Genomic DNA, 57,671 nt, shown 5'->3' with positions numbered 1-57,671 from the left:
CGTCGCCAACTTCATCGGCGACAACAACACCTTGCAATGTTCCGTTCTGGAGGTCGAACCAGCTGGATACCTACTGAAGATGGCCGATGGCTCATTGTTGCGGGCAAGCGGGAAAGATGCCCGCGTGGGAGATGCCGTCACGGTGTCCATGCGTCCAGAGCGATTGAATATTTACGGCGACGCGCAGGCTAGCCAACAGAATCTGATCAAGGGAAAGATCCTCGACACGACCTTCCTCGGGGACAGAGCGCGGCTCAATGTCGAGGTTTTCGGTTGTGAGCAGATCGTGGCCTCCATGTCGCCGAAAGACGCGCTTGGCCTCAAACCCGGAAACGATGTGAACCTTACTTGCGCGCCAGACGACTGCCGGGTGTTGACCCAATGACTAGAGCGGCATCCGAATTTCTGACCCCACAATCCCTGCGAACTGCGCTGAGACGCGCCGACCGGCCGCACAGGCTTCGCGCATTCGCGCTCGCACTGCCTGCGATCGCGTTTCTTTTCATCACATTTGGTGTCCCAATCGGTCTCTTTTTGCTGACCTCCGTGGGAAACCCGGAGGTAAGAGAGACATTGCCTCAAACCGTTGCTGCGCTAGCCGACTGGGATGGTAAATCTGTCCCGCCGGAAAGCGCATTCGCAGCATTAGCCGCCGATCTTGCTGTCGCCAAAAAACAGAACACGGCTGCGTCGCTGGGAAAACGGCTCAATTATGAAAGCGCTGGCATGCGCAGTCGTATCATGTCCATCACGCGCAAGATCGACCAACTCCAACCGGGACCAGTCGCTCCGCAATTGACCGCGGCTGATCCAGCCTGGGGAGAGCCGGGCATCTGGCGGATCATTCAACGCAACGGCTCGAAGTTCACGCCCTATTATCTTATGACCGCGCTCGATCTTCGCATCGATGATAACAACGGGATCGCCAAGGTCCCCGACGACCAGGCTGTATTCATCGATATTCTTGGTCGAACCATGTGGATTTCGGCTCTGGTAACCTTCGCCACGCTGTGTCTGGGGTTTCCAACGGCCTACATGATTTCCATTGCGCCGGCTCGCATGGCTGCCATCATGACGCTTCTGGTGCTGCTGCCCCTGTGGACATCCCTTCTCGTGCGCACCACCGCGTGGGTCGTGCTTTTGCAGACGGACGGCGTCATCAACCAGGCGCTGATGGCGTTTCACCTGACGACCGAAAAGCTGCAGCTGATGCTGACCCGTTTCGGCACCGTAACTGCCATGACGCATATCCAGCTGCCATTTACAATTTTGCCGATACTGGCTGTGATGAAGACGATCCCTCCCGCGCTGATGCGTGCCGCGCGGTCTCTTGGCGCTCCTGCATTGTCTGCGTTCTGGCGGATTTACGTTCCTCAGACACTACCGGGTGTGATGGCTGGATGCCTGATGACCTTCATTCTTTCGCTGGGCTATTATATTACGCCTGCTCTCGTTGGCGGCCCCCGCGACCAGATGCTCTCCAACTTCATAGCAACTTATATAAACCGCGATCTCAACTGGGGCATGGCAGCTGCGCTGGCACTTTTGTTGCTAGTGATGACATTGTCCATCTACTTCATTTTCCTGCGTCTGGTCGGTGCCGAACGCTTAAAGTTAGGGTGACATCATGTGGCTTCCTGTCTATGCAACCCGTACCGAAAAAGTGGTGAGATGTTGTGTCATTGCGTTTGCATGCACTGTGCTTCTTTTCCTGATCGGGCCTCTTCTGGTGATCTTTCCCCTTTCCATTTCCAAAGATCCCTTCTTCACCTTTCCGATCAGGGAATTCTCGCTTCGTTGGTATAGCGACTTTTTCCAGAACAGCAGATGGACGCAAAGTCTGTGGAATAGTGTTGTTACCGCGGCGGCAAGCACGGTCATATCCACCATACTGGGCACGATGGCGGCGCTTGGCTTGTCACGACCGAGCTTTCCACTTCGCAAGCTGGTCATGGCACTCATCCTGTCCCCGATGATCATGCCGGTTGTGATTGTTGCTGTCGGAGCCTATCTGTTTTTCGGCTTTCTCGGGCTTACCAATACCCGCACAGGGCTCATTCTGGCCCATGTTGCTCTATCCATGCCATTCGTTGTTGTAACCGTCATGTCGTCTCTATCGACCTATGACAGCAACTTGTCTCGTGCGGGGGCAAGCCTTGGTGCAGGGCCTTTCTCGGTTTTCCGGTCTGTCACCCTTCCGCTCATCTTTCCCGGCGTGGTTTCCGGCGCGCTGCTGGCCTTTGCTGTATCTTTCGATGAGGTCATCGTCGCCCTGTTCATGACAGGCGCCGAACAGAGGACGCTGCCCGTTCAGATGTTCTCCGGCATACGCGACCAGATCAATCCCACGATCATGGCGGCAGCGAGCCTTCTGACCATCTGCTCGATCAGCCTGTTCGTGATCCTCACCGTCTTCAGTCAACGACGGAAAACATAGCTACTCGGCGAGAAAAGCATCTGCGAAATAGGCGGCAAAACTTTCGGCCACGGGCGAGCGCTTTTTGTCGGCGCTCAGATAAACTCCCACAACGACATCTGCCAGCCGCGGGAGGTTTAGGCCGACATCCAGCATTTTTAGCTTTGGCGGAACAATCCTGCGGGCAAGCACGGTATTTCCGAAACCGGAGCCTACCGCTGCCTCCAACCCGGAGAGGCTGGGGCTTGTGTAGACCAGCTCATAGCCACGCCCCTCGCGCTGCAACGCGGTCAGCATAGCGCGGCGATAGAGGCATCCTTCAGGATAGCAAACCAGCCGCATATGCTCGTCGGGGCTGGTCACCAGAGTGTCGCTTGCATCACCCACCCAGGCTAAAGGCTCTTTCCACGTCATGAAAGCGCCCTCTGCCGGACCATCGGGTGTCATCGCCACGACAATGTCGAAGAGACCGTTGCGCAAGCCTTGCAAGAGAGTGTGCGAGAGATCGCAGACGACCTCGAATGTGAAGTCGTGTCCGCTTGCCTTCAACCGAGGGATAAGCTTTGGCAGAAAATGATCAGCATAATCGTTGGGAATCCCCAACCTGATCTTGCCCTTGCCGTCACGTTTTGAGAGCCGCAACACCATCTCGTCGTTGAGTGCAATGATCTGGCGGGCATAGGTCGCAACCAGCTCACCAGCTTCCGTCGGCTGTGTGGCAGCGTCTTTTGCAAACAGGCTTGTATCCAGCAGTTCCTGCAGCTTTTTCATCTGCAGGCTGATGGCTGGCTGTGTGCGCCCAAGCTGCTCGGCCGCACGCGTGTGGCTTTTCAGGTCGATGACAGCCAGGAATGTTCTCAAAAGATCCGTCGGAATGTTTCTCAAGTGGCCGTTCGCCTTAAAGCAGCAGCGGGCTCGTCACCAAGCCCGCTACTTTCGATGTCAGAAAAACTCAGCTGTGGATGATATTGTGCTCCGGACCAAAGGGAAAGCCGGTGATGTTTTCCGAACTGTTTTTTCCGATCACCAGAATATCATGCTCGCGATATCCCCCCGCACCGGGCATGCCTTCCGGCAAGGTCAGCATCGGCTCCATAGAGACCACCATTCCGGGCTGCAGAACCGTATTGATATCTTCCCGAAGCTCAACGCCAGCTTCCCTCCCATAATAATGCGAGAGCACGCCAAAGGAATGGCCATAACCGAAGGAACGATAGCCCAGAAGGCCTGCCTCCCGGTAAATCTCGTTGAGCTCGGTCGCCACATCGCCACACCGCGCTCCCGGCACCAGCAATTCCAGACCTCGGCGATGAACTTTGCAGTTCAACTCCCAGATACGCAGATGGTCTTCCGATGCGTGATCGAGAAACAATGTGCGTTCCAGCGCGGTGTAATAACCCGCAATCATCGGGAAGCAGTTGAGGGAGAGAATGTCGCCCTTTTCCACCTGTCTTGAGGTAACAGGATTATGCGCACCGTCCGTATTGATACCTGACTGGAACCAGACCCACGTGTCCATGAGTTCCGCATGCGGAAAACGCGAGGCAATATGGCGCACCATCGCCTGTGTTCCCGCCAGTGCGACCTCATATTCAGGAACGCCCTCCTTGATCGCCGCAACGACAGCCGCGCCGCCGATATCAGCCGTGGCTGCCCCTTCCTTGATAAGAGCGATCTCCTCATCCGATTTTATCGTTCGCAACCACATCGTGGCAGCGCCGACATCGATGAACTCGACGTCGGGAAAGGCGCTTTCGAATTGATGTCGCAGGTCGATTGAAACGTGATCGAACTCTATGCCGATACGCCTGACACCGGGCAGAAGCTGTTGCAGTGCATGGAAATAATTGTCCCGTTGCCAGTCTGTGTAGGTCAGATTGTCGCCGAACGTACGGCGATAGGGCTGTCCGGCATCAATGCCCGCAGTGACAGTGGTGGCGCTTCCATCCGTGATGACGAACGCATATTTGCGGCCGAAATAACAATACATGAAATCGGAGAAGTAGCAGACATTCTGGTATGACGTCAGAACCGCCGCATCGAGTTTCAGTTCCTCCATGATCCCACGCATCGCGTCCTGCCGACGGCTCATTTCGCCGGGTGAGAAAGTTGGTCGAACTTTCTCACCATTGTGCATTTTCTGAAGTCGCAGGAGTTGGTTTGGCATTTCTCCAGCACGGATATTCATTTTGAGAACCCTTTCAATCAAGCCGTTCGAAAGTGATAAAAACTCTCGGAAAGAAAGGGTAATTAGAAGTTCCAATGGGATCATAACTCGAGCGCGGAGACGGTAACGCGATGAGCTCAGGGATTGGCGATCTGGCTCCATCAGTCATTCAGCCGCACAACCAGACGCGAATTCATCAATCGCGCTGGTGCCAAACCGACACCATGCCAAGTGATCAAACATAGGGGCGGTGGGTCTTGCCGATCAACAATAATGGCTTAGACATTGTGAGGTTGCTAATACGTGATGAGAGGCCCGAAGCGGCCTCCCGTTCTACAAAGCTTAACGGACGAGCCCGTTAGTCAGCTACAAAGTCGGTCGACACAGAGACGGTGCGCCATTCTGAGAGGATGGCGGCGTCTTGCACGTGCTTGTTTTCGATCGCGGCGACCGTGTCGCTGCCGAGAGGCAGGCGCACCGGTGGGTTGGGGGCTTCAGTGAAGGCGATCAAGACCTCCGCTAGTTTCTGAGGGTCGCCGGGTTGGTTATGGCTGAGACCAGCCGCTATCGTGCGCAACTTGCCAACAGTTGCCTCGTAATCGCCAATGATGTTGCCGCTGACCGACAAGGACGAGCTATCGAGAAAATCGGTGCGGAAGTAGCCTGGCTCTACGACGGTGACATGGATGCCAAGCGGTGCCAGTTCGTCATGCAGGGCTTCGCTCAGGCCCTCGACCGCAAATTTCGTTGACGAATAGACGCCGAATCCTGCTGCCCCGCGATAGCCGCCAATCGATGAGATATTCAGGATGCGACCGGAGCGGGTGCGGCGCATGACGGGCAGCACAGCCCGGGTCACGTTAAGGAGACCAAAGACATTGGTGCGATAGACGGCCTCGATCTCGGCCACGGTGGCCTCTTCGACTGCGCCCATCAGGCCAAACCCAGCATTGTTGAGCAGGATATCAATGCGGCCGAAGCGATCCATTGCTGCGTTTACGGCGGCGGTTGCCTGTTTGTCGTCAGTCACATCGAGGGCGACCGGTAGCAGGTTGGCGTGTTCGCCAAACCGTGCGGTGATCGCCTCCGGATTGCGGGCTGTCGCGACGACAGCGTCGCCCTGGGCAAGCGCGCGTGTGGTGATGAGGGCGCCGAAGCCACGGGAGGCACCGGTGATAAACCAGATTTTCATGAGAATGTTTCCTTGATGTCAGATTGAAGGGAAAGTGTTGCGTCGGGCCGCAAGGGCACGGCGACGTCATGGTGCAGAATGTCAGTTCGATTTGTTGGCCACCGCGACGTGGGGATGGCCAGGCGGGTGGGGAAAGGTCACGGCAGAACTTCTGCCAGCTCGATGAGATTGCCGAAGGGATCGCAGAAGAAGGCAAGGCGCCGACTGATTGCAAGCAGCTCGAATGGCTCGGTGACGATGGTTACGCCGCGTGCCCGCAGCTCTTCGACTGTGGCATCGACGCTTGTGACATTCAAACAGAAGTGGTGGTAGCCGGCATATTTCAGGCTGTCGCCGAGATCGGTATAGGGACGAACGTCTTTGGGCGAAGGATCGCCACCACCAAGGATTTCCACATAGAAATGGTCGTCGGTCGCGGGCGCAAGATAGGCGAGTTGTTCGTCAGCATAGTCCCATTCGGCGACCACGCGAAAGTCTAGCTTCTCGAGATACCAGCGCTTGGCTGTTTCGACGTCCGGCGTGCGAACGGCAATATGATGACCGCGCATGTCAGCGAAAGGCGATGTCGTATTGTGGGATGGAGGAATGAAATCGGCCATTGTCTTGTCTCCTGTCTGGTCCGGCACCAGCGCCGGTCTGCGAGGAGCAATCTGGACCTTTTCGACAATAAGAATTAGACAGATAATCTTCCTCTCAATGATGAGTGAGATTTGACAATGCGCAGTACGGATCTCTCAGAGTTGGCCGCCTTCGATGCGGTCGCCCGCCATCGCAACTTTCGCCGAGCCGGTGAAGAACGTGGAGTAACCGCGTCTGCCATCAGCCACGCTGTTGGCAATCTCGAGGCACGCATCGGCATTCGACTGCTCAACCGAACGACCCGCAGTGTCTCGCTGACCGATGCAGGTGCCATGTTGCTCGCACAATTGTCGCCCGCCTTTGGGGAAATCGGATCGGCGCTGGATGCTCTCAACCAGTTCCGTGACACGCCGTTTGGCAAGGTTCGCATAAACGCGCCCAATTCCGTCGCGCCGTTTGTCTTCCGATCAGTCATTGGCTCGCTAATCGCAAAAAATCCCGGTCTCCAGCTGGAAGTCGTCGCCACCGACCGCCTTGTCGACATTGTGGAGGAGGGGTTCGATGCTGGTATTCGTCTTGGCGAAAGCCTGCGCGATGGCATGACGGCTGTGAAGATAAAGCCGCGGCTGCGGTTTGCCGTTGTTGGTTCTTCCCATTATTTCGAGCACCATCCGATCCCGAGAACCCCTGATGATCTGCGTAAGCATGTCTGCGTCCGCAATATCTATCCAAGCGGCAAGCCCTATGCTTGGGAGTTCAGCCGCGCCGGCAAGATCATTGAGTTCGAGCCGACCGGGTCTCTGTCGCTCGATGACCATGAGTTGATGGTCGAGGCCGCGCTGTCGGGCGTGGGCCTTGCGTATGTCTGGGAAGAGCGCGCGCGTCCCTATGTCCAGAACGGCAGCCTGGTCGAGTGCCTGGCATCCTGGAGTGCACCCGAGGATTGGCTCTATCTCTATTACCCAACGCGAAAATATCTGTCGGCTGGCCTACGCGCCGTCATCGATGCCCTGCGTGTGTGAAGGGAGGGGTGCACTGAAAGTTTTTTCTCAGCGTGAATATAATATCTGTGAATACCGTGCGGCACAACTCTCTAGGCTGAAGCGGCCTGCACGCAGGGGGCTGTCGCCTGCTGCTCTGGTTACCAATCGACCCGACATGGGCGATCGCCGTGGTCGTCTCGCTTCATCAAGGCATCAACCCGCGCTAGATCGCGGATCAAACCGCCAACCATGCAGCGCGGGGTATCGCCGTTTGATGCTGTTGTTGTATCCGCAGTCCTGGGCGACCGACTTGCCCGGGACTGCGGCATAGTTACTGGCAGCCGGATGGTGCGGTTTGCTGCCGGGGTCAGATATTTGAAACGGATCTCGTGGGGGACTGTGGAGAATCGACCGGCCTTCGTTAGCAAGAAGACAGGTCTCTCTTGGGCGGACTTAACTCCTCGGCACTGGGTTTGTCCTGTTTTTGAGGCTGCTTTCCAAAATGGTTATTTCGCTTGCCAGATGTGGTCCTCGATAGACGATGGAGGTTTCATGCCGAGCATAGTCGCCCGATCGATGGGCGCTGCACCAGTTGAAGGATCCGACCGCGAGAATAGTATCATCGACCCAGAGCAGTTTGCTGTGCAATTGTTCTACGGCACGAAGGGCAATGCCAAAACTGGAGAGCAGATTGTCTGCCTCTTCGAATAAATCTGCGTTGCTGGCTTTCCCCCGGGTAAGAACAGGATCTGCATAAACGCTCATTTGAACGCCACGCGTTTGAGCAGCGCGGATAGCGGCGATCAGGCCGACTTGCTCCATCGTTGAGATTTTGATCCATGGAGACACAATCGCGACGCGTTGTTTTGCTTCTGACAGAGCGCGAAGCATAAAAGCGTCATGCTCGGTAGAGTCCCGGAGCATTTCCACCGAAAGCGAACCTTTCGAAAGATCAACGCGCGCTTGCTGCTCAAACACGATTTCGTTTTCGGGACGCTCAAACAAAAAGCGGGCGAGGAGTGAGCGGGGCGTCGTTGATGCTGCGGACGCAAAGACATCCATGTCGCCAAAGACGAGAAATGAGTCCTTGGCGCGTGACACCGCGACGTTCAACATACTGGGAGACTGGTCGATAAACCCACCGTCTGCATGTTTCGTGTAGACCGGTGAAAAAATAACTATTGGCCGCTCCGCACCCTGCAGGGCGTGGACGGTCCCGACTGTAATTCCGGTTTCTTTGCTCGCGTCGATTCCGGAATTCCGGCAGGCGGTGCGAATCTCAGAAACCTGCCGTCCGAAAGGTGTTATGACGCCAATAATGTCACGTAACGGCTTTCTGTAGCGGTTCTCCAAGCTTTTGGCGTTTGCTTGTATCCATGCTGCAATTACGCCCGCTTCGAGCAGGTTGTAGCGGCTACCGCCGGCTGCCTGGGCGAGGCCGTCGACATGCAGATAGCCCATCGGAGGAATATCCATATCGGCGGATGGACCACGTTTTGGCTGAAGCGTTCCCTGGTAGCAAAGCTCATTGCAAAATCGAATAATGTCGTCGAAGCATCGGCGATGTTCGAATAGATAAAGTCCGCGTTCCAGCTTTTTGTAGGGATGGAAGCGACAGGATGATTGAGCCAGACGCATCACGCTTCCCGCTCTTGACGTCATGCCGACCGCTTCAAGCTCTTCTAGAGCTTCTCCAGCGCCCTTGTTGGGTATAAGTCCTACCTCTACAAGATTGCCTGCGTCGACACTGGCGGTCAGCGATGTTATTGGTTCGATTTGCTGCGTATCGCCAATAACCAGCGCCCTCTTGGCCAGAGAGAAAGACGGGCCAGCAATTTCCGGCAGTACCTGTCCTGCCTCATCGACAATCAGAAGGTCGATGTAATTGTAAAGGTATTCAGTCTGGTAGCTGCCTGAAACCTTGTTGCGGTAATTCATCTTGCCAGGCAAGGTGGCAAAGGTCGAAACCGCACAGGGTGTAATCATCATGCGCATCCGCCAAAGGGTCTGAGCCGCATCGCGGTCGCTCTCAACTTTTTTACTCTCGCGGGCCTTCTCCAGAGCGGGAAGGGCTTTTTCCAGTTCAAGAAGCCAGCGGCCCTCCCAATAATGCGTTGCTAGAAGAAACATCGAAAAGCGGATGGTCACGTCAGCGCGACGGTCGAAGTCTAGAATATCGGGGTCTTCGTCCGTGCCGCCGACATCACTGTATATTGCCCGAAACGCACTGATATGGTCTCTTAAATTCGTTAGTTCACTTTGGGACTGGCGATAAGTTTCAGCAGCATCACGTGCTACGTTCTGCTTATTCTTGACCATGGCTTTGAGATTTGCCTCGATACGTTTCAGCCGCGTCTCATCAAGCAAATTTTCGTCAACACCCAATTCACGCAAAAAAACTCTGGCACGGATAACGCGTTTTCGTGCAACAAAAGGAAGAAAGCTGAGCGCAGAAGCCAGCCACGGTTCTTTGGCCAGCCAGATATCCCAAAGCTTTAACAATTCGCTTGCCGCTGCCGCAGTCGTTTCGCTCTCTACCTTCGACGCCAACAGCTGCTGAACGACATCGTCAGGATTGACACCAAGCGTTTGGTGAACCTTGGCGCGTGCATCCGTGAGATTGCGCCAGGTTTCATCAGCTTTGAGTAACTTTTGGCTGTAGTGGTTGATATTTTCACGTAGCCGCTGGACCACTGTTTCCACTGTTGGCTGCTTCAAATCCGGAAACGCTAGTTTTGCGGCCTCCAGATAAGCGAGCCGCGCTTTGGCGAGGAATGGGGCCGTTTCTCGTTGCTTGAAAAATGTATCTGTTTGGTATTTCAGCGTTGCCTCTTCCTCTTTTGTGAACGACGCGAGGAAGAAGCCAAAACTGAAGAACTCCGGCAGCCATCGTCCGGCAAAAACTCCGTGTCCCTTCGCAAAATCTTTCGCAAAGGCATCGATGATGTTGGTGACAGCCTGATTGTTGGTTGATGCGGCGATAATGAGCGGTGGATAGCCACCGTCAATGGCTGCCTTTATCCATTCTCCCGCAATAGCCGACAGCAACATGGTCGTCTTCCCGGTCCCAGGAGGGCCGTTCACTGCAATGATCTCACCTTTGTCAGCTTTAGCGAGATGCGCTAGTACTTCTCTCTGTTGGTCGGCGACCGGAAACGTGTCATTTGAGTGTCCCTGTCGATCATGAAGAGCAAACGGCACACCGATAACGGGTTCAATTTCCCGGATTTTCGTTCTTGCAAAATTGGCGAGCAAAGGAGTGTCCGGCTGTTCTTTGATCAAAGTATCACTTAGCGCGAGAATTTGACGAACGGTCTTTGAGTTATTGGTTGCCAGCCAGATCAGACCGGAGTCGATAGTCTTGTATTTTTCGTCACCATTGGGCCAACCTGCGCCGACCTCGTCCATCATCTTTTTGCAATAGGCCTGGTACGCAGACCACATGGCAGGATCTGTCGTATTGGCTTCAAATGGATTCGCGGTAAGAAAGCGATCGAAGTCCTGCACGTTTCCGATGGAAAATCCGCCACCAAGAAGAGGATCGAGGATATCGCGGGCGATCCGTGTGTGGCCGGGTATGATGCGGCCTTTCCGATCGACCAAGGCGTCAGTCAGAATAGGAGTGACCTCAGCAGGCAACCCGTCGCTCCTACTTACCCCACGATCAACCATCCTGCGCACGTGCAGTGGCCTGTACAGCACTTCGACCTGCTTGAGTGTGGCTGGTTTATCTTTGAAAAGCGCGTCGATCGTTGCCTGAAACAGTTGTCCAGTTCGTGCTTCTTCGGGTGAGACCGTCTGAAAGTCTTTGCTCGCCTTCGTTGTCAGGCAAGCCTCCCTTGAGGCACTATCGGCCACTGCGGCGCGCCAGTATTTCAGAACGGAAAGATTTGTTTTCATGTTATTGCCTTACGCAGATGCACATAGTTCACGCCGAAGGACGGTCATGTAGTGCGCACATTCGCAATCGACGTGTTAAAAATTCGTGTTTTGATTGCAAAAAAATCTGATCAAGCCGGAAAGGTGCAGCTGGCGCTTACCTTCAGCTAGGAACCACTAGGTCGTTGCCCATTTGTGTTCCTGGGGACTGCGAGATTTACGGAAAATCCTCGTTTGTTAATCCGAAGGTTGAGAGAGGACGCCCTGCGCTTTTTTGGACTGCCGGGTCGGCGCTTGATGAAAGTCAAGAAATGCGGGGCTGGATGTTCACGTATCTTAGGACAGACATAATAGATTTTTGATCAAAAATTAAGCGAGGTGTTGAGCTGTGCTATCCCAAGGAATAAGAACGTATTTTAGGTTTTAGACTCAGGTCTGAATGGAGACGCCATGGCCGTGGAGAACAGCAGTAACCTGCTTATTGATGTTGAGCCTGTCATACGCGAAACGATACAGGTTCGCGTGCATCAACAGCTTCGCCATCTGCTCATGGTGGGACGGTTCAAGCCCGGGCAAGCCCTGAAGATTCACGACCTTGCCGAGGTGTTCGGCACGAGTGCGCAGCCGGTGCGTGAATCGATCCGCCAACTGATTGCGGAACGTGCGCTTGAAGCGCTTCCCAACAGAAGTGCCCGGGTTCCTTTGATCGACATTGCCGGCATAGAGGATTTAAGGCGCACTCGACTGGCTCTGGAGGGGCTGGCCGCGGAGCTTTCAGCCGAACGTGCCACATCTTCGGATATCGAGGCGCTTGCTCGCATTGTCGATGAAGAGGTGAGGGCGGATGAGCAGATGCATGTCGAATCCAGCGTGACACGCAATCTCGAATTCCACTTCACGCTGTACAAAATCTCGGGATCGAAGGTTCTTCTGCCTATCATCGAGGGGCTGTGGCTGCAGATTGGCCCCAACATCCGCCGCGCAGCCGAAGCGTTTGATGCACGCGGTGGCCGGGGAGCGGAAATGCATATCCGGGCTGTCGCCGCCCTGCGAAAAAAAGATGCGAAAGCGGTACGGCAAGCGATCGAAGACGACATCAATCGCTTCTTCGACATGCTCGTAAAACCTCCAACGGAAGATGCCGCCGCGTAACGACGGTTACGCGGCTCTGCGAAACGACTGAACGTTGCCCATCATGGCCGCGACCGCTCGATTGAAGACTTACAAGATCTCTCGCGAAGCACGCGTTTCCGCAAAGCTTTGCGTCACCGAACGCAATCCGGCAACATGGCCATCTTCCGTGGGGGCGGACACAAGATCGTAAGGCATCCAGGTTCTGAAATCGCGCTGCATGGCGCTGCGTACGGTACTTTCGCAGCAGATATTCGTCGCGGTCCCCGCAACGATGAGGTCGCGTCGTCCCTCAGCGCGCAGTCGCGTCTCTATATCGGTTATGAGAAAGGCATCGAAGCGTGGCTTGTCGACGATCCAGTCCTGCTCATGCACCGGCAAGGTGGGATCGAGACCGTGCATGGCATTTCCAGGTGACAGCGCGTCTGCTGCTGCGCCGCGCTTGTCGGGACCGACGAAATTGTCGAGATAGGTCGACCAGTAGTGCTGCGACCCAGAAGGTCCCATCGTGGTTCTGAACCAAACGATCCGGGCACCCCGTTGACGACAGCTCGTGGCGAAGTCACCGATTTCAGTGAAAAAGTCCCGCGTCTGTCCGGGCAGCAACCCGCGAAACGGCGCATCCGGCGCGGTCCAGGCCAGTTGCAGGTTCATGATGAGAATGGCCGCCTTATCCATATCCGGCTTGCCATAGACGGGCGCACCGCCACGACGATACCCCGCTTGAGCGACGATGGATTCGATCAGGCTCATGCGGCAGCCCTCGGGTTGAGACAGGCGACCCTGATCTTGTCGAGGTTCACGAGTAACGGATCCTGCGCCGCACAGGCATCCATGGCCACGTTGCACCGACGGCGGAAGGCGCAGCCCGCGGGCGGGTTTGCCGGGTCGGGATATTCAGGCGCAAGCCCGCCGAGGGCCGGTTTGCTTTTTGAATGCGTCGTGCTCAGCAACAGGTTCGTGTAGGGATGAGACGGCTGCCGGAACAGGGCTTCGGTCGACCCGGTTTCGATGATGCGCCCAAAATACATCACCGCCACGCGATCCGACATGGCGCGGATGACATTGAGATCGTGGCTGATCAGCACATAGGTCAGGTTCAGCTCGGCCCTTAAATCCTTGAGCAGATTGAGGATCTGCGCCTGAACCGAGACATCGAGCGCCGAGGTCGGCTCGTCGCAAATGACGATCTCCGGCTTGAGGATCAATGCGGATGCAATGGCGACGCGCTGGCGCTGGCCGCCCGAAAGCTGAGAGGGCTGACTGGCCGCAACGCGTGCTGGCAGACCGCACAAATCCATGAGCCGCCGGGCTTCCTGTGCACGCTCGGCGGCTGTGCCGATCTGGTGGATATCCAGCGGCAGTCGAATGGTTTCCTCAACGGTGCGGCGCGGATTGAGTGATGAATAGGGATCTTGAAAAACAGGCTGCACCGCACGTGCGCGGTCACGACGCCCCAGTTCTGCAATCGGCTGGCCCTTGATCCGCACCATGCCGCTGGCGGGAACTTCCAGCCCCAGAAGGGCGCGAGCGAGGGTTGATTTTCCCGAACCACTTTCGCCGACGAGGCCAAGGATTTCACCCTGTTTGACCTCCAGATCGATGCCACGCAGCGCCTGCACGGTCTTTTTTGCACCGAACATGCTGCGGCGCACTTTGTAACGTTGCTCAACGCCGCTAACGAGCAGCGCGGTCGGCGCTTCCTGGCGCCCCGCAGGCGCTATCACCGCTGGCGGAGGAACGGGGTCGACGTGGCGTTCTGTCACCTGCGCTGCTGTCAGGACACAGAACATGCGGTGGGCATCGCCCTGCCAGGGAATGGAATCACCACAGGCTTCATGCGCGAGCGGACAGCGCGACCGGAACTGGCAACCGCTGGCATCGCCAATCAGGGAGGGAACGACACCGGGCAAAAAGCCGAGGCGAGCATCGGGGCCGGTCGCACCTTCTTTCGGTACGCAGGCCAGCAGTGCGCAGGTATAGGGGTGCAACGGGTTGCCGAGCACCTCGGCTGCCGTTCCCACCTCCACGAACTCACCCGCATACATGACCGCGATGCGATCGGCTATGCGGCTGACGACGTTGAAATCATGGGTGACGAGAATGATGGCGAGACCGAGCTTTTTTTGCAGGTCCTTGAGCAGATCGATGATCTGCGCTGAAATCGTCGCATCGAGTGCGGTCGTCGGCTCGTCTGCAATCAGCAGATCCGGCGAGGTCATCAGCGCCATGGCGATCATAACGCGCTGGCGCAGGCCACCGGAAAGCTGGTGCGGATATTGCGAGAGACGCCCTTCGGGATCGGGAACACCGCATATCTCCAGCAGCTCCACGGCCCGCGCCCTTGCCTGAGCGCGGGTCGTTTCGGGCCGATGACGCAGTGTGCCCTCAACGAGCTGTTCACCGATGGTCCAGGACGGGTTGAGCGACGTCATCGGGTCCTGGAAGACCATGGCGATCCGGTCGCCGCGCAGCGGCTCCATCTCGAGGTCATTGAGCTTTTCGAGATTTTTGCCGCCGAAATCGATGACGCTGGCCTTGCGCAGCGCTTTGGGCGGCAAGAGATTCATTAGGGACAGCGACGTCAGCGACTTGCCGCTGCCGGATTCTCCGACGATGCACAGAGTTTCGCCGCGCATGACGTCGAAATCGATGCCGCGCACCGCATGGAGCGGGCCTTTGGCAGTCTTGATTGTGACGGACAGGTCGCGGACGCGCAGGACAGGCGTTTCAACGTTCATGTTCGTTCCTTGGGAGCGATCAGGTTGCGAAGGCCGTCACCGACGAGATTGATCGCCAGGACGAGAAGCATCAGGGTGAAACCGGCAATGGTGATCAGCCACGGATTGACGGCGATAAAGCTACGCCCCTCGGACATCATCAGCCCCCAGGAGGGTTCCGGTGCCTGAATGCCAAGACCGAGGAAGCTCAGCGCCGCCGCAGCAAGAATGCATTGTGCCATCTCGAAGGTGAAGATGATGACGATCTGGCTCGATACATTCGGCAGGATTTCCGTGCGGATCACACGTCCCTCCGACGCGCCCATGGCACGGGCGCGGGTGACGAAGTCCTGTGAGGCCACCTGCCGCACCGTGGTGCGCATGACGACCGCAAAGCGATCCCAATGCGTCAGCGCCAGCACCACGACGACAATGACGACACCGGACCCGGCCAGATTGAGGATTGCCAGCGCCAGCAAAAGCGATGGCAAGGCAAGACGCACAGAGATGATGAAATTGACGACACGGTTGGCGACACCACCGAAAACCCCGGCAATCACGCCCATGGTCACGCCGATCAGCATGGCGATGGCCGCAGCACCCAGTCCGACGATCAGCGAAATGCGGGTGCCGTAGATAAGCCGGGACAGGTAGTCGCGGCCATAGGCATCGGTGCCGAAGGGATAGGTCCATGTGCCACCCGCCCAGACCGGTGGCTTCAGCCGGGCGAGGAGGCTCTGCTTGTAGGGGTCGAAGGGCGCGAATTGCGGCGCAAAGATCGCCAGAACGACGAAAGCGACCAGAAGCACCACACCGAAGCGAAAGCCTGAGGTGCCCGGTATCTTCGGAAAAACGCGGCGCGTGACGGCTGCGGTCTCTGCGGGTGTTGTTGCTGGCGTGCTCATGTGTCTGCACTCATCAGGCGAGGGTCCAGCGCTGCATTCAGCAGATCCGAAACCATGTTGAGGATGACGAAAATCATGGCGACCACCAGAACGACGGCCTGCACGACGGGGTAATCAGAGCGCTGGATACCGTTCCAGGCCAGAAGGCCGATGCCGTTCAGCGAAAAAACGCTTTCCACCACGATGGAACCTCCCAGCATGAAGCCGAATTGCACCGTCGCAATCGACACGATGGGCAAAATGGCGTTGCGCAGCGCATGTTTGAACAGCACCGTACGGCGCGGCAGGCCCTTGGCGCGTGCGGTGCGGATATAATCCGACGACAGCACGTCGATCATTCCGGCCCGTGCAAGGCGCAGCAGCACCGGCATGACAAACCAAGCAAGTGTCATGGCGGGCATGACGAAACTGGCCCAGCTCTGATTACCTGAAATCGGCAGCACCTTGAGATTGACCCCGAAGAGCACAATGAGCAGCAGTCCCACCCAGTAAGGCGGCATCGCCTGGCCCAGAACCGCCATCCACAGACAGATACGATCCAGCAGCGAACCGGGCTTCGTGGCGCATAACACGCCGAGCGGCACCGAGATCGCCAGACCAAGCAATAGCGAGGAACAGGCAAGCGTGACTGTGACTGGCAGGCGATCGAAGATCAGGGTCAGGACATCTTCCTGACTGAAATAGGACATGCCGAGATTGCCGCGCAGGGCCTGGCCCGCCCAGGACAGGTATTGCACGACCAGCCCCTGATCGAGACCATAGACCTGGCGCAGTCGCTCCAGCTCTTCCGCACTGGCATCCAGCCCGCCCATAGCTATGGCGAGATCGCCGGTGGACTGCACGAGAACGAAGGCGATGATCGAGACCGCAAGGCATACGGCCACGGCCTCAAAAATCTTCTTAAGGACGTAAGCTCCCATCCGACTACTTCGCCCAGCCCATGAGATACAACAGCGGATAGCCATCGGCTGGCGGCGTATAATCGAGACCGTCGCGATAGCCATAGTTCACGATGCGGGTGACCAGCGGAATGTTCAGGACCTGATCGGCCATTTTCGAGAAGCCCTTGGTATAAAGCTCAAGGCGCTTGGGCTTGTCGATGGTACTGGCGGCTTCGGCGAACCAGTCATTGATTTCCTTGTCGCGGATATAGTCGCCTTTTCCTTCCTGGAAGAAGAATGGTGTGATGGCCGATACGTCATAGACGCCGTTCGAAGGCCATGGCACCACGCCCATGGAAATCTTGCCCGCGAAGTAATCCTTCACCCAGGCGGTCGTTTCCTGCTGGTTGACCGTGGCGCGGATGCCGATATCGTGCAGATTACCGACGACGGCCTCGGCAATTCTGGCGTTTTCTACGAAGGCAGCAATCGAGGTTTCGAAGCCATTGGGAAAGCCGGATTTCGCCAGATATTCCTTGGCCTTGTCGACATTGTATTCGTATTTCTGCACATCCTGAATGCAGCCGAACTGTCGCGGGTGGCACGGAGAATTCAGCGCCACGGAATCACCGCCCTGCAAAACGGCAGCGATGCCTTCACGGTCGATCGCATGGATCATCGCCTTGCGGACATTGATATCCTGAGCGGGATTTGGGCCGACGCGACCGGTCGGATCGAGCGACAGGAACGTTACCACCGTCGAGCTGCCGGTTACGGTTTTGATACCCTCGGCCAGCTGAAGCTCGAGGACCTGATCTGGCGTGACGTTCCAAAGGAAGTCGACCCGGCCCGATGTCAGTTCCGCGATGCGGGTTTGCGGGTCAGTGATGCTCAGCACGGTCATGCCGTCAAAGCGCGGTTTGCCCCAATCCGCATCGTAATAGGTTTCGTTGCGGACCATGGTCACCTGCTGTCCGGCCTCGAAACTTTGAACCTTGTAGGGCCCCGTACCCACGGGTGCGCGGCCAAATTCGGCGGCATCCATTTTGGCATGGGTCTCGTTGGGAAGGATGAACAGCGTCTGTGACAGGCGGTCGATGGCCGAAGGGGTCGGCTTCGTCAAATGCATACGCAGGGAAAATTCGCCGGTCTTTTCGATTTTGTCGATGAAGCCGTAATCCGCCTGAGCAGAGATTTTCGACTCGGGATTCTTGATGAAATTCATCGTGTAGACGACATCGTCTGCGTTGAAGGCTTCACCATTGCTGAAGGTGACGCCCTTGCGCAGTTCGAAATCGATGGTCTTGTCATCGACCCACGTCCACGAGGTCGCCAGCGCAGGGCGCGCCTCGCCCTTGCTGTTGCGATACAGCAGATGCTCAAGCACATTGCGCATCACAAGCTGCGCCGAACCCTTGTTCGTCGCATAAGGGTTCATGGTTTCAAGCTGGCTGTCGAAGCCCCAGGTAACCGTGTTCTCCGCCTTGCCGGCCAAGGCCGGTGCAATAGCCGCCAGCACGAGAGTGGAAATCATCACGCTCTTCATTGAAATTCCCGTTTTTTTATGGCGCCGTTTTTGGCTGCCGTTCCCTTATTTGATCAAATATCAAAAATTCACAGTTTTCCCGACGTGTCAACGTTCGAGTGCTCGGCCGAGGGCAAATCGCTGATGACGCCACGAGCGGGATAGGGTGGATCCGGCGCGCTCATCCGGTCCAGCGATGGGTTTGGCGTTCTGCCGCGCGATGAACTCTATGATGAAAAAAGTTCGGGTATGTTCGGGACACCTGGACCGGCCCTCGTACCGCGCCGTGACATCCATCGCTCTTTGAGAACGTCACACAGACCCTTCAAACGAAGGGGAGAAGAGCCCTAGGAAGAGAAACGCAGAGAGCCCGCAAGGCTTGCGGCTAGGGTCGTTGCTACGTGCTACGAGTTGCTCGCGTCTGCAACCATAAGAAATAAAAATAAAATAATGCATCCATTAATAGAAATTGCTTGCAATCAAATAAGCGCTCTCTTAAAGAGTAATTCATAAATTAAACAACCTTAAGACGGTGTGGCGCATCTTTTACATGCGATGGCGCTGCTCGCTTCAAGGTCTCAACCTGTTCCTCAGGAGTGCTTCGTCATGGTGGGATTACCGCAACTTTTTCGTGCCGTTCGTCAGGTGGATGTTAATCCGGTCGGTCCGGGTGGCTTGCTGGATGCGTTTACGAATGCGACCGATCAGTTCATTCGCGGGCAACTGTATGCCGAAACTATCATGATGCAGGAAACCTTGCAGTTTACCGGCATCGACAAAGCTCTGGAAACTCAGATCATCGATTTCCAGAACCGGATGAAGGGGCAGGCAACGTATTTCTATGATCAGATCATCACCGGTAACTACGGCTACATCGTCGCTGTTGCTGGCGGTTATCATATGTGTGCGCTTGTTACGGTGACCATCGACGTTACCGCTGGTGATATCGAGATAGCGGCGTCGAATGACAAAGCCCGTCGGTCTGCGGCCTCCTCCTATTCGATGCTGGCCGATCAGGCATATGATCAGTCGGTCGTAACGGCGACGTTGGCGACCAAGGTCACCTCACTCGATCGCTCTCTGGCGCAATATGTCGTGGCTTATCGCGAGGCATTGAAAGTGGTTGAAGCGGATTTGTCCTCCGCGGCGAAGACGACGCTCGAAGAGATCGAGACGTTGCGACAAGCGATCAACCAGAATCTTTCCGACATCGTCGCTGGGGGAGAAGAGGTCGGCGGGGCCGTCACCAACCTCATTGTTGGCGTCCTGACCGAGATTACCAAGGACAAGCCGTCTGCACCGGAGAAGGGTTCGCAAGCTGCAAAAGTTTCGGAGGGAGATTCCTTCGGCGTGCTGGCGATCAAAGCGGTGGCTACCGGTGCCAGTAAGCTCTCACAGGCGGAGAAGGACCTCAATGCCAACAACGACAAGCTTGCCGCAGCTTACCAGCGACTGGCCCAGGACCAAACGATGGTTGCAGTCGCTAAGGCAATCGAAGTCCAAAACGACCTGTTTGCCACCATGGTGCCCCTCGCAGCCAGTGCCAGCCAGGACATAAACGTCGCCTTCCAGACAGTTGAAGCCAACCTCACCGGTTTTTCGGCGTCGATTACCAGCGTGACCGACGATAACGCTGCTGCCTCACTGGCCAAGCAAGCTCACAGAGCGGAACCGCAGTGGGCGGCACTCAACAGCGAGCTTCAGGAGATGAAGAAAATGATCATCGCATGATCCATTCGCATTCTGCCGCAACAAACCTCACCAATAGGAGATCATTCAATGTTGTATGCGTCGCCCAAGAACGTCCCCCTTTTAGTCGCTTTGAAAGCGAACAATGAAAGCGCCAATCAGGCCAACCAGCAGCAGTCGTCGCAAGGGCTGACGCTGCTGAATTACTGCAACAGCGTACTCCAGCAGCCGAATGTGGACTTCGGCAACATCAGCAAACTGAAGACGAACGAGACTGAGATAAACGGCTACCTCGCCTCAGCGCGGGACAATGCGTCGGGTTACATAAAAACCATACAGCCGCAAATCATCACAAACATCACCAACATCTCAAGCTACTATAATCTCTATCAGGCCGTCGCGACCGTCATGCCACCTGGAGCAACGGAAAAGGAATGGCTGGATGCGTTGATAGGAATGAAAGAGCAGACGACTGACTATCAGAACCAAGCAAAGCAGGTCGTCTCCGCGCTCACCAACTTCCACACTTTGCTTGGCACCGATGCGGGGAACTTCGCCGCTGCTACCACCAGCCTGAACGCGATCGTTGGGGGTGACAATGGTGTTCTTGCCGACCTCAACGGTCAGTTGGATAGTATCCAGTCGAAGATTGACGGGGCAATCGCAGGCATCGTGCTCAGTGGTATCGCGATCGTTGGCGGCGCTTTCCTTGCGGCGGTCGGTGCTGTGGCAGGCTTGGTCACCGCCGGGACATCGACGCCACTGGTGGTGGCTGGTGTCGGTATCATGGCTGCTGGCATCGGCGGCGAAGTGGCTTCGGCTATCGTCCTTTCCAATCTCAACGACAGCAAAGGTGAGTTGTTGACCACGAAAACCAACCTCGAAAACGAGGTCAAGTTGACGTCCGGCATCAGCACCGCAATTGGCAGCCTTGAGACGAAGGCAGGCAGTGCCGTGCAGGCTGCTTCTGATATGGAGAATGCTTGGAGCTTCCTGGCAGCAGACCTTGGCCATTTGGCTGACGATCTGCAAAAGGGTGTCATCAACACGGGCACTCTGCGACAGATATTCCTGACACAGGCTCAGGGCGACGTGAAGACAATTCTCCAGGATACGAACGTTATCAAGACACAGATGACAGGTGTCCAGAATCTGGTCGCTCCTGCCAATACCAATATAGGCCCGTTCCTCATGGAAATCGCCCAAAAGCATGCCGCGTGACGGCACTACATGCCCGCTGCCCTTTGATAAAGAGCGCAGCGGGCATGCTTCTCTGGAAAATCACACAGCCTATATTCGCAGGAGAGATGTTTCACATGAGTAACGGTCCGCTTACCCAAACTATCGCTGCCGCGACGGTTGCCGCCGATCACATACTATCCCTTTCGAATCTTCCTCCTGAAGCCGACACATTAAAAAACACGGCCACTGAATTTAACACGAGCCTTCGTCCACAACTCCTTGAAATGCAAAGCAGAGTGCTTGCGACGGCGGGCAGCGCAACGACCGCTCTGACTGGCGTTCAAACGGACATCATCGACAACAAGGGAGTGCCTGATCCGACCGTTCGTACGGAGATCGTTCGTACTCTGACGTCGGTGCAGGCCGAACTCGTATCGCTTGTTTCCATGACGAAGGCTGCTGATCTCGCGACCGACGAATATTATGAGAAAGTGACCGCGGGTAGCCGGATACTGTCTGCGCTGTCCGGAGGGCTCGATGCACAGCGCAATGGGATGCAGATGCAGCTGCAATCTGCACAGGCTGAAGTGGCCAGCATCAAGGACAAGATGAAGTATTACGGCATTCTCGGCCTGGCCGGATTGCCGGGGCTAATCGCCATGGGGGTGTTGCTGTCAAAAGCCAATGACAATGTAAACGAGGCTTCCGGTCGGGTCCGCACCTTGGATAATCAGATTTTGCAAATTGATCAAACCCTTCTCGCCGTACGGGCAATGCAGGCGGACTTTCAAAATCTATCGACCTCCACATTGTCGGTGAAGAACGCTACCGAGTTCGTATTCGCGGATGTCGATCACGCTCTGAGCGACGTCGAGCATTCGACAGGACCTATCGCAATCCTCTATATTACAACCGCATTGAACGAACTCCAGACTCTCGCCAATGATGCTTCGTGAGATAAACTGCTTCAGCAACAACTGCCACTTTCGTGTGTTTTGTTGCTTCTATTTGCCCTTCTAACCTGACGGTCTGGCGCATCAGGGCTCTAGGGACTTCGGAGACCTACGCTCAGGCCCTATCAATTAATTACCTCCAATTTGACGTTGTTTTGATTCACTCATGGCAGGAGGATTTGCCATGAGTGATTTGTTTTGCTGACGCCATCTCAGCTCAGTCACATCGGACCTTATTTCCCTCTTGCCCACGGCATTGAGCGCGTGGATGATCTGCGGGTCGTGAGCGGCATCATTTACGTTTTGAAACATGGACTTCAGTGGAAGGATGCGCCGAAGGAGTATTGCCCACATAAGACGCTCTATACCGGTTCATCCGCTGGAGCAGGCTCGGCGTTTTCAATCGGATTTTCGAGGCGCTTGCGGGGAAAGCAGGTCAACCCGACAGGCTGATGATCGACGCCACCCATCTAAAAGCCCATCGCACCGCAGCCAGTCTGCTAAAAAAAGGGGCTCTTTCCCGCTGTATCGGACGAACGAAGGGCGGCCTGAATTCCAAGCTGCACGCTGTCACCGACGGCTTGGGACGGCCCTTGCTGTTTTTCCTCACTAGGGTCAGGCCAGCGATTATCAGGGTGCCCGGCACCTGCTCGGTCGCCTGCCCAAAGCCAGGGAATTTCTGGCGGATCGTGGTCACGACGCTGACTGGTTCCGCAACGGATTGAAAGAAAAAGGCATTTCGCCCTGCATCCACGGCACAAACGTCGGCACTATTCTTCGTATCTATTTGCGACTATCAACGAACGATTCTGATTGGTTACCAGATCGACCTGTCAGGCATTTTTGAAAATGGCAGATTCAATGCGGTATTCGACACTTACATCGAACTCCGGCCCAACAGGTGCGTCTGTCGGAAAATGGCTACTATTCCCAGCAACATTTCGTTTGTCGAATTGCCAACCGTTGAGGAGCTTGTCCAACTCGACCAGATCGACTTCAAACGTGCAGGTAACGATCAAATCAGTGATTTCAGTGGCCGAACACGCTATATTGCCAACCGAGAGAGGTAACTCGGCAATGTTCAAAATGAAGGCTAACCGCGCAGGGTCTTTCAGGCGATCGCGATGGTTCAAGACTTGGATGCCGATCCAACCGAATGCCAATGCGCCTATTGTCACCAAAAAGAATTTTCTGAACTTCATGCCCCCCATGTCTCAGTTTCCGCGGTTTTGACGCACGAGCAATTTTTCGCCTGTAATCCGGCTTCCAACGCTCACCCCTTTCGGCGCGGACAAGTAACTCTGATGCTACGAATTAAGATGCTGATGTGCTTTAATCTTTTGCTGTTCAGCAGGGGTCACCTTTCGGCAACTATGGCGGGGTCAAATGCCTCGCCCAAACACAATCTATATCCATCCTTGGTGGGCCGATGGTCTCAAAATCAAGGGGCTGAACCCAAACACGAAACAGGCGTTCCTCGCCACAAATATGTTCCCGCTAGTATTTCTTTATCTACTCTCAGAAAGCTTTTGTTATGCGGTAAGCTGACGAAGACGGCCTCACAAAAAACAATGAAATATTCTTCGTCTGAGACGTCCAAACCCATAACTCGCGACGGATGTCTCGGCACTGAGAAAACTCAGAGAGCAGCGAATTCGTCGCCCAGTGCATCGTGATCTCCGCCTTCTTCATAAAACGGATCCCGAGCGCGATACGCATTGACGACATAGTTCTCAAGTTTCGGAAAATTTTGGCGCGGAAATTTGCAAGGGTAATGCGATGCCTCGAAGTTCTCGACAGACTTGCTTTCCAACTTGTCCCAGCCTTCAAGCTGGTTCTTGCCCTCGAAACGCAATGATCGCAGTTTGGTAAGTTCCGACAGGCGTGACACGTTGCCCGTAATCTTGCTTGACACAATTTGCAAGACTTCGAGCTTCTTGAAGCACAAAACATCGTCGATGCTTTTTACGGTCGAAGAGATCAGGAAGAGTTTTTTGATTGGCGAGTTTTCAAAAAGTACAAGCGATCCGCTAAATCCGTGCAGTGAAAGATTCTTCAAATCTCCCCATTCGTTGTCCAGATTCTCGACCTTGTTGGTCTTCCAGTCAAGATTGAGCCAGCTTTCGAGCTTCGGAAAAAGCTCAGGTAGTCTGACCCGGAAAGAAATGCCATGTGTTGTGATTTTCCTGATGTTCGGGAAACCTTTGAATACGTCGAATTCGAAATCCTCGGGGAAGGCGCCGGACCCGACTATGCCGATCTCAACGATGTCGTTCTTCTTGCGAATGTTGCTGAAATCGGGCAAGAAATAGTCCTGCAGCCTATTCTCGGCTACATCCTCGACCTCGATCGAAAATCCGGTGCAACCATGTTCGTCGATGAGGTGCGAATAGTCCTTGAAGGCGGCTTTATTGAAATAGGCTATTTTTCTGTATCCTGGGGATCGCGTTTCCTCAATGAAGACGTATGGACCTGTCATCAGGTTTTCCATCGTTCTTTCATCTATCTCCAAAACCACCTCAGACACTTAACTTCTCCATTTCCGCATTGGAGGCTCCGAACGCCCCACTTTTCTTGGGTAATCAGCACCGCCCGAACGCAGTTCTTATCCGCGTCGCAGTTAAAGTTGCAGCCGCTCGTTGGGCAGGTGTAGCACGGTTGAATAATGATTGCCCGTCAAGTTTCACATTGGCCCAGTTGCTGTCAGCTACGGCATTAAATCCCGATTGGGACAACAGTCGGTTCTCGACCAAGGCACCGTAGTCTCGTGGGTTCATACCGGCCGTCGCCGCATCTGCATCGGTGTTAGTATAAAGACGGCGCGGACATCGGTTGCGACCTTGCTCTCTCGTGCTCGAACCTGTTCGATAGCGCATCGATTCTGCCATGCGCGTCGGCTCACCTTTGCCTACATAACATCGTCTTCCAGGCTGCATCTGGAAGACATATACACCATAAAGGCCGAGGGGATCCGCCCACCACGTCGGGATCTCTACGTAACCGTGGGTGCGCAGCCCCCCGAGAAGCCCGATGGGATCGGCGCTGAGATATTGGCCTGTCGACGGGTCATATGTCCGGAAGCGGTTGTAATAAAGGCCAGTCTCGGCGTCTTCCCATTGGCCCAGAAAACGGATGGGGCATAGATCAGCATCAATCGCCGCCGGATACGCGTTCATCCCGGGTTGGTCATCGCGTGCCGACTCGACATCAGCAACACTGATAAGCGAGGCCTGAACCGAACTGAAACCCTGGAATACGGAGCCGCCAGAAAGCGCGCCGCTATTGTCGTTAGCCGCCGTCCAGAGGCCCCGCATTCCGCCCCACAGTCTGTAGGATGAAGACCAGACGATTTCGCCGGATGGCTTCACTAGCTCTCTCGGTGCACCAAGATGGTCTGTTACAACATGGAGAATACGGTGCTGGCCGGAAGAATCGATGTCGACTCTGAGCATCGGTACAAAGCTGTTGGGCTCGAAATGCCACCAAACGAAAGATCGCCTGTCTTCCTGATCATCCGCTATCCGATATTCCGCCGCCGGGACGTCGCCATCCCAAAGGAAGCGCTGCAGTGACAGAGTGGTGTCACCATCCCTTGCCTGACGCCTTCCTTCCCGAACCTGACGCTTTTCGATTCGGCGTCCGAACGGATCGTGAGAGTACCGCCAAGCTGATCCATCCGGGCATTCCACTCCGACGAGCTGATCGAAACCATCCCAAAGGTAACGGAAGCTCTGCCGACGGAACCCTTTACGATCCACATGCCGGACACAGACGCGACCGGCAGCATCATACTCGTAAAGAATCTGCTCACCATACGGCCCGAAAGCCTCCAACACCTCGCCGCCAGCGGCATGTGACCATTGTCGAAGCGGGCGACCAAGCGGTTGGTCGGGAAGGGCCGTTTCCGACGCAGCAATGTCTTGCGTCGGCGCGTAGTCGAAACGCTCCACCTCGCGATTGTCGCCTCCGATCCCAGCAATCGCATTGGCCGGATCGCTCGCAAGCACAGGCGTCCCAAAACCCAGCCCTCCGTGCAACGCAGCGGTAACCTGACCGTTGACATCCATTTCATAGCAACTGGCGCCCCAGAGTGGATCGGCCACCATGGTCGGTGCTGCAGAACGGTCCCATTCAAACTGTCGTGACCAGATTTCCGGCAAGGCTAACCGTTGCGCGGTGACCCGAACTCGGCTGGACACCGTCTGGCGGACGAGCTGGCCAACGGGGTCATGAACAAATTCGGTTACGAAGCCATCCGGAGCCGTGCGGCGAACAGGCTGCCCCAGTCTGTCCCTTGTAATATTTAGAACAGGACGTTCGCCGAGAGACACGCCGGTTAGGGCGCCAAGCGGATCGTAATCATAGCTGACCACCTGATCGCCTATACGGCGCTTCACCCTATTGCCACAACAATCATACTCGCTTTCGATCCGGATTCCGTTCGTCGTTTCCGAGATGGGCTGGCCAGCTGCGTCATATTCTAGCGAGACTGTCACATGGGCGTTGCTCGCAATGTTCAATCTTCCGACATCGTCATAACCAAATGTCTCGCGCTGCAGTGCATTGATTTCTCCCGGCAAAAAGGCGGAACGACTCACAATGCTTCCCGATGCGTCGCGTTCATAGGCCACGACTCTACCATCCGGCTGTTTCGCCTCGACCACTCTGTCCGCTCTGTCGAGCACGTAATCAGTTGTTCGTCCGCTAAAATCGGTTTCCTGAACGATACGTCCGCCCACGTCGCGAACGAAGGTCCATTCCCGCCCAGCCTCGTTGACTACCTTCATCAGATTGAGTTCGTCATCGTAGTAAAATCCGATGCGCCCGCCCGACGGGGTGATCGACAGGATAAGATTGCCAAGTCCGTCATATTCGTAACGGCTTCTGCGCCCTTCTCCATCCGAGGTTTCCAAAAAGCGTCCATTCCCTGAAGTATGGCTGCTGAAAACAGCACCATCCGGTCTGATAATCCGCGTTGGGCGAAAGAAATTATGACCTGATTGGTCCTCGTATTCATAAGTGGTGGAAGCGCCGTTTGCTTCCGTCATCCGGATGACGCGACCAAAGGCGTCTCGTTCGAAGCGCGTGCGCGCATTGCGGAAGTCCAGCGTTTCCGTAAGCCAGTGGTGGCCGTCGTAAGCGTTTTGCGCAATCAATCCGTCGTGCCTAATGACGCCGGTTGGCAGCCCGGCCGCATCGTTGTGGATTTCCGAGATATGCCCGGTCGGGCTTTTGACAAGATTAAGTGCGCCAAAATCGTCGTAATGAAAGTCCCATGCTTTTCCGGCGTTGTCTATGACGAGCTCCATATCGCCTTCGGAGGTCCAGCCGTAATAGGTCGAGCGGCCGACCGGATCACAAATGCTTTTCACATTTCCGGCTGCGTCATAGGCATAGCGGGTCTCATTTCCCTCTCCGTCGATCTCGGCTGCAATCCGTCCTTCATCGTCAACGAGGAAGCGTTTCTCATGGCCAAGCGCGTTCACCTCACGGGTGATTGCGCCATTTTCGTCATAATGAAACTGAATGGCGCGGCTTTTGTCCGAGCCGGGCAGGTAGGTCGTGACCCTGTTTACGTCATCATATTGGAAAGAGGCCGATACGCCTAGATTGCTGACCGTCCGCTTGCGCCTTCCCTTTTCGTCATGCTCGAACTTTGCGTGATAATGACCGTTGCGAATGACTTCAGAAAGCATGCCATGGTCGTCATAGGCAAATTCATGACGTTCGCCATAGGGGCATTCCGCCAACACCATCTGCTGCTTATTATCATAGAGATAACGCATGACCGTCTTGCGGCTGCCATCAACACCCTCAAGTTCAACCAGCGTGCGCAAGCTGCCTGTGTAGGAAAACAGGATCTTCAGGCCTTCAGGAGTCGTGATCGACAGAAGGTTGTCGGCGGCATCCCGCACGAAGTCGAGCGCATTTCCGCGCCGGTCCTTGATTTGTGCGATACGCCAGATACCATCCCTGCATTTGGAAAAATGGGTCTCTATCGCATCTTCTTTGAGGATCAGTGCACGCCCGTGGCCCTGCATGAGACTGGTATTGCGGACCGTATCTCCCTCTTCCCATCCGTCGGGAATGGGCGTCGGCGCCTTGAAATTGACAGCAAAGCCATCTTCATCAAGGAGAGCAAACCCTTTATCATCATTTCTGCTTATGGTCGCATCAATATCGCTGAGGCGGCCGCGGCCAAGCGGGCCACTTGCCCCGACGTCGCCATACCATGTGCTGGAGATCGCAAGCTTCAGCAAACCGGGAATGGAAAAATCGGGATCGTAATGGACCGGAATGCCCGTCGGCATAAAAGCCGGATTGCCAGCGAGGCGGCATTCTTTGCGTTCGCGTCTTTTGCGCTTGCGTCCCCGCACGCGTTCCTGTGTTCGAGTGCGATTGCCACCAAGCCGGCCGCGTGGCCTTCGCCTACGGCCGAAAATTCGTCTGGCCCGCCTGCCCAGCCACCCGCCGGGACCGCCAAGTAAGTCCAGTGGGCCGACCTCAATTATATCCCACCCGGATGCCCTTGCCAGAAAGTCATCAGACTGGCCGCGCGCCATATGAAGGCGCTGCGGTCCCGTCATGTTGTCGAGAGACCCCTGCATGCTGCCATTGGTCTCGATAAAATCCTCAAAGGATTCCGCGTAGGAGTGGTTTTCCAGCGCGTTGAGCTCCGTCGCTGCGATATAGGCGTCGGCCTGCAGGTTGGTTCCGTATTCGATTTGCTCCGCATTTGGACGGTTGCTACCCACCTCCCGGTTCAGGGCGGTCAGTTCCTCATCGATCTCGCGCAGTTCCTCTTTGCGGTCGTTGATCATTTGCTGCCGAAGCGCCTCGGCATCCTGTTGAGGTGCGCCCGATCCTACCACTACACGCCCGTCGGCATTGGCGGGCGTCCGGGAGACATGCGGCTGTCCGCCGTTGCGCTGATGGACGTCTTCATCACCCGCCATGTGGGTTCTCCTGCATCGCCAGGTAGGCAGCGCCCCAAGGAGCCGCGGCAATATTTGAATAGGTGGAGAACTCCCAGCCCACTGTCTTTCGCAAGGGCTTGATAATCACGAAACTATGGCGCGCCGCCTCTGGCATCTGTCGCCACTCGGGCGAGCCGAGCGCGACGCCCTCGTGGATGTCGAGATGGTATTCCTGTGTCATAAAGGCGTGGAAGATAATGTCATCGAAGCGTAGCGTTAGCTCATCGGCCGAGACTTGGGCGGCCCGCAGTCGCTTACCTGTGAACTGGCTTCCGATCACTCCGCTTGAAAGGGGAGCCTCGTCCTGCAGTACGACCGCGTCGCTCTCATCGACCAACGCCCATTGACATCCGTTGCAGATGAGTTTCGCCTCGCCGTCAGGGTATGCGAAAAGCAAATGAAATATGCTGCCGTAAATGTATTTTGAGGCAGAGATCGGAAGCCCGACTAGAGATTGAATGTCGTCCTGGAAACTCATTTGCCAAACTCATCGACGATAATCTGCTTGATTTCCTGATACCCGTAGTTCTGCTTCGTAATAATCTCATGCAGTTGTTCCAGCTGGTCGTCGGTCAAGCCGTACTGCTTCCCCAACGCCCTCACTTGTCGGTTCTGAGCTCGGTTGTTGCCCGGACTGCCACCACTGCTGACCAGAAGGATCGGTACCTTTTGCTCGCTCATGGTACGATGGGATTCCGTAGCTCCTGGCCCTGGCCTGTTGATCCAAGCGGGATCGGAATCGCGAACGACTGCCCAGCCTTCAGAAAAAACGGTTTTTGAACCTTTTTTGGCCAGCGCATGAGACTTGTAGCCGCTGACCTTGACCCCTTTTCCGATACCGGGTTCGTGCCCAGTCACGACCAGTGCGCGAGAATTCAATTGAAAATCCTGCTGGCCGTTATTGCGTACTGTCCGGGATGTGCGCACCGAAGACCCCAGTGACACCATAGACATGTATGGCACCGGTACCATCGAGGAACCCATCGGCGTCTTGCAGACATCCGGACCGGTACAATGCATGATGTTCGCGCCGTCTCGACGTGCCGAAATTGGAATTACCATCAGGCGGCCTTCTCTTCATCCCGGTCGGGATCAAGAAGCATAGGGTTGCATGCAACCTCATCGGGGTTCACCCGAACCGGGTTAATCCCGCGCAGATCATGCAAACTGCAACGCAGGAGTGCAAGTTCCTCAGTCGCAGTCATGTCGTAGGATGTACGCCAGATACAATAAATCCGCGGATCGTTTCGGTCCCGCTCGCTGATCTCTAGAAAAACGGTATCGAGAACCATTTTGAGCGGCAAAACGCTGTCGTCATCGCGCAGCGAGATCGCGACCAGTTGCTCGTCAGGCAAGCGAATGCTGAAGTTCGGATGGCCAAAAAAGAGGTTCTGTAATTCTATCCGAACAGAGCCTTCAAAATACCTGGTGCCCTGGCTGCCGATAGGCGCAGAATTATGAAATCGATAATCGTAGTCCGCCGCCCAGTTTGGCCACACATGCTCGATCCAGTGTTCGTCATAGGTCCCGCCCAAGGGACGCCGTGGCAACCATGCGGGCGGGACAGGACCGAGTCCCTCAACAGCATATTGTTCATAGGGGTCCGACAGGATTGCACCTCGGCTCAAGATTTGCGGCGCATTGACAGGCTGGGTATGATCGGTCAGTTCCCGATCGATCAGACCACTCCCAATCGGGTTGTGCTCGAAGGGCTCCATTATGGGATTACCGTCATTGTCGAGACCCTTATAAATCATGCCCCCAAAGGCATGCTCGTAGCGGATCGGTAAGCTTTCGATCGGGCTCGGGGAGGACAATGCCCAGCCTCGGAAAAGCGGTTTGAATTTTCGCCAATCCGACTTTTGCTCGTCACTTAGCGCCTTTAGCCAGAGCGGGGTCCATTCTCGCGGCCCGGAGACCATCAATTCATGATGGGCAAAAAGGCCAAGATCGTCAGATATTTTGATGGAAACGGGCCATTCGGTTGCGGGCTTTCCATCTGGAGCGTAGGCGGTTGCGTCCACGATAACCTCGCTGTGTGGCTTGTAAGGCACGAAGTCAGACGGATAGCGCACCGAAGACACATTTAGGTCATCGTGATATAAGTCAGTAAAGACGAACGGTTCCTGCTCGCTCGAAAACCGGCACTCGCCATCAGCGCCGATATCAAGAGCAGTTTTTGCCATAAACACACCAAATTCCTTACCCACCGCATTGCGGTTGGAGAACCGAAGGTTCGCAAACGGGGTATAGTTGATGATCTTGACCATTTTCACACAACCCGATCAGTTTAGATCTATGACTTTGCCGATCTGTTGGAACGAACCCTCAGCCTCGAAGTGAAACGTCACGCCCTTAATAATGATCGTGCCGTCCTTTTTCATCGTCATAGACGACTTACCGACTTCGATGACATATTCCTCTCCGACAGTCAGTTTCTTCGCCTTGCCCACATTTTCCAGCGACGTTTGCCCGACATTCGTAACCTTGCTGACACCGATCTGTTCGGCACGGGCAATGCCGACGCTGTCAGATTTGAAACTGCTGACGATGGTGTTCATGATGCCGGGGAGTGGGAAGAGACCGGAAGCATCGGTGCCGACACCCGTACCGGAACCAGCAAGTGCTGTGCCTGCATCTGCCCGCGGGCTAGGGCCTGATACTACACCCTCTCGCGACGACATGCCGCCAGCGCCGAGGAAGCCGAGGGCGGAAGAGGCGAGTGTCGTGGCGAAGGCTGCCACCCCCGGACCACCCCCGCCCGCGATCTGCGCTGCTTGACTGAGAAGACCTGCCGTTTGACCAGATAGTGCCTGAACACCCGCCATAGCCATCATCGCCATCGGCCCTGTTCCGCCAACAACAGTATTTACCGATCCGCCGATCTCGTGCTTCTGGTTGCCGGACACCTCAACGGCACGGTTGCCTCCAACTGACGCGACCTCATGGCGGTCGATGCGTTTGGTACGGTCGTTCAGCACCCGGGTCGTCTGGTCCTTCTGCGCGTGAAAGAACTGGTTTTCCTTGCCCGCCTCATCCTCAAAGGTGATTTCGTTGAAGCCATCGCCCTTGTGGGTATTGGAACGCAGGACCATGCGGGTCTTGTTGGCAGGGAGGTCGTAAGGCACCGAATTTTTCGGGTTGTTGACGACACCTGTGACCAGTGGCCGATCAGGATCGCCGTCCACGAAAGCGACCATCACCTCCATACCGATGCGAGGAATGACTTGCGCACCCCATGTTCCGCCACCCCATGCCTGACTGACCCGTACCCAGCACGTGTCCGTCCCATCCTTCTTCGCCTTGCGGTCCCACGGGAACCACAGCTTGATGCGGCCGTATTGATCCGGGTGGATTTCCTCGCCCTCGGGACCCGCCACAATGGCGACCTGCGTGCCTTCTATCCTCGGGCGTTTGGTCGTACGATGCGGGGTAAGCGGTACGCGGGCGGGAATGGCCTCGAAGGCGTTGCGGTATTCCGGTTCGTTGCTGTTGGTTTCATAAGAGCGATCCACGATGGTGTGGCTGGCCCGGATAATCACATGCTCTTCGTATTCGTGCTCGGGGTGAGCTTCCTCATATGGGGTAAAACGGCGACCTGCTTCCAGAACACGCGAGGTCGATGCGCCGAAGACGCGGTCGTGATCGGCTTCGGTGGATTGGGTTCTGAGTTTCTGCGCACGTTCCGCTTCGGCCACGGTCTTGATGCGGGAGGGGAATTCGTAGAGCTCGCGCTTTGTGGCGTCCGGCATCTGCACCAGAGACGGCGTCATTGTACCCGGCACCATGGAGGGCGTTTCGAAATTCCAGTCGGCACCTGCGCGCTGACCCGGCACATAGGAGAAACGACGGGCCCAGTCGTTGATGTGGTTACGGTCCGAAGAGCCCTGCGCAAGTCGCACCTTGCTTTCGCCCTGTGCTGAAGAGGATGGCCCGAGCCATCCGTTGGCAGTATCGGCGACATGCAGCTTGTGAGAGCCATCTTCGTGGCTGAACCAGTAAAAAAGACCGTCCTCCTCGAAGCGACGCAAGAGGTAGTCGAGGTCCCGCTCGTTGAATTGGACGCTGTAGTGTTGTGCAGGTGGCGGAGAGATGATGCCGGATGTATCGGGGGCTGGGATGCCGTGTTCAGAAAACAGTGTTTCGGCAATCTCAATCGATGTCTTGTCCATCCAGATGCGGCAATCGGAGCGGCGCGACAGCAGCCACATCTGTGGACGGATCGTCATGGCGTAGGATCGCAGGCCGCGGGTGATCGGTGGCCCCTCATGCAGGTCTGTCACGAGACCGTTGAACGGCCGGCGGATGCCGCCACCTTCGCCATCACCCTGACTCACTTCGACCGAGACATCTACCAGACGCCCGATCAGTTCCTCTGGCTTCACCGCTTCCTTCTTTGCGCGGACATTCAGCTGTATCTCAAACAGCTGAGAAACGCCTTCGCTGATCTCCATCCGCTCCGGTAGTAATTGGTTTTCGCCCAAGGACGACTTGACCTTCAAAACACGGCTGGCCTGGATGAAGTCGGCGGACGATGGCTGGTCGGTCATGGGGAACCCCGGTGATCGGATAGAGTAAAATATCAATCAGCTGTCAAAATCTGGACGGAATGCAATCAATCATTGTGGCAAAACCAAGGAGGTGTTGCCGTTTGTACAATCAGTCAGGCGGAAAATCGTTCCTTAGTTCCAAACACGACGTAATCTGCCAGCTAATTTTACAAAAGACGATATGAAGACAAGATGGTGGTCTCTGCCTGAACGAGCTGGTCTCCCCGATGGAGTGTTGAAACGGATTGATACCCACATCAAACTGATGTCGCCGATCCTCGGCACGTGCGCGGATTAGCAATTGGTGTTTTTGCGTAACTCGTTAGCAGTTTCATAGCCCACCAATGCCGATAGGGTCGCTGGTTCGAATCCGTTCAAGAGCATATACGAAATGCCTAATTATTTTGCCAGCTTACAGCTGTGCCTTTGGACGTAGCATCGTCTTCTGTGGCCTGAGCAGCCGATGTCCGACTTCCGTCCTGTTCATCGCGGCGTCATCTCTCTGCTGGATATTCAGGGTCATTTCTCAAGAACTGCCGATGCCCGCGACATCCTGTTGATAGCCTCTTCAAGTAGCGCACGGGGGCAGCCGAAGTTGACTCGCAGGTGATCGGAGAACTCTGCGCCGAATTCGGAGCCAGCACTGAAGCCGACTTTGCCGTGTTTCAGGAAAAAGCTTTGTGGATCGGTCGGGAGGTTGAGCGCCGAGCAGTCTAGCCAAGCCAAAAAAGTCGCTTCCGCTTCTATCATCCGTATCTGTGGAAAGCGTGTGGCGATCTCTTGCGAGAGGAAATCGCGGTTGGAGTGGATATATGCCAACATCTCCGTTTTCCAGACATCCGCATGACGATAGGCTGCCAACGTGGCTTCGAGGCCGAGTATGTTGACGCTGTCGACCATGCCCAAGCGATACTGCACGTATTTTTCGCGCATCTCTCTGTTTTGAACAATGGCAAAGGCAGTCTTCAAGCCAGCGATATTATAGGTCTTTGCCGCTGACATCAGCGTGATCGTCCGGCTTGCGGCATCAGATGAAAGGGAAGCGATGGGGACATGCTTTTTGCCGTCAAACAGCAGATCGCAATGAATTTCGTCGGAGATGATCAGCGTGTCATTGCTTTCGCAAAGCCTGGCAATTGCTTTGACCTCATCACGCGTGAAGGCTTTGCCCGTTGGGTTCTGCGGATCGCAAAACAAGAAGGCTTTAGACTGCTTAAGCTTGGCGGAAAAATCATCCAGATCGATCTTGTAGCCACCATCGGTGGCGACCAGCGGCGCGTCAATGCGCTTCATGTCCCAATGGCCGGGGGCATTGAGGATCGGGCGATACACCGGTGTTTGCACCAGCACACCATCGCCCGGCGAAAGCATGGCTTTTAACGCCATATTGAAGCCGGGCTCGACCCCCGGCAGGAAGACGATGTCTTCAGGCGTGATCGTCCAGTCATATTTGGTTTGCAGATCCGCTACGATGCAGTCGCGCAACTCGTCACGCGCGACACCATAACCGAGACAAGGATGTTCCAGACGGGATTTAATGGCATCGACAATTTCTGGGGCAGATGGAAAATCCATGTCAGCCACCCACATGGGTAGGATATCCGGTCCGTATTTGCTCCATTTGGAGCTCCCCGTGCCGCGACGCTCCACAACCTTGTCGAAGTCAACCATCAGTCTCAGACCCCCTTGATCATGCCGCCGTCCACCCGGATGGCGGAACCCGTTACATAGCTTGCCTGCGCGCTGGCAAGGAAGACCGCGACTGCAGCGAACTCTTCCGGCTTGCCGTAACGTCCCGCCGGGATTTCGGCGCGAGAGGCTTCCTGCACGGCCTCAACCGTCTTGGCTGTCTTTTCCGCCTTGCCCGCATCGAGTTCACGCACGCGGTCGGTATCGATCCGGCCGGGCAGGATCATGTTGACGGTGATGCCGTGGCGAGCAACTTCGCCAGCCAGCGTCTTCGACCAGCCGGACACCGCAGCACGAATGCCGTTGGAAAGTGCCAGATTGGGAATGGGCTGCACGACGCCGGAGGAGCCGATGGTGATGATACGGCCCCATTTGCGCGCAACCATGCCTTCCAGCATGGCGTCGGTCACGGTGAAGATGGATGTTGCCATGCTATCGAAAGCGCTGGCCCAGCTTTCTTTCGATTGGCCGGCAGCCGGTCCGGCTTTTGGGCCACCGGAATTGTTGACCAGAATATCGACGCCACCCGCCGCTGTGACGGTTGCGATCATCGCAGCGACGGATGTCGCGTCCGAAAGATCGACTGTGAGTGGCGTGATGTTGTCGGTCTTTTCCATGGTAGCCACGTTGCGTGCGGCAGCGAAGACCTTGACGCTTTCAGCGGCCAGCCCTTTGGCGATGGCCGCGCCTAAGCCGCGGCTTGCGCCCAGAACGAGGGCGGTTTTGCCGGAAATCAGAAAATCCATTATTTCAATGCCTCGAGTTTGCGGGTCTGGCGCTCAATCAGTCGTTCGACCTCAGTGATGGCCTGTGCGTTGAGAGATGCGCCCGGACGACGCTGGGCCGCGCTGGAGATCGCGCCACGCTTGGCCAGCACATATTTGCGGATGGCAAGGCCCAGGCCCGGCTGTTGCTCATAGCGCATCAGCGGCAGATAGGCGTCGAACAGATCCTGTGCAGCATCGTAGCGGCCTTCGTTGCTCAGGCGGCAGACCTCCACCATCATTTCGGGATAGGCAAAGCCGGTCATTGCGCCATCGGCTCCACGCTGCATTTCTTCCGGCAGGAACACACCGGCATTGCCGCAGAGGATCGAGGTCCTGCGGCGACCCTTGGCTTCGGCATTGCGCAGATCGGTGATCTTTTGCAGTCCCGGCCAGTCCTCGTGCTTGAGCATGACGATGCTGGGATGCGCTTCGAAGATGGTGCCGAGCGTTTTCGAAGAAATCTGCACGCCTGTAACCAGCGGGAAATCCTGCAAGACGACCGGAACGTCCGTGCCTACGGTCTCGACGACATTGCGGTAATAGCCGATGATCTGCTCGTCTGTGCGCAGGCTGGATGGCGGCGCGACCATGACACCGGCGGCGCCCAAGTCCATGACCGCCTTCGTCAATTCGCCAATGGCCGCCAGACCCGGTGCTGAAACGCCGACGACCACGGGCTTGTCGCCCGAACGCGCCAGCGTCTGGCGGGTGATGGCGATGGACTCAGCCTGCGTTAGCTTCGGTGCTTCGCCCATCATGCCAAGGATCGTCAGGCCGTCTGCGCCCTTGTTGTAATAAAAATCCACCATGCTATCGACGCTGGCCACATCGATTGCGCCGTCATCCGTGAAGGCGGTGCAGGCAATGACGAAAACGCCCGAGGTCTCGTTGTTGATCAGTGGCATATCGGTCTCCTTTAAGCTTCAAACCAGCTGGATGTGCCGCGAGAGACATATTGTCCGTCACCGGCGGCATTGACGATGTTGGCACCATCCCAGGCGAGCTTGCCGCCGACATAGGTGCGCACCACGCGAACTGCAAATTCGCGTCCGTCGAAGGGGCTCCAGTAGAGTTCGTCGTGGGCCTTTGACGAGTCCCAGATCTGCGGTTCGGCCTTCAGAATGGCGATGTCAGCATCGGACCCAACACGCAGCGCGCCTTTTTCTGGCCAGAGGCCGAAGAATTTGGCAGGCCGTTCGCAGAGTTGCTCGACCGTCATCATTGTCGCATCGTAGCCGCGCATTTCTGCGCCGGTGTAGAAAGCGGGCAGTAGAGTTTCGAGACCCGGCACACCAGCACCCGCCTCGAAGATGGACGGCGTGAGTTTGTTGTCGACCGGCCAGCTGGAATGGTCCGAGCTGACGAAGGCGACGCGGCCATCCGCCACGTCTTCCCACAGCGCCTCGATCTGGCCGGGGCGGATGGGTGGGTTGACCTTCATTTTCGTGCCAAGCTCTGGCCCGTCGATTTCCGGGTCGAGCCACAGGTAATGCACACACAGTTCGCCCGTGGCGCGGTAGCCGTCCAGCAGGTAGTTTTCCACGATGTCGAAGCCGCGTGTCGTCGTCAGGTGGACGATATGCGCGTGCGCGCCCGCAGCTGCACCCAGTTCCAGAAACTGTGCCGTCGCGGCCATTTCCGCCGCCGGTGGCCTGCTTTCGGAATGTGCCTCAATGCCATCGCGACCGGCAGCCTTGGCTGCTGCGATATGCGCGCGCACGATTTCCTGATCTTCATTGTGCACGCCAAGCGGAATGTCCGTATCGGCAAGGGCTGCGAAGATTTCCAGCGTCTGGTTAGAGGAGATACGCGGAAAGCGCGTGGGGCTGCTTTCAAAGGTTGAAATCTTGAATGCGGCCACGCCCCCGGCAATCAACCCCTCGATTTCTTCGGTAGACTGGTCGGGCGTCACGGTGGCGTAAAGTGCGACGTTGGAATGCGAGTGCTTATTGATTGCCGCAATCTTGGCATTCAGTCTTGCGACCGAATTCAGCGGATCGGGATTGTCATAGGGCATATCCACGATGGTGGTGATGCCGCCAGCCACTGCCGAGCGGGTCGTCGATGCGATGCCGGGCAGGCCACCATAGCTGCAAGCATGGGTCTGGCCATCTATGACGCCCGGAATGATCAGGCCGTCGCCAGCGTCGAAGCGCTCGGCTGCGTCTGGAAGATCACCGCTGCCGATGGCGGCGATCTTTCCCCCTTTGATGGCAATCCAGCCATTCTCTAGAGGCCCATCCGGCAGAACCACGGTGCCGGTTATCACGATATCATAGCTCATGATGCATGCCTTCCATATTGCAGGTCCAGTGTTGTACATGCCAGCGCCACACCCGCCTGAACCGGATCGATGACGGGAAGCCCGAGTGTTTCTTCGAGCGCGCGGCGGTACCCGCCAAGACCCGCACAGCCCAGAATGATCACGTCGGCACCATCCTCATCCCGCAGCACTTTTGCCGTGCGTGAAACGATTTCTACGACGTCTCCTGCCATCAACTCCACCACGGTCTTGTCGATGGAGCGATCTCCGGCAAGGCGACCGTCGAAGCCGAGATGTTTCAGATAGCGCAGATGCCGGTCAATCGAGGATTGGCCGAGCGAGATGATGCCGAAGCGCTCGCCAAGGCCAAGGGCTGCAAGATAGGCCGCCTCGGCAATACCGACCACGGGTTTCGTCGTCGCTTTTCTGACCGTTGCAATGCCGGGGTCCGAGAAACAGGCGAGCACGAAGGCATCGGCTGAGGCCTCGTTTACAGCTTCGACAATATTGGGAATGACCTGACCGACATGGGCATCCGTCTCGATACCAGGCGGGGATTTGGCGAGTTCCGTACACCGGATGCTGTGGCGGGTGGCATCGCGGACGAGACCGAGGCAGGCCTCCATGGAGCGGGTGACAGAGACGGAACTGTTGGGATTAATGACCAGAATTTCTGACAAGACGATACCTGCGGCGTGGACGGATGCGAGGATTGTATCTGTTAAATATATTACGTAGTATATCAGCGCGTCGTCGGTTGTCAAAGTTCTGTTGGTGATCTGCCCATGCCGCAATCGGTGCATAGCAATGCCCGGATGACTGACCTATGTTGACGCTGCTGGCATGAACGTGTGGCGTAGACGGAAAACTGGAGATTGGCTTTGAACAAAGCGGATGTGTCGGGGGAGAAGCGCAGCAAGTCTCTGACCGAGAAGGCTTACGCCATTTTGCGGGAGCGCATCATCACCGGAGAACTGGCGCCGGGCATGGATGTGTCCGAACCGGAGCTTGCCGAGCAGCTTTCTGTCAGCAAGACGCCGGTGCGCGAAGCGCTGGCACGGCTTTGCGTCGAGGGTTTCATGGAAGCCTATCCGCGCCGGGGTTACCGCGTCACACCCGTGACCGTTAAAGACATGAACGACCTTTTCGCCATTCGTGGCATGCTGGAAGGGACGGCGGCGGCGCTTGCGGCCAAGAACCTTTCCAATGAAGACCTCGATGCGCTCGATCAGCTGGCCGATGTCAGCTACGTGATCGGCGAGGAGATCAGCACGAAAACCTTCGTGGATTCCAATCAGGAGTTCCATTCCGCCATTGCCCGCGGTTCGCGCAATCCTCGCCTCTATGCGCTGGTGATGAGCCATCTTGAGGAATGTGCGCGGCTTTTCTACATGGGCGCGCGCGTTCGTGACATCAATCCGGAAACCAATGTCGATCACCACCGGATCGTGGCGGCCTTGCGCAAACGGGATTCCGATCTGGCGCGAGAGGTTATCGTGGAGCACAACGAGAATACCCGCAGCGGCATTCTCGGTGCATTGATCGCGACCGGGCAGGGCGGATTGACGCTCTAAGTCTCCGCTCTTACTCAAATCCTGGAGCATGCGCTGACCTCTCAGGCAACCTTGACCAGATGGCCGGGCGCTGGCTCTGCATAGCGCGCCGCCACCGGCACGTAATCTACCGGACGCACAGCGCTGCCGATCTCCCCGCCCTCTGCCACTTTCCGTAAATGGCGTCGTGCTGGATCGGCAATCGGAACGGCGCTGAGCAGTCTTTTTGTGTAGGCGTGCTGCGGATTGCCGAAGATCTGCGCACGGGTGCCGATCTCGACGATCTCGCCCAGATACATGACTGCGACCCGATGGCTGACGCGCTCTACCACCGCCATATCGTGGCTGATAAAGAGGTAGGCGATTTTCAACTGCTCCTGCAGTTCCATCATCAGGTTGACGACCTGTGCTTTGATCGAGACATCGAGCGCGGAGACGGCTTCATCGGCCACGATGAGGCCGGGATTAAGCGTCAGTGCGCGCGCGATGCTGATGCGCTGGCGCTGGCCGCCCGAAAATTCGTGCGGGAAACGCTTTGCCATATCGGCCTGCAAGCCCACGCGGACCAGCAGGTCCGTGGCTCTATCGCGAGCGTCTTTGGTCGTTGCCAAACCATGCGAAACCAGCGGCTCCATGATGGCTTCCCCCACGCGCATGCGCGGGTTGAGACTGGAGAAGGGATCCTGAAAGATCATCTGCATATGCTGGCGTTGCTTCGAAAGCGCGGCGGGCGTGAGAGACCGAACATCCTGTCCATTGATGCGGATGGAGCCGCTGACCGGTTCGATCAGACGCAGCACAGAGCGCCCCGTGGTTGACTTGCCGCAGCCGGATTCGCCGACGAGCGCCAGTGTTTCACCCTCATGCAGATCAAACGAGATATTCTCGACAGCATGAACGCGCCCGCTGACACGCCCGAAGACACCGGATTTGATATCGAACCGTGTGATAAGATTGCGCACTTCCAGAATCGGAGGCTTGTTTGCCGGTATCGTTCCCGCGATCTCGCGCTCAGCTGAGGAAACGCCGGTATCCGTATCGGTCAGCGGAAATGTGGCCGGATAGTCGTGGCCTGCCATCGAACCCAGTTTTGGCACGGCAGAGAGAAGCGCCTTGGTATAGACATTGGCGGGTTGGGCGAAAATCTGTTCGGTCCTGCCGGTTTCGAGTGCTCGGGAGCGGAACATGACCACGGTCCGGTCCGCAATCTCGGCCACAACACCCATGTCATGGGTGATGAAGAGCACGGCCATGTTCTCCTCATCCTGCAAGGATTTGATCAGTTGCAGGATTTCGGCCTGTACGGTGACGTCGAGCGCCGTTGTCGGCTCGTCGGCGATCAAGAGCTTCGGACGGCAGGCGAGCGCCATTGCAATCATGATGCGCTGAAGCATGCCGCCGGAAAGCTGGTGCGGATATTCGTCGAAACGGCTGGACGCCGCAGGTATGCGCACCCGCTCGAGGAGCCTCACCGTCTCCGCCCGCGCCTCTGTTTTGGAAATGCCGCGATGCCGGATGATCGATTCGGCAATCTGGCGGCCTATGGAGAGGACCGGGTTGAGTGACGTCATTGGTTCTTGGAAAATCATGGCGATGTCATTGCCGCGAATGTCCTGCATCTGCCGCTCGGGCAGCGACAGCAGGTCGGTTTCGCCAAGCCTGACGGTGCCGGTCACACGCGATGTGCGTTCCGGCAGCAGCCGCATGATCGACATGGCAGTGACGCTTTTGCCGGAACCGGATTCGCCGACGATCGCCACCGTTTCTCCGGCATCGATGCTGAAACTCACATCGTTGACCACGGAGTTCCAGATGCCATTGCGGCGAAATGCGGTTGTCAGATTTTCGACCGAAAGAACTGTCAAATTTCGATACTCCGGCTCTTGAGAACCACATTGCAGCCTGCGGACAGGTGAATGTCAATAAAAATATCTCGTAGAATATTACGTGAGATATTTATTGCTTGTCATCATTTCCCAGATGGATGATTTTACCATGGTAAGAGAGGAACACCTCTTTCAGCCCGTATATCCGGAGATCACCATGACTGACACGACGCGCATCTCGGTTCTTTTGACGCCAGCTCAGTTGCAAGACATGTTGTCCGCCGGAGCGGATGTCACGGTCATCGCCGTGCATTCCATCAATCCTTATACGGGCCAGAACTCGTTCAACGGGCGGCGGATCAAAGGCGCGATAGATACGCAAGCCTATACTGATTTTCAGTCCCCTGCGAGCGTCGAAGGCGGGCAGAGACCCCTGCCAGATATTGCAGAGCTTCAGGCCAAGGCACGCAGCTGGGGTTTGTGGCCTGACACTACTGTTGTCATCTATGATGCTGACCGCAGCATGACGGCGGCGCGTGCGTGGTGGGTTTTGCGTTGGGCAGGCCTGCCCGATGTGCGGGTGCTGGATGGTGGTTTTCCTGCATGGATCGCTGCGGATATGCCGGTGACGGAGGAGATCACGAAGCCGGTGCCGAGCGATATCGTTCTGTCGCCGGGACATATGGCCGAGCTTGGGGCTGACGATGCGCTGAAGCTGGCGACCGATGGCGTTCTTCTCGATGCGCGTATCAGGCCCAACTATATCGGTGGGAAAGCCGCCCCCGGCCAGCCGCCCCGTGGGCATATTCCCCATGCCTTGAGCGCTCCAGCGCCTGACAATGTCACCGACTACGGAAATTTTACCGATGGCGATACCCTGCGCGAAATGTATCGGGTGCTGGGTGCCGATGGCAGGAAGCCTGTTGGGGTCTATTGCGGGGCGGGAATGTCGGCGGCGCATACGGTTCTGGCGCTTGCCTCAATTGGCATTGATGCGGCCATGTATCCCGGGTCTTGGTCCGCATGGGTCTGTGATCCAACACGTCCTGTCGTCACCGGTGCCGATCCTGCCTGAGCATATCTGACGCTCAGATTTTGCTCAAATTCCTCTGCAGGCAATATAATATTCCCTCTTTTGCACAATGAATAAGCAATATTAGCTATTTGTTCAAATTGCTTGCAGATCACCTTTACAGTCTAAAAAGCGATGATATATTTCGTGGAATATCACAGGCGCGAGCCGCGATTATACTGATAGCATGAAGCCGAGCAGAGGCTGCCCAATGCCTCGATCAGACCGCGAAAGGGTCGTGCCCATGAAACTCTTTAAAGGACTAGCCGCCGCAGCCTTTTTGGCTGTTCCGCTGTTTGCAGGCGCGGCCAACGCGCAGAGTGATGACCAGTTGAAAACACTTGTCATCGCCGTTCCATCCGATCCCGTCAGCCTGGAGCCCGGCACCAACAAGGCCGAGCCTATTGGCAGCGAGATCATTCTCAATGTTTTCGATACGCTGGTTGCCTGGACCGCGCCAGACTTCAAGGAGCTGGAAGGCCGATTGGCGTCCAGCTGGACCGTGTCTGCCGATGGCAAGGAGTTCGACTTCAAGATCCGCGAAGGCGTCAAGTTTCAGGACGGTACGCCCTTCGATGCGGCTGCGGTGAAATTCTCGCTGGAGCGCACCAAGGCCACCAATTCCTACGTCAAGGCGACCTTCGGTCTGATCAAGGACATCGCGGTCGTCTCGCCCACGGAAGTCAAGATCAGCCTCACCGAACCATATCCGGCCTTCCTCTCCATTCTGGCGCAGCCACAGTCGGCCATCGTCAGCCCTGCTGCCGTCGAGAAGTTCGGTGACAAATTTGCTGCCAACCCGGTCGGCACCGGCCCATTCGCTTTTAAGAGCGCGCAGGCCGATACCAATGTGGTTCTGGAAGCCAACCCCGATTATTTCCGTGGCGCGCCAAAGCTTTCACGCATCATCTACCGCGTCATCCCGGAAGCTTCGACCCGTCGTCTCGAGCTTGAAAGCGGTGGCGTCGATATCGTGCAGCAGCAGGGCCAGCTTTCCGCCATTGCAGCTGAAGACATCGCGTCACTCAAGTCCAATGCCGATGTGAAGATACTCGAGGCGCCCAGCCAGATCATTCGCCAGCTGGAATTCAACAACAGCAAGAAAGACGGCCCGTTTGCGGATATCCGCGTGCGTCAGGCCGTGGCCCACGCCATTGATTATGATGGCCTGCTTGAAGGTGTCTTCGGCGGAACTGCCGAACGCGTCTATGGTCCGTTGACCACCAACAGCTGGGCGTTCGATCCGAAGATCAAGGATCTCGCGCCGAACTACGATCCTGAAACATCGAAGAAGCTGCTTGCGGAAGCCAAAGTCGATCCCTCCACGATCCAGTTGAAGCTCTACAGCTTCCAGGGTCCGCTCTGGGCAGCCGTTGCCACTTACGTGCAGGCCAATCTGGCCGATATCGGCATCACCGCCACCATCGAGCAGACCGAGTTTCCGGCCTACCGTGCGCTTCAGACCGCTGGCCAGTTCGATGCAGCACTTGACGGTCGCCAGCCCTGGTACAACGATCCGGATGCGCATATCACCATCGGCTATCTGTCGTCGCTTGCCAACTCGGCCATGACGTTCCGTATGCCGGAAGACAAGGCGCTGGACGATCTGATCCTGAAAGCCCAACAGACCGTGGATGTGCTGGCCCGCACGGCGCTGTATCATCAGGTGCAGGAAGAAATCGTCAAGCGCGTTCCCGGCGTCTATCTCTTCAGCCCCAAGCTGATCGTCTTCCAGCGCGCCAATGTCGAAGGTCTCGTCGTCAACAGCGCGCCGCCACTCAATGAATATTGGGGCGTTTCCAAGAAGTAAGGCCGCCAGGCCGATCTGCAGCGGGAAATCGGTGCAGATCATTTTTCGATGATGTGAGTAGGCAGGGAATGGCCAGTTTTATTCTACGCCGGTTGATCGCCTTGATACCTGTCATGTGTATCGTGCTGGTCATCGTGTTTTCGCTGGTGCGGTTCATTCCCGGCGATCCGGCAGTGACTTTGCTCGGCCCCGGTGCGACGCAGGAGCAGATTGATGCGCTGCGAGCGCAGCTGGATCTGGATCAGGCGTTTCCCGTTCAGTTTTTCAACTATGTAACGGGGCTGTTGCAGGGCGATTTCGGCGTATCCTTGAAAACTGGACAACCGGTGGCGCATGAAATTCTCACACGCCTGCCTGCCACGATAGAGCTTTCGGTTCTGGCCGTCATCGTTGCCATCATCATCGGCATTCCTATCGGCGTTTTATCCGCCACGCGTCCGAACTCGACATTCGACCACATCACCCGCGTTGTCTCGCTGGTGGGTGTGTCTATGCCCGCCTTTCTTCTGGCGCTGATCCTGCAATTGGTGTTCGCTACCTATCTCGGCTGGCTGCCGGTCTCGGGCCGCATGAGTTCCTTCATCATTGCTGAACCGGTGACGGGATTTGCCATTTTGGATGGCATTATCACCGGCAATTGGGCTGCTGCTTGGAGCGCTCTGCAACACCTCATCCTGCCCACCGCCGTGCTGGCTGCCTTTCTCGGAGCGACGCTTGGGCGCTTCGTGCGCAACACTATGCTGGAAGTGATGGGCGAGGATTTCATTCGCACGGCCAAAGCCAAGGGCTTGCGCCGTGCCGATGTCATTCTGGGCCATGGATTGCGCAATTCTTTGTTGCCAGCCATCACTGTCGTCGGTCTGAAATTTGCGGAAATGCTGGGTGGCGCGATCCTGACCGAAACGATTTTCGCATGGCCGGGTATCGGACGATATATGTTCGAGGCGATCAAGAACCGCGATTATCCCGTCATTCAGGGCACGACGCTGGTGTTTGCGCTGCTGTTCGTCTTCACCTCCATCGTGGTGGATGTTCTCTACGGCGTTCTGGACCCGCGCGTCCGCAAAAAGATGAAGTGAGCCGGATGTCAGAGTTTTTCAACTTCCTGCGCAAAAATACGCTGGCTCTGGCGGGCAGCATCATCCTGCTGCTGCTCGTCTGCGTCATCGTCTTCGGGCCGATGATTTCGCCCTATTCGCCAACCAAGCTGGATGTGCTGCACAAGCTGGCCGCACCGAGTTTCGAGCATTGGCTTGGCACGGATGCCTTCGGGCGCGATATCTTTACCCGCATCATGTATGGCGGTCGCGCTACGCTGGCGATTGGCGTGGGTGTCGTGGCCATCGCCTTTGTCGTCGGCGTTACTATCGGCATGCTGGCGGGTTTTCTCGGTGGCTGGTTCGATAGTATCGTCATGCGCATCGTGGATGCCATTCTGGCGTTTCCAGCGCTCGTGCTGGCCATTGCGCTGGCCGCTGCCTTCGGCCCGAGCCTTGAAAATGCGATGCTGGCCGTTGCCATAACGCTTGCCCCGCAATTTGCCCGTGTCGCCCGCAGCCAGGCGCTCAGCATTTCCGTCAAGCCCTATGTCGAGGCAGCGATTTCACTTGGACTACCGACACCGCGCATTCTCTTCCGCTATGTTTTCGTCAACGGGCTCGGGCCGCTGCTGGTGCAATCCACGCTGGCGCTGGGCAGTGCCATCCTGCAAACAGCAAGCCTCGGCTTCCTAGGGCTTGGTGCGCAGCCGCCCATGGCGGAGTGGGGTGCTGATGTGTCCGCCAACCTGCAATTCGTGCGCAGTGCCGCTTGGGTGGCGCTCGCCCCCGGCATGGCGATCCTGCTTGCGGTGCTCTCCTTTAATCTGATCGGCGATTCCCTTGCCGATTGGTTCAATCCGCGCCGCCGCAACGAACTCGACTGAGGCCAGCCATGTCTACTTTGACCATAGCCCTCGAAAAAGTCGACTTCCTGCCGCCGACGCGGGTGACTGATGACACCAGCGTTCTGACGCTGAAAAATCTGGTGTTCGAACCATTGCTGAAGTGGAATGATGGTCAGGTTCAGCCAGCTCTGTTTTCCCATTGGACGCACAGCCCCGATGGACGAGAATGGCGCTTCGTCATTCGCAAAGGCGCTGTTTTCCATGACGGCAAGCCCTGTGTCGCTTCCGATATCATCGACTTCATCGACGGCATTCTGGAGGCTGTGGATACGTTCGGCATGAAATGGTCCTATGCCCGTTATCTTGCCGATGCCGAGATCATGACGGAGGGGGACGGAGCAATCGTGGTGCGCAATCCGCACCCCATCGCCGATATTCTCGATATCTTTTCGGAGTTTTACATTTGCCGCTTCGCGCCTGATGGTACTCCCGTTCTGGGAACAGGGCCGTTCCGCGTTCTGAATTTCGAATCCAAGGTCCGTGCCGAACTGGAGCGGGTCTCTGTTAGCACGGAGCCGAAGCGCATCATTGCGCTTTGCGAACCGTCCGCCGACGAACGCTATGCTCTGCTGAAATCCGGCGCCGTCGATGCCGCGCTCAATCTCGAGCGTGTTGAGGGCAAGCTTGAGTTTGATGATGCCTTTCAGTGGGGCAGGGCCGTCAACACGCTCTCAGTCATGTATTACCTCAATTGCAGCGAAGGCATCTTCCGCTCACCGCAGGCGCGGCTTGCTGCCAATCACGCAGTGGATACGGCGGCCATATGCCACGAGATATTCGGCGATCTGGCCGTACCGTCCTCCAGTATCGTCAGCCCTTTTCATCTGGGCATGAAGACCGCCGGGCTTTCACCCATCGCTTACGATCCTGACCGCGCACGTGCCTTGCTGGCCGAGGTAGATGGCGACCGCAGGATCAAGTTGCGCACGCCCACCTTCATGCCGGAGCGTGCACCGGAGATCAGCCGGTTCGTGGCCGAGGCACTTGAGGCTGTTGGCTTCGAGGTGGAGATCGAGATTGAAACCGACCGGCCGGAATATGCCCGCCAGATCGGCCGCAAGGAGATGAAGGATTTAGCGATATTCGATTCCTCACCGCACAGCACATACCGCATTCTCAACGACAAGATATCGAGCGTCGCGAGAGCCGTCTGGTGGCAGGGTTATGAAGATCCTGAAGCCGAACGGCTGATCGCAGCGGCCAATGCGGCAGTGGAGCCGGATGCGCGTGAGCGTGCCTATGCCGCCTGCCTGACCTATCTCAACGCCAACCCGCCCTGGCTTTATCTGGTGCATCCGGTCGATGTTTTCGCGGCGCGCAATGACATCGCCGGGCTTTCGATCGATCACAAGGGTACGCTGACGATCGCCTGAACACGAGGATACACAGAATGAAAAAAGACTATTCGATCACCTTCTTCTATTACGACGATATCCATGCCGTCGTGCCGTTTTACGAGGAGGTGCTGGGCTTCGAATTGGTGCTCGATCAGAAAATGGCCCGTATCTACCGCATTGCTGAAAACTGCTACTTCGGCATTGTCGATGGCAATCGCGGTCATCTGAAACATCAGGAAAAGAGCGCCGTGCTGCTGACCATCGTGTCTCAGGATGTCGAAGGCTGGCACAAGCGGTTGAAGGAAGCAGGCGTTGCCGGTCAGTCGGAGATGCTGCGCGGAACCTTCTGCGAGCATTTCTTCTTTGAAGATCCCGCCGGTTATGCCATCGAGATCCAGAGATTTCATAACCCAGATGTGGCAAGCCTCTTTCAATGAACAATGACGATATAGACGCGGTGGACAGCCTGATTTCGCAGGCAAAAGAGTTCGGTGCCGCGCAGCTTTTTGCCCTGCCGGATGCATCGATCGTTGATCTGGCGACCGGCTATATTCCGCTGCTCGTCAATTTCACATTCGAGGACAAGGCGGCCAAGGGGCTGCGCAGGCTGACCGATCAGGCGGAGCCGGAACCCGCCGTCTATTTCTCGGCGCTTGAAATGGTGCGCGATCATCCAACCGTCGTGCTGACCGGAGAGACCGGCAGCGGCAAAACCACGTTTGCGAAGCATCTGGCGTTCTCACTCGCGCAAGGTGGCTTTGCGCCGCGCGCCATTCCGCGCAACGATCTCTGTGCAGTGCATGATGAGCACTGGACGCTGGAGGGTGTTGTGCCGCTCTATCTCACTGTCGAGCCCTCAAAAACTTTCGAGGAACTGCTCGCATCTTCCAACGATGTCTCGTTCCATGCGGACCGTGGGCTTTTACTGATACTGGACGGCATAGAGGCGGCCGGCGACGCAGGGCGTCAACTGCTGGCAGATGCGCTGGCGTGCCAAAGCCGCCATCCGGCTGTGAAGCTGCTCGCACTCGGAGAGGTTTCTGTCGTCAAGGGTTGGGCGCTTCCCGCGGGCTATGTGCGGTACGATCTGCTGCCGCTTCTGAAAAGCCAACGTCGGGAAACGGCTGCGCGACTGGCTGGCCTTGATCTCGGCGCGACTGGGGTTGCTCTTGGCAATGCCGCTGCCAATCCAGCGCAATTCCTCATGGCCATGCATGGCGGCGATGCGGGCGATAGCGCCGAGGCGATCACCGACAGCTGGCTCGCAAAGATTTCCGGTGATGCCCAGACAAGCGAACTCTTTTGCGGTCTGGCCTTTGATGCGCTGACAGCCGAGGTGGATGACCCCACCATCATGCCCATTACCCGCGTGCGGCAATTGCTGGCAGCGGTGCATCTCATATCCAAACCCGCTGATCTGGCCGTTGAGCATTTTCGCAAGAATCCGGGCCTTTGGGCACCGGTCATGACCAGCCTCGCCGCGCGCCTTTCCGGCACCACTGCGGCCAGCGCCTTGGTTGAAGCACTGATAGATGGCGAAGGTGACGCGGTTCTGCGGGGCGCGTTGCTGGCGGCGGATATGGTGACGGCGGCAGGACCGCTGCGTGACCGCATTGCTGAACATTTGCTGGCAATCGTCAGCGACGGAGCGCTTTCCGCGCCGGAACGTGAGATGGCGGGCCGCAGGCTTTCGCTCTGGGGCGATCCGCGCGACCTTGATGCATTGGCAGATGTTGCAGGTGGGGAATTCACTTTCGGCTCTGACAGCCATCCCAATTCTGCACCGCCACATCCAGTCACCGTCGACGCCTTTCGTATCGGCGTCTATCCGGTGACGAACGGAGCCTATGGCGCGTTTGTACGCGACACGAACCGGCTGTGGCGCAGCCCGGACGGGTTTTCGGATGACCGACGCAATGCTCCTGCGACCGACCTCACATGGCACGATACACGGGCCTTTTGTGACTGGTTGACGCATCGCTGGCGTGCGCAGGGGCGTATTTCCGAAGACGAATTCGTGCGACTACCCATGGAGCCCGAATGGGAGCGTGCCGCGCGTGGCGGCCAGCGGGATATGGGGGCGGATGTTCTCAGCTATCCCTGGGGACATACGTGGATGGACGACGCGGCAAATTCGGAAGAGGCTGGGTTCAACACCACCTGCACGGTTGGTCTGTTTCCGAAGGGACGTTCTCCCTATGGCTGCTACGATATGGTCGGTCAGGTATGGGAGTGGTGCACCACGCTGTGGGGCGATGACATGGCCACGCCCGACTTCAAATACCCCTATTCAAACGATGGACGAGAAGCGCTGGATGCCGCACCATCCATCCGGCGCGTGCTACGCGGCGGCTGTTTTTCGAGCGGCGAACTGAAAGCCTGCTGCACCTATCGAGGAAGCCTCGAACCGGATGGCTTCTGGCGCGGCAACGGGTTCCGCATCGTGGTTTCGCGGTAGTGTTGTTTCATTTTCAAAGGTGGTCTGGCGGTTCAGCTTCAAAGTGTCCGGCAAGAGATACTTCACTTGCTTCATCGAACTCTGCTGCCAGTTTTTGGCTTTTCCTGATTGGTGATCGAAAGCGACTAATCGAGTAAGGTGAAAGATCGATAGAAACGGTATCACCGCATATCTGAAGCGCAAGGCATTCTCCAACCGCTGGGGCAATCTTGAATCCGCCGCCGCTGCCGCCGAATGCGTGATAGAGGCCGGGGGTCGCTTCGCTGGCGCTTATGACCGGCAGCATATCGGGCAGATATCCCTCGACACCGGACCACACTCTGATGATGTCCGCGTTCCGCAATCCCGGCATGTGCCGAGATACCGCGCGCATTCCATTGAGCGTCTTCTGCGGAGGGACGAATGTGTGCTGTCCATCTTCATTCGAAAGGGTGCGCGGATATCCGGCGAAAATGAAATTGCCACGCGGAATCTGCCGTAGGATGAGATCGCCTTCGATGGCGTAGACTGAAGGTCTCAGCACATAGGGCATCGGCTCGGTGACGAATTGCGGTGGGCCTGCGGAAAACAGCGGTGTTGTTTCGCCGAAATGCTGGCTGATCGATCCCGCCCAGCCTCCCGCCGCATTTACAAGCACAGGCGCTTTCATTTGCGGTCGATTGGCGGTCCGGATTGCGAACAGCCCGTTTTGATGGTCCATCTCCACCACCTCGGTCTGCTCGAAAACATCACCTCCCGCCCGCACCATTGCGCGTGTCACGGCAGGTGTGCTGATACGCGGATTGGCGACGGCACATCTTGGTGAATAAGATGCCAGCAATCCGCTCCCTGTCAGCCAGGGCATACGGTGGCGAATGTCGGCTGGGCGCGAGGCACTGCTTCCTGTTCCAGCATCATACCCCGTTCGCCCGCAACATTCGCCAGTTCCTTGAGGCGATCTAACGGGCGTCACGGCAGCCTTCAACGTAATCACTAAATAAGGAGCATTTCCGATGTCTACATTCTCTACATTGTTTGCATCAGGCGCTATTGCGCTCGGCTTTGCTGCAACAATCTCTGCCGCCCGTGCCGAGCCGATCCGCAACATCGTGCTCGTTCATGGGGCCTTCGCCGACGGCTCTGGCTGGCAGCCAGTCTATGAACGGCTTGTCCGGAAGGGCTACAAGGTCGCTATCGTCCAGGAACCGGAGACAACTCTTGAGGAAGATGTCGCGGCGACGCTGCGCGTAATCGATCAGCAGGATGGCGCGGTCGTTCTCGTCGGTCATAGTTGGGGCGGTCAGGTTATCACAGACGCCGGCGCCGACCCGAAGGTCAAGGCGCTTGTCTATCTCGCTGGCCTGATGCCGGATGTCGGCGAGAGCACCGAGACGCTGGAAACCATGCCGCAGTTTCCGGCGCCCAACAACGATGTGAAGCGCACCGACGACGGCTTTTTCTACATGGACCCGGCCAAGTATCACGAGAACTTCGCGGCAGACTCTCCCAAGGCGCTCGCGGACTTCATGGCGGCCTCACAGGTCCTGCTTTCTGAAAAGGCCTTCAAGACGCCTGCCAAGGCGGCACCCTGGAAGACCAAGCCCACCTATGCGGTCGTGCCGGGCGCAGACAAGACGATCAACGTCGATCTCCAGCGGTGGATGTACAAGCGGGCCAAGGCCGAGGTAACCGAAGTGCCTGGTTCCAGCCACACCGTCTTCCTTTCGCACCCCGACATCGTCGTATCCGTGATCGAGAAGGCGGCCAGCAAATGAGTATGCTTGCCGATCTGCCGCCCGGATTGAGCGGGATCGAACAGCTTCGCACGCTGCTTGCTTCGGGGCGACAGCCGCCGATCCATGAAACTCTCGATATCGCCCTCGTCTCGGTCGAAGACGGTATCGTCGCGGTCGAGGCAAGGCCGGGCGATCGTCACCTCAATCCTGCCGGAGTCGTCCAGGGTGGTTATGTCGCCACGGTGCTGGATACCGCCTGCGGCTGCGCCGTCCACAGCGCTTTGCGACCGGGCGTCGTCTACTCCACCCTGGAATTGAAGGTCGCCTATCACCGGCCCGTCACTTCACGCACCGGTCTCGTCCGGGCCGAAGGTCGTCTCCTGTCTCTTGGCAAGCGTGCTGCCTTCTCGGAAGCCAAGCTGACCGACAGTGACGGCAAGCTTCTGGCTTCTGCCACATCCACACTCATCCTCATGCCTTTGGAGATATGATATGCGTTACAAACTTTTTGGCAAACATACCGGTCTGCGCGTCTCGGAATTGGTGCTCGGCACCGGTAACTTCGGGACCCGTTGGGGTCATGGCAGCCAGCCTGACGAGGCCCGCCGCATTCTTGACACCTACGCTGAAGCGGGCGGGAACTTTCTGGACACCGCAGACAGCTACCAGTTCGGCGAATCCGAGGAGATACTCGGAAATTTGCTTGCGGGGCGGCGCGACGACTTCGTGCTTGCGACCAAGTTCTCCCGCAGTGCCAGCCCTAACGGAGGCATTCTGGCCACTGGCAACAGTCGCCTGGCGATGGTGGCGTCGGTCGAAGCCAGCCTGAAGCGGCTGAAGACAGATCGACTGGATCTCTACTGGGTACACTATGCCGACGGCGTGACCCCGGTCGAGGAGATTGTGCGCGGCTTCGAGGATATCGCGCGCGCCGGCAAGGTTCTTTATGCTGGTCTCTCGGACTTCCCCGCATGGCGCGTGGCACGCGCAGCCACGATCGCCGAACTTCGCGGTACGATCCCGATTGCAGGCCTGCAGGTGGAGCATAGTCTGGTCGAACGCACGACCGAATATGAACTGCTGCCCATGGCACAGGCGATGGGTCTCGGCACCGTCGCATGGTCGCCGCTTGGCGGCGGCATGCTGACCGGCAAATATCGCCAAGGCGAAAAAGGTCGGGCAGAGGGCTTCGGTGGCAAGGTGTTTCAGGCCGAGAATTCAGATCAACGCAGCGCCATTCTCGACGCGGTCATCGAAATCGCAGAGGATATCGGCGTGAGCCCCGGCGAGGTCGCAATTGCCTGGGTCGCTGCCAAGGGAACCCTGCCGATCATCGGGCCGCGCACCGTAGGGCAACTGGAGACCAATCTGGCCGCGGCGAACGTCGAACTCTCTGCCGGGCAGATTGCCCGCCTGGACGCGGTAAGCGCGCCGCAGCCGATTTTCCCCTACACCTTGCTGGACGATCCCGAAAACCGAGATCGGATATTCGGCGGCAAACTCGATCGTTTCGATGTGCCGCACGACCCGGTCGCCTAGCGACAGGGGTACGATCGCCGGAACGGCCAACCATCGACAGTCGATCGGGCGAGCGGCGATAGTGAAAGATGCGCCCGGTGTGGCAGTACGCCGGGCGAGATCGCTCTTTTTCCGATGTCTCTCTCAGGCAGGGGCCTTACGCGGTGGAGTTGCCTGCTTCGCGAAACGATCTCTGGGCATCAGCGCCAGCCGGGATCTTGATCGGAGCGTCCTGTTCCGTAACGGCACGCCAGACTGCCTCGGCTACGTCTTCCGGCGTCGTGAATTCAGTGCCGGATCGCAGTGCCGTCATGTAGTCGCTGACAAATGTGCTATATGGCTCAGGGATTTCCATCCCCATGCGGGCAACGGCGTTTTTGCCAAACCCCGTTGTCGGTGCCGAACCGGGGAGAACAAGTTTTGCCCTTATGCCGAACAAGGCAGCCTCCAGAGCGAGACTTTCGGTGAAGGCGTTCAACGCTGCCTTGCTGGCACTGTAAACGGACAGCGCGGGCAGGGGCTTGATGGTGACACTGGAACTGACATTGACAATGACGCCGGATCGACGGGCGCGCATCTGTGGAAGAACTGCCTTGGTCATCGCCATTGCGCCAAAGACGTTGGTTTCGAACAACTCGCGGATTTTCGCCATCTCCGCACCTTCCAGCACATTGAGCATGCCGACGCCGGCATTGTTGACCAAGGCGTCGATTGGTCCAGAAGCTTTCACTGCTTTATCGATGCTCTCCGCACTGGTCACATCCAGCGGAAGAATTTCGAGCCTGTCCTGAGGAGGAAGACGGTCGTTGCGCGGTGTGCGCATGGTCGCGACCACGTCCCATCCTGCAGTTAGGAATGTCTGAGCGATCGCAAGTCCGAAACCGGATGAGCAACCGGTGATGAGGATTTTTGGCATGTGCTTGTCTCCTGAATGATGCTGAGCAAGAGATAGACAGGTATAGCCAGACTTGCTATATTCATTTGTCTGTTTTTCACTAGCAGAAGTCCGAATTTCATGGCAGATCCAGTTGCCGAAGTCGTTTCTTTGCTCAAGCCAAGCCCATCAATCTCGAAGTTGGTCAGCGGTGGAGGCTCGTGGCTTGTGGAGAGAACCGAGCTTGGAAACCCTTTTTATTGCGCGGTTGTCGAAGGGTGCTGCCTCATGACGATCACCGGTCGTGAGCCAATCCTTTTGACCGCTGGCGACTTCGTCCTGGTTCCTGAAATCTTTTCGTTCACGATGTCCAGTCTGGAGCCGCCACCACGCGAGGCCGCCGCACAGCATCTTGAGACGAGCCCCGGGGTCTTCCGCCTCGGAAATCCGGACGGGCCGGTCGAGATCGTGGCAATGGTCGGACATTGTGCTTTCGCTTCGGATGACAGGGCTCTTCTCGTCTCGCTTCTGCCGGAGGTCATTCACATCAGTGGCGAAGAACGCCTGACGCTTCTCGTACGGATGATCAACGAGGAGACCAGAGCCGACAGGACAGCCCGCGACATGGTTCTTCGCCGGTTGCTGGAGGTGCTTTTGATCGAGGCTCTCCGCTCAACGGTGGGAACCGCGGCACCTCCAGGTTTGTTGCGCGGCATGGCTGATCCGCTGCTTGCGCCGACACTGCGCCGCATCCATGCGGATCCGGGTCGCAGCATGTCGGTTGAAGCATTGGCGCAAGATGCCGCAATGTCACGATCAACTTTCTTCGATCGTTTCCGTCGTGAAGTTGGTGTTGCTCCGATGGAGTACGCAACCGGTTGGCGCATGGCGCTTGCAAAGCAGCTCCTTCGCCAGGACATTGCGACAGCCGAAATTGCACAACGTGTCGGCTACGGTTCGGCGAGTGCGTTCAGTGTTGCCTTTACTCGCTATGTCGGAAAGCCACCCAGAGCCTACTCAAGGAATGCCACGGCAGCATAGACCGGGCATAAGAAGCCGCTGGTAGGCCGATGTGTGTCCGTGAGGAAGGCCGTTGCCAGCGGGGCTAGTCGGCGACGATATCTCGAGATTTCAATGTCTTGGCCGCGATCTGGCGACAGACTGAGAGTTTATGCTCGAAGCGTCGGCCCTTTGAGCGATTGCGAACTTCAAGGGTGTTATCCCGTGGCACCTTTTAAAATACTTGGTCAGAGCGCTTTGATCATAAAAGCCTACAAGGTGTGACACCTCGGCGAGGTTGGCCCCCGTTTTAAGATGGTGCGCAGCACGGTCCACTCGAAGCTGCGTGACGAAAGCGTGCGGCGTCATTCCGGTCACGCGTTTGAACAAGCCGATCAACTGATGCTCGCTTAGACACAGCCGCCGGCTAAGCAATGTGAGGGAGAGCGGCTCTGCAAGGTTGTCCTGGATAAAGTCAGTTAATTGCCTCAGTCGCGAAACATCGAGCGGCGATTGAATTGGCGACCGGTCCACGTCTGAGTGGCGATGAACCAAAAGGCTGAACGCTTCTACGAGTAACTCGGCTTCGAGAAGAAAATCGTGATTGCGATGCATTGTTCGATGAAGAACTTCAAAGGCGGCGACGACTTCGCGATCTGCGATCAATGGCCCCGCCACATGGGGAAATGTTTGAAGACCGAGTCGACATGCGATCTCCTGCAGCGCCGACTCTTCGAAATAGAAAGCTCGGTATCTCCAACGCCCGCTTGCCCCCATGCGGGTTGCATGCATTTCGGTGGGGTCTAGAACAAGTAATTCAGCGTTCGTGAATATCTCCGAACCGGCTCGAGTTTCCACGACGCTGCCACCGCGTTCCGTTAGGGCGATGACCATCGCATTGTGTCGATGGGGAGGAAAGTCGTGCGTGGTGAAGTCGGCATGCATGAGGCTCACGCCATCAAGCCGCCGTGAAACCCAATATTCCGCACTATTGCGACGGTCAATTTTCGCCATCAGCGTACATCTCGTTTTGTTGACGAAGGTCCCTTGCAGGCGTCTTTCGCCGAGGTCTCGTGGCAGCCATTCCGCGTTCGAACCATCGCCTCTATAATCAGGGCAAATATTCAGGCGGTAAATGGCGGCAAATCAGGTTTTTGCCAATACCTGAGAATTTTTCCTCAATATCTTTCCAATTCGGTTGGGTGACCGTGCCGGAAACTGCTGATGGTGAAAGGTTTGTGCAATGAAGAAGCTTCTGAACTCTGTGGTAGATGTGATTGGCGATACGCCCCTGGTAAAGCTTGATCGTCTGACAAAGTATCACGGGCTGGACGGTACGATCGTTGCAAAGCTGGATTACCTGAACCCCGGGTTCTCGAAGAAAGACCGTGCGGCGCTCTTTATTATAGAAGACGCAGAGCAAAGCGGCGATCTGAAGCCTGGACAGTCCGTTGTTGAGCTAACCTCCGGGAATATGGGTACCGGACTTGCCATCGTATGCGCGATCAAGGGCTACCCTTTTGTTGCGGTTATGTCGAAGGGCAACTCGGAAGAGCGAGCGCGCATGATGCGAGCACTCGGAGCGGAGGTGGTGCTTGTGGATCAACTGCCGGGCTCCGCGCCTGGGCAGGTTTCAGGTGGCGATCTCGAACTTGTAAACACTGTGGCCGCTCAAATAACGCTAGAGCGCCGAGCGTTCAGGGCCGATCAGTTTCATCGCAGCGGCAATTGGCGGTCCCATTTCGAAACCACAGGAGAAGAGTTTTGGGAGCAGACAAGCGGGAGTATTGATGGCTTCGTCGACTTCCTGGGGTCCGGGGGCACCTATGCCGGAGTCACGAAAGCCTTAAAGACACGAAATCAAAGCATACGCTGTTTTGTCGTAGAGCCGAATGGGGCCGCGGTGGTCTCTGGACAGGAACTTTTGCACGCAGAGCATCCCATTCAAGGCGGCGGATACGGAATGCCGGATCTGACTTTTCTTGATGGCGTCCCGATCGATGGATACCTTCAGGTAACGGGTGTCGAAGCACGAGACGCGGCGCGCGATTTGGCGCGATTAGAAGGGATATTCGGGGGCTTTTCATCCGGCGCGAACGTCGCTGCCGCAGTGCAG

At 56.7% G+C, this 57,671-nt stretch carries 47 protein-coding genes and 1 pseudogene (2 of these 48 running past the window's edge); 22 read left to right on the top strand and 26 right to left on the bottom strand.

Going from position 1 to position 57,671, the window contains the following annotated elements; translation table 11 throughout:
• From ASF29_RS22115 to ASF29_RS22105, 3 genes are all read left to right on the top strand, one after another.
• Nucleotides 1-385, top strand: the 3' end of a protein-coding gene (locus ASF29_RS22115; protein WP_062452834.1) for an ABC transporter ATP-binding protein. 752 nt of this gene lie to the left of the window's left edge; only the last 385 of its 1,137 coding nucleotides appear in the window; the start codon falls outside the window, past its left edge; the stop codon is at nucleotides 383-385.
• Nucleotides 386-573: 188 nt separating this feature from the next.
• Nucleotides 574-1,623, top strand: coding sequence for an ABC transporter permease (locus ASF29_RS22110; RefSeq protein WP_244473626.1), 1,050 nt, complete (start codon nucleotides 574-576; stop codon nucleotides 1,621-1,623).
• A gap of 106 nt (nucleotides 1,624-1,729) precedes the next feature.
• A complete protein-coding gene (locus ASF29_RS22105; protein ID WP_244473625.1) occupies nucleotides 1,730-2,437 on the top strand; it encodes an ABC transporter permease in 708 nt (235 codons plus the stop codon).
• On the opposite strand, the gene ASF29_RS22100 is transcribed toward ASF29_RS22105, so the two are convergent.
• From ASF29_RS22100 to ASF29_RS22085, 4 genes are all read right to left on the bottom strand, one after another.
• The gene (locus ASF29_RS22100) at nucleotides 2,438-3,301 is read right to left on the bottom strand and encodes a LysR family transcriptional regulator (protein ID WP_062452831.1); all 864 of its coding nucleotides are present in this window, start codon (nucleotides 3,299-3,301) and stop codon (nucleotides 2,438-2,440) included. It lies immediately after the preceding gene.
• Between the two features lie 67 nt (nucleotides 3,302-3,368).
• Nucleotides 3,369-4,583: a M24 family metallopeptidase gene (locus ASF29_RS22095; RefSeq protein WP_062452851.1), complete on the bottom strand. Its 1,215-nt coding sequence runs from the start codon at nucleotides 4,581-4,583 to the stop codon at nucleotides 3,369-3,371.
• 358 nt (nucleotides 4,584-4,941) lie between these two features.
• Nucleotides 4,942-5,775 carry an oxidoreductase gene (locus tag ASF29_RS22090; RefSeq protein WP_062452830.1) on the bottom strand — a complete coding sequence of 278 codons (834 nt, stop codon included), beginning with the start codon at nucleotides 5,773-5,775 and terminating at the stop codon, nucleotides 4,942-4,944.
• Nucleotides 5,776-5,912: 137 nt separating this feature from the next.
• On the bottom strand, nucleotides 5,913-6,374 hold the full coding sequence (locus ASF29_RS22085) for a VOC family protein (RefSeq protein WP_062452829.1): 462 nt from the start codon (nucleotides 6,372-6,374) through the stop codon (nucleotides 5,913-5,915).
• Nucleotides 6,375-6,491: 117 nt separating this feature from the next.
• On the opposite strand from ASF29_RS22085, the gene ASF29_RS22080 reads away from it, so the two are divergent.
• The gene (locus tag ASF29_RS22080; RefSeq protein ID WP_062452828.1) at nucleotides 6,492-7,376 is read left to right on the top strand and encodes a LysR family transcriptional regulator; all 885 of its coding nucleotides are present in this window, start codon (nucleotides 6,492-6,494) and stop codon (nucleotides 7,374-7,376) included.
• Between the two features lie 414 nt (nucleotides 7,377-7,790).
• Here ASF29_RS22080 and ASF29_RS22075 read toward each other — a convergent pair whose 3' ends face one another.
• Complete coding sequence (locus ASF29_RS22075) at nucleotides 7,791-11,237, bottom strand: AAA domain-containing protein (protein WP_082453686.1); 3,447 nt, start codon at nucleotides 11,235-11,237, stop codon at nucleotides 7,791-7,793.
• A gap of 429 nt (nucleotides 11,238-11,666) precedes the next feature.
• Here ASF29_RS22075 and ASF29_RS22070 point away from each other — a divergent pair, with 429 nt between their 5' ends.
• On the top strand, nucleotides 11,667-12,368 hold the full coding sequence (locus ASF29_RS22070) for a GntR family transcriptional regulator (protein ID WP_082453684.1): 702 nt from the start codon (nucleotides 11,667-11,669) through the stop codon (nucleotides 12,366-12,368).
• A gap of 69 nt (nucleotides 12,369-12,437) precedes the next feature.
• On the opposite strand, the gene ASF29_RS22065 is transcribed toward ASF29_RS22070, so the two are convergent.
• From ASF29_RS22065 to ASF29_RS22045, 5 genes are read right to left on the bottom strand one after another with little or no spacing between them, the layout of a single operon-like run.
• Entirely contained in the window at nucleotides 12,438-13,100 is a 663-nt protein-coding gene (locus ASF29_RS22065; RefSeq protein ID WP_062452827.1) for a cysteine hydrolase, read from the bottom strand.
• Nucleotides 13,097-15,088 carry an ABC transporter ATP-binding protein gene (locus tag ASF29_RS22060; RefSeq protein ID WP_062452826.1) on the bottom strand — a complete coding sequence of 664 codons (1,992 nt, stop codon included), beginning with the start codon at nucleotides 15,086-15,088 and terminating at the stop codon, nucleotides 13,097-13,099. Before ASF29_RS22060 ends, ASF29_RS22065 begins: the two co-directional genes overlap by 4 nt.
• Complete coding sequence (locus ASF29_RS22055; RefSeq protein ID WP_062452825.1) at nucleotides 15,085-15,972, bottom strand: ABC transporter permease; 888 nt, start codon at nucleotides 15,970-15,972, stop codon at nucleotides 15,085-15,087. Before ASF29_RS22055 ends, ASF29_RS22060 begins: the two co-directional genes overlap by 4 nt.
• Nucleotides 15,969-16,892 (bottom strand): ABC transporter permease, encoded by a 924-nt coding sequence (locus tag ASF29_RS22050; protein ID WP_062452824.1) that lies wholly within the window; start codon nucleotides 16,890-16,892, stop codon nucleotides 15,969-15,971. Before ASF29_RS22050 ends, ASF29_RS22055 begins: the two co-directional genes overlap by 4 nt.
• Before the next feature lie 4 nt (nucleotides 16,893-16,896).
• The gene (locus ASF29_RS22045; protein WP_082453682.1) at nucleotides 16,897-18,399 is read right to left on the bottom strand and encodes an ABC transporter substrate-binding protein; all 1,503 of its coding nucleotides are present in this window, start codon (nucleotides 18,397-18,399) and stop codon (nucleotides 16,897-16,899) included.
• 585 nt (nucleotides 18,400-18,984) lie between these two features.
• On the opposite strand from ASF29_RS22045, the gene ASF29_RS22040 reads away from it, so the two are divergent.
• The 4 genes and pseudogenes from ASF29_RS22040 to ASF29_RS25000 form a co-directional block, all read left to right on the top strand.
• A complete protein-coding gene (locus ASF29_RS22040; protein WP_062452822.1) occupies nucleotides 18,985-20,109 on the top strand; it encodes a hypothetical protein in 1,125 nt (374 codons plus the stop codon).
• Nucleotides 20,110-20,157: 48 nt separating this feature from the next.
• Nucleotides 20,158-21,288, top strand: coding sequence for an HBL/NHE enterotoxin family protein (locus ASF29_RS22035; protein WP_062452821.1), 1,131 nt, complete (start codon nucleotides 20,158-20,160; stop codon nucleotides 21,286-21,288).
• A gap of 95 nt (nucleotides 21,289-21,383) precedes the next feature.
• Complete coding sequence (locus ASF29_RS22030) at nucleotides 21,384-22,205, top strand: hypothetical protein (protein WP_156462787.1); 822 nt, start codon at nucleotides 21,384-21,386, stop codon at nucleotides 22,203-22,205.
• A gap of 195 nt (nucleotides 22,206-22,400) precedes the next feature.
• A pseudogene (locus tag ASF29_RS25000) lies at nucleotides 22,401-22,959 on the top strand (IS5 family transposase); the annotation flags it as partial.
• A gap of 76 nt (nucleotides 22,960-23,035) precedes the next feature.
• Here ASF29_RS25000 and ASF29_RS22015 read toward each other — a convergent pair.
• The 12 genes from ASF29_RS22015 to ASF29_RS21960 form a co-directional block, all read right to left on the bottom strand.
• On the bottom strand, nucleotides 23,036-23,413 hold the full coding sequence (locus ASF29_RS22015; protein WP_062452817.1) for a hypothetical protein: 378 nt from the start codon (nucleotides 23,411-23,413) through the stop codon (nucleotides 23,036-23,038).
• 428 nt (nucleotides 23,414-23,841) lie between these two features.
• Nucleotides 23,842-24,729 carry a hypothetical protein gene (locus ASF29_RS22010; RefSeq protein WP_156462786.1) on the bottom strand — a complete coding sequence of 296 codons (888 nt, stop codon included), beginning with the start codon at nucleotides 24,727-24,729 and terminating at the stop codon, nucleotides 23,842-23,844.
• Between the two features lie 55 nt (nucleotides 24,730-24,784).
• Complete coding sequence (locus ASF29_RS22005; RefSeq protein WP_348271314.1) at nucleotides 24,785-28,765, bottom strand: RHS repeat-associated core domain-containing protein; 3,981 nt, start codon at nucleotides 28,763-28,765, stop codon at nucleotides 24,785-24,787.
• Nucleotides 28,766-29,147: 382 nt separating this feature from the next.
• Nucleotides 29,148-29,657, bottom strand: a complete 510-nt coding sequence (locus tag ASF29_RS22000) for a hypothetical protein (protein WP_062452814.1) — start codon at nucleotides 29,655-29,657, stop codon at nucleotides 29,148-29,150.
• A complete protein-coding gene (locus ASF29_RS21995; RefSeq protein WP_062452813.1) occupies nucleotides 29,654-30,241 on the bottom strand; it encodes a PAAR-like domain-containing protein in 588 nt (195 codons plus the stop codon). The genes ASF29_RS22000 and ASF29_RS21995 overlap by 4 nt, the downstream gene beginning before the upstream one ends.
• The gene (locus ASF29_RS21990) at nucleotides 30,241-31,449 is read right to left on the bottom strand and encodes a DUF2169 domain-containing protein (protein ID WP_062452812.1); all 1,209 of its coding nucleotides are present in this window, start codon (nucleotides 31,447-31,449) and stop codon (nucleotides 30,241-30,243) included. The genes ASF29_RS21995 and ASF29_RS21990 overlap by 1 nt, the downstream gene beginning before the upstream one ends.
• 15 nt (nucleotides 31,450-31,464) lie before the next feature.
• Nucleotides 31,465-33,729, bottom strand: coding sequence for a type VI secretion system tip protein TssI/VgrG (tssI, locus tag ASF29_RS21985; protein ID WP_062452811.1), 2,265 nt, complete (start codon nucleotides 33,727-33,729; stop codon nucleotides 31,465-31,467).
• Between the two features lie 519 nt (nucleotides 33,730-34,248).
• A complete protein-coding gene (locus ASF29_RS21980) occupies nucleotides 34,249-35,400 on the bottom strand; it encodes a MalY/PatB family protein (protein ID WP_062452810.1) in 1,152 nt (383 codons plus the stop codon).
• A 5-nt stretch (nucleotides 35,401-35,405) separates the two neighbouring features.
• Nucleotides 35,406-36,164, bottom strand: coding sequence for an SDR family oxidoreductase (locus ASF29_RS21975; RefSeq protein WP_062452809.1), 759 nt, complete (start codon nucleotides 36,162-36,164; stop codon nucleotides 35,406-35,408).
• Nucleotides 36,164-37,090 carry a dihydrodipicolinate synthase family protein gene (locus ASF29_RS21970; RefSeq protein WP_062452808.1) on the bottom strand — a complete coding sequence of 309 codons (927 nt, stop codon included), beginning with the start codon at nucleotides 37,088-37,090 and terminating at the stop codon, nucleotides 36,164-36,166. Before ASF29_RS21970 ends, ASF29_RS21975 begins: the two co-directional genes overlap by 1 nt.
• A gap of 11 nt (nucleotides 37,091-37,101) precedes the next feature.
• Nucleotides 37,102-38,469, bottom strand: a complete 1,368-nt coding sequence (locus tag ASF29_RS21965) for an amidohydrolase family protein (RefSeq protein WP_062452807.1) — start codon at nucleotides 38,467-38,469, stop codon at nucleotides 37,102-37,104.
• Nucleotides 38,466-39,128: an aspartate/glutamate racemase family protein gene (locus ASF29_RS21960; RefSeq protein WP_062452806.1), complete on the bottom strand. Its 663-nt coding sequence runs from the start codon at nucleotides 39,126-39,128 to the stop codon at nucleotides 38,466-38,468. Before ASF29_RS21960 ends, ASF29_RS21965 begins: the two co-directional genes overlap by 4 nt.
• A 201-nt stretch (nucleotides 39,129-39,329) precedes the next feature.
• On the opposite strand from ASF29_RS21960, the gene ASF29_RS21955 reads away from it, so the two are divergent.
• Complete coding sequence (locus ASF29_RS21955; protein WP_062452849.1) at nucleotides 39,330-40,022, top strand: GntR family transcriptional regulator; 693 nt, start codon at nucleotides 39,330-39,332, stop codon at nucleotides 40,020-40,022.
• A 41-nt stretch (nucleotides 40,023-40,063) separates the two neighbouring features.
• On the opposite strand, the gene ASF29_RS21950 is transcribed toward ASF29_RS21955, so the two are convergent.
• A complete protein-coding gene (locus ASF29_RS21950; RefSeq protein WP_062452805.1) occupies nucleotides 40,064-41,866 on the bottom strand; it encodes an ABC transporter ATP-binding protein in 1,803 nt (600 codons plus the stop codon).
• A gap of 178 nt (nucleotides 41,867-42,044) precedes the next feature.
• On the opposite strand from ASF29_RS21950, the gene ASF29_RS21945 reads away from it, so the two are divergent.
• The 7 genes from ASF29_RS21945 to ASF29_RS21915 all read left to right on the top strand — a co-directional run bounded on the left by ASF29_RS21945 (nucleotide 42,045) and on the right by ASF29_RS21915 (nucleotide 50,449).
• The gene (locus ASF29_RS21945) at nucleotides 42,045-42,902 is read left to right on the top strand and encodes a rhodanese-like domain-containing protein (protein ID WP_162237928.1); all 858 of its coding nucleotides are present in this window, start codon (nucleotides 42,045-42,047) and stop codon (nucleotides 42,900-42,902) included.
• A 241-nt stretch (nucleotides 42,903-43,143) separates the two neighbouring features.
• Entirely contained in the window at nucleotides 43,144-44,709 is a 1,566-nt protein-coding gene (locus ASF29_RS21940) for an ABC transporter substrate-binding protein (protein ID WP_062452803.1), read from the top strand.
• A gap of 68 nt (nucleotides 44,710-44,777) precedes the next feature.
• Entirely contained in the window at nucleotides 44,778-45,788 is a 1,011-nt protein-coding gene (locus ASF29_RS21935; protein WP_062452802.1) for an ABC transporter permease, read from the top strand.
• 5 nt (nucleotides 45,789-45,793) lie between these two features.
• Complete coding sequence (locus ASF29_RS21930; RefSeq protein WP_062452801.1) at nucleotides 45,794-46,633, top strand: ABC transporter permease; 840 nt, start codon at nucleotides 45,794-45,796, stop codon at nucleotides 46,631-46,633.
• An 8-nt stretch (nucleotides 46,634-46,641) separates the two neighbouring features.
• Entirely contained in the window at nucleotides 46,642-48,027 is a 1,386-nt protein-coding gene (locus tag ASF29_RS21925; RefSeq protein ID WP_062452800.1) for an ABC transporter substrate-binding protein, read from the top strand.
• A gap of 17 nt (nucleotides 48,028-48,044) precedes the next feature.
• Nucleotides 48,045-48,428: a glyoxalase/bleomycin resistance/extradiol dioxygenase family protein gene (locus ASF29_RS21920; RefSeq protein WP_062452799.1), complete on the top strand. Its 384-nt coding sequence runs from the start codon at nucleotides 48,045-48,047 to the stop codon at nucleotides 48,426-48,428.
• Nucleotides 48,425-50,449, top strand: coding sequence for an SUMF1/EgtB/PvdO family nonheme iron enzyme (locus tag ASF29_RS21915; protein ID WP_062452798.1), 2,025 nt, complete (start codon nucleotides 48,425-48,427; stop codon nucleotides 50,447-50,449). The genes ASF29_RS21920 and ASF29_RS21915 overlap by 4 nt, the downstream gene beginning before the upstream one ends.
• Nucleotides 50,450-50,462: 13 nt before the next feature.
• Here ASF29_RS21915 and ASF29_RS21910 read toward each other — a convergent pair whose 3' ends face one another.
• The gene (locus ASF29_RS21910) at nucleotides 50,463-51,536 is read right to left on the bottom strand and encodes an FAD-binding oxidoreductase (protein WP_082453700.1); all 1,074 of its coding nucleotides are present in this window, start codon (nucleotides 51,534-51,536) and stop codon (nucleotides 50,463-50,465) included.
• Here ASF29_RS21910 and ASF29_RS21905 point away from each other — a divergent pair.
• From ASF29_RS21905 to ASF29_RS21895, 3 genes are read left to right on the top strand one after another with little or no spacing between them, the layout of a single operon-like run.
• Nucleotides 51,442-52,203, top strand: a complete 762-nt coding sequence (locus ASF29_RS21905) for an alpha/beta hydrolase (RefSeq protein ID WP_062452796.1) — start codon at nucleotides 51,442-51,444, stop codon at nucleotides 52,201-52,203. The two genes, ASF29_RS21910 and ASF29_RS21905, sit on opposite strands and share 95 nt — an antisense overlap.
• The gene (locus ASF29_RS21900; RefSeq protein ID WP_062452795.1) at nucleotides 52,200-52,655 is read left to right on the top strand and encodes a PaaI family thioesterase; all 456 of its coding nucleotides are present in this window, start codon (nucleotides 52,200-52,202) and stop codon (nucleotides 52,653-52,655) included. Before ASF29_RS21905 ends, ASF29_RS21900 begins: the two co-directional genes overlap by 4 nt.
• 1 nt (nucleotide 52,656) lies before the next feature.
• A complete protein-coding gene (locus ASF29_RS21895) occupies nucleotides 52,657-53,703 on the top strand; it encodes an aldo/keto reductase (RefSeq protein ID WP_062452794.1) in 1,047 nt (348 codons plus the stop codon).
• 136 nt (nucleotides 53,704-53,839) lie between these two features.
• Here the strand turns inward: ASF29_RS21895 and ASF29_RS21890 are convergent, their stop codons facing one another.
• Nucleotides 53,840-54,598, bottom strand: coding sequence for an SDR family oxidoreductase (locus ASF29_RS21890; RefSeq protein WP_062452793.1), 759 nt, complete (start codon nucleotides 54,596-54,598; stop codon nucleotides 53,840-53,842).
• A 99-nt stretch (nucleotides 54,599-54,697) separates the two neighbouring features.
• Here ASF29_RS21890 and ASF29_RS21885 point away from each other — a divergent pair, with 99 nt between their 5' ends.
• Nucleotides 54,698-55,597: an AraC family transcriptional regulator gene (locus tag ASF29_RS21885; RefSeq protein WP_062452792.1), complete on the top strand. Its 900-nt coding sequence runs from the start codon at nucleotides 54,698-54,700 to the stop codon at nucleotides 55,595-55,597.
• Nucleotides 55,598-55,687: 90 nt separating this feature from the next.
• Here the strand turns inward: ASF29_RS21885 and ASF29_RS21880 are convergent, their stop codons facing one another.
• Nucleotides 55,688-56,569 carry an AraC family transcriptional regulator gene (locus ASF29_RS21880; protein ID WP_062452791.1) on the bottom strand — a complete coding sequence of 294 codons (882 nt, stop codon included), beginning with the start codon at nucleotides 56,567-56,569 and terminating at the stop codon, nucleotides 55,688-55,690.
• Nucleotides 56,570-56,798: 229 nt separating this feature from the next.
• On the opposite strand from ASF29_RS21880, the gene ASF29_RS21875 reads away from it, so the two are divergent.
• Nucleotides 56,799-57,671 carry the 5' portion of a cysteine synthase family protein gene (locus ASF29_RS21875; RefSeq protein WP_062452790.1) on the top strand. Its footprint extends 96 nt past the window's final position, so the window shows 873 of its 969 coding nt (coding positions 1-873); it begins with the start codon at nucleotides 56,799-56,801; the stop codon falls past the right edge of the window.

It is taken from the genome of Rhizobium sp. Leaf262 (assembly GCF_001422245.1).
In the GTDB taxonomy this organism is placed as follows: domain Bacteria; phylum Pseudomonadota; class Alphaproteobacteria; order Rhizobiales; family Rhizobiaceae; genus Agrobacterium.
The sequence above is the reverse complement of the archived record's forward strand: the minus strand, read 5'-3'. Positions and strand labels throughout refer to the sequence as shown.

Bases quoted from the DNA above. Each gene is read 5' to 3' on its own strand.
- ASF29_RS22095 (WP_062452851.1), bottom strand. From the start codon at position 4,583: ATGCCAAACCAACTCCTGCGACTTCAGAAAATGCACAATGGTGAGAAA.
- ASF29_RS22090 (WP_062452830.1), bottom strand. From the start codon at position 5,775: ATGAAAATCTGGTTTATCACCGGTGCCTCCCGTGGCTTCGGCGCCCTC.
- ASF29_RS22085 (WP_062452829.1), bottom strand. From the start codon at position 6,374: ATGGCCGATTTCATTCCTCCATCCCACAATACGACATCGCCTTTCGCT.
- ASF29_RS22080 (WP_062452828.1), top strand. From the start codon at position 6,492: ATGCGCAGTACGGATCTCTCAGAGTTGGCCGCCTTCGATGCGGTCGCC.
- ASF29_RS22075 (WP_082453686.1), bottom strand. From the start codon at position 11,237: ATGAAAACAAATCTTTCCGTTCTGAAATACTGGCGCGCCGCAGTGGCC.
- ASF29_RS22070 (WP_082453684.1), top strand. From the start codon at position 11,667: ATGGCCGTGGAGAACAGCAGTAACCTGCTTATTGATGTTGAGCCTGTC.
- ASF29_RS22065 (WP_062452827.1), bottom strand. From the start codon at position 13,100: ATGAGCCTGATCGAATCCATCGTCGCTCAAGCGGGGTATCGTCGTGGC.
- ASF29_RS22060 (WP_062452826.1), bottom strand. From the start codon at position 15,088: ATGAACGTTGAAACGCCTGTCCTGCGCGTCCGCGACCTGTCCGTCACA.
- ASF29_RS22055 (WP_062452825.1), bottom strand. From the start codon at position 15,972: ATGAGCACGCCAGCAACAACACCCGCAGAGACCGCAGCCGTCACGCGC.
- ASF29_RS22050 (WP_062452824.1), bottom strand. From the start codon at position 16,892: ATGGGAGCTTACGTCCTTAAGAAGATTTTTGAGGCCGTGGCCGTATGC.
- ASF29_RS22045 (WP_082453682.1), bottom strand. From the start codon at position 18,399: ATGAAGAGCGTGATGATTTCCACTCTCGTGCTGGCGGCTATTGCACCG.
- ASF29_RS22040 (WP_062452822.1), top strand. From the start codon at position 18,985: ATGGTGGGATTACCGCAACTTTTTCGTGCCGTTCGTCAGGTGGATGTT.
- ASF29_RS22035 (WP_062452821.1), top strand. From the start codon at position 20,158: ATGTTGTATGCGTCGCCCAAGAACGTCCCCCTTTTAGTCGCTTTGAAA.
- ASF29_RS22030 (WP_156462787.1), top strand. From the start codon at position 21,384: ATGAGTAACGGTCCGCTTACCCAAACTATCGCTGCCGCGACGGTTGCC.
- ASF29_RS22015 (WP_062452817.1), bottom strand. From the start codon at position 23,413: ATGGGGGGCATGAAGTTCAGAAAATTCTTTTTGGTGACAATAGGCGCA.
- ASF29_RS22005 (WP_348271314.1), bottom strand. From the start codon at position 28,765: ATGGCGCGCGGCCAGTCTGATGACTTTCTGGCAAGGGCATCCGGGTGG.
- ASF29_RS22000 (WP_062452814.1), bottom strand. From the start codon at position 29,657: ATGAGTTTCCAGGACGACATTCAATCTCTAGTCGGGCTTCCGATCTCT.
- ASF29_RS21995 (WP_062452813.1), bottom strand. From the start codon at position 30,241: ATGGTAATTCCAATTTCGGCACGTCGAGACGGCGCGAACATCATGCAT.
- ASF29_RS21990 (WP_062452812.1), bottom strand. From the start codon at position 31,449: ATGGTCAAGATCATCAACTATACCCCGTTTGCGAACCTTCGGTTCTCC.
- tssI (WP_062452811.1), bottom strand. From the start codon at position 33,729: ATGACCGACCAGCCATCGTCCGCCGACTTCATCCAGGCCAGCCGTGTT.
- ASF29_RS21980 (WP_062452810.1), bottom strand. From the start codon at position 35,400: ATGGTTGACTTCGACAAGGTTGTGGAGCGTCGCGGCACGGGGAGCTCC.
- ASF29_RS21975 (WP_062452809.1), bottom strand. From the start codon at position 36,164: ATGGATTTTCTGATTTCCGGCAAAACCGCCCTCGTTCTGGGCGCAAGC.
- ASF29_RS21970 (WP_062452808.1), bottom strand. From the start codon at position 37,090: ATGCCACTGATCAACAACGAGACCTCGGGCGTTTTCGTCATTGCCTGC.
- ASF29_RS21965 (WP_062452807.1), bottom strand. From the start codon at position 38,469: ATGAGCTATGATATCGTGATAACCGGCACCGTGGTTCTGCCGGATGGG.
- ASF29_RS21945 (WP_162237928.1), top strand. From the start codon at position 42,045: ATGACTGACACGACGCGCATCTCGGTTCTTTTGACGCCAGCTCAGTTG.
- ASF29_RS21940 (WP_062452803.1), top strand. From the start codon at position 43,144: ATGAAACTCTTTAAAGGACTAGCCGCCGCAGCCTTTTTGGCTGTTCCG.
- ASF29_RS21935 (WP_062452802.1), top strand. From the start codon at position 44,778: ATGGCCAGTTTTATTCTACGCCGGTTGATCGCCTTGATACCTGTCATG.
- ASF29_RS21930 (WP_062452801.1), top strand. From the start codon at position 45,794: ATGTCAGAGTTTTTCAACTTCCTGCGCAAAAATACGCTGGCTCTGGCG.
- ASF29_RS21925 (WP_062452800.1), top strand. From the start codon at position 46,642: ATGTCTACTTTGACCATAGCCCTCGAAAAAGTCGACTTCCTGCCGCCG.
- ASF29_RS21920 (WP_062452799.1), top strand. From the start codon at position 48,045: ATGAAAAAAGACTATTCGATCACCTTCTTCTATTACGACGATATCCAT.
- ASF29_RS21915 (WP_062452798.1), top strand. From the start codon at position 48,425: ATGAACAATGACGATATAGACGCGGTGGACAGCCTGATTTCGCAGGCA.
- ASF29_RS21905 (WP_062452796.1), top strand. From the start codon at position 51,442: ATGTCTACATTCTCTACATTGTTTGCATCAGGCGCTATTGCGCTCGGC.
- ASF29_RS21910 (WP_082453700.1), bottom strand. From the start codon at position 51,536: ATGTTGCGGATCGGCTCGGCACGGGCGGCAGAGATTGTTGCAGCAAAG.
- ASF29_RS21900 (WP_062452795.1), top strand. From the start codon at position 52,200: ATGAGTATGCTTGCCGATCTGCCGCCCGGATTGAGCGGGATCGAACAG.
- ASF29_RS21895 (WP_062452794.1), top strand. From the start codon at position 52,657: ATGCGTTACAAACTTTTTGGCAAACATACCGGTCTGCGCGTCTCGGAA.
- ASF29_RS21890 (WP_062452793.1), bottom strand. From the start codon at position 54,598: ATGCCAAAAATCCTCATCACCGGTTGCTCATCCGGTTTCGGACTTGCG.
- ASF29_RS21885 (WP_062452792.1), top strand. From the start codon at position 54,698: ATGGCAGATCCAGTTGCCGAAGTCGTTTCTTTGCTCAAGCCAAGCCCA.
- ASF29_RS21880 (WP_062452791.1), bottom strand. From the start codon at position 56,569: ATGGCGAAAATTGACCGTCGCAATAGTGCGGAATATTGGGTTTCACGG.